Here is a 45,845-nt window from a genome sequence, read left to right as displayed (position 1 = left end):
GCTTGGGTTCTGTCCGTATAGCCCGAATCGGTCTCATGCGCAAGGTTTAGCCCCCCTTCTGTATCTTCCCCCCAAAATCTTCGATTTTAGGGGGAAGAGGGGATTGAGCCGCGAGCGTTCCCCTCCTTAACCGCGGCGCGATTGGGGGGAAGAGCGATCTAATCCTTCCGCATCTGCGGGCGCGGAGGGATCGGAACATCGTGCGCGAACGGGAATCTTCGAAAATGTAGCACAAAATTGAGTACGAATCGAACCCTGAACGGGCGAACGGGGCCGGCGGGGAGGCCGGCGGTACTTTTCGAGACGGGGCCGGCGTGGACGCCGGCGGTACTTTTCGAGACGGGGCCAGGCGGGGACGCCGGCGGTACTTGGGGACGCCGGCGGTACTTGGGGACGCCGGCGGTACTTGGGGGGGCCGGCGGGGACGCCGGCGGTACTTGGGGGGCCGGCGGTACTTGGGCAAGCCGGCGTTACTTAAGCAGGCGGTCGAGGCGGAAGCGTTCGGGCGGTATGGAACGGTCGCCGCTCAGCGCCATCTCCGCAGCCAATTTGCCCATTAGGGGGCCGAATTTGAAGCCGTGGCCCGAGCAAGCGGACAGGTATACGATCTTTTTGGATTCGGGAGAGAAGTCGAGAACGAAGTCCTCGTCGGGCGTGTTGGTATAGACGCATGGGCTTGAAAAGACCACATCGTCGGATAGACCTGAGAGGCGACGGTCGATGTAGGCTCGGATGCGGTCGGTTTCTTCGTTGAGGTCCGGTCGATCAGCATCGGGGTCGATTTGTGGGCCGCGGATGTGGGCGGAGACGCGGATGCCCTGGGTCTTGCCGTTCCAGGGCAGGCCGTAGTAGTGGGTATCGGCGTCGATCCATACGGGGTAGTTTGGCGGAGAAAACTGAGAGATGGGGAGCGTAGGGCGAAAGTAGACCATCTGTTGGGCTGTGGGCGCGACCGGAAGGTTTGGGGCGAACTGGTTCATCCAGGCGCCTGCCGCAATGATCACGGCATCGTACTTTGTAACGGACGAACGAGTATGGACCGATCCGTCAGGATCAACGCGCAGAACTCTGTCGCCTTGAAAGCGCGCGTGCGAGCGTCTTACGATCTCTTCTGCGCACCGTCCCGGTTCTGTTATGTAGCCCATGTCTGGCTGATAGAGGGCCGCCTCGCCATCGTAGAACTTGATCAGGGGGAAGCGGTCGGCGGCATGGGAGAGTTTCTCGTAGTCGGCGCCGCACTCGATCAGGGCTGATTCGGTGGCTATTATCTCAGGATGATCGGCCGGTCCGAAGTAGATGCCGCCAGTGGTTATGATCATTTGGCGGTCGGTCGCGCTTTCTAATTCGCGCCACAGTCGATAGCCTTCCTTCATTAATCCGGCATAGAGCGGATCGGGGTAGGAGTATCGGATGATTCGCGCCGAGCCGTGCGAGCTGCCTTGCTCGGAGCCTGGATAGAACTGGTCGTAGCCGTCGGCTTGAGCGCCTTGTTTGGACAGCCAATAGAGCGCAGAGGCGCCCGCGATGCCCAGGCCGACAACGGCGACGCGCATAGGTTTAGAGCGGTTTGACTTTGATGTTTTTGAACCAGACTTCGTTGCCGTGGTTTTGGAGCGCGATCCAGCCTTTCTTGGTCATCTCTTTGTAGGCGTATTTGAACTTGTTGGCGGTTCCGTCGGGGTTTTTGCCGGGTTCGGTCCATTTGTTCAGATCGATTTGGTTGACCATGTGGCCGTTTAGGATGACCGCAATGCGCTGGCCTTTAGCAATGATGTGGTAGGTGTTCCATTCGCCGGCAGGTTTAGCGGCGTTGGCCAGCGGCGCTTGAATGTCGTAGATCGCGCCGCAGTCGTGCTTTCCCATGGTCTGTTTGTCTGCCGTGTCGAGTATTTGTACTTCGATGCCAGTATTGAGCCAGTCGGGCTTGTCCCATAGACGCAAGAAGACGCCGCTGTTGGCGCCCTTGCTCATTTTGAAGTCTACTTTGAGCTCGAAATCTTGAAATTGGTCGACTGTGTAGATCAGGCCGCTTCCTCGACCAGAGGTGTGGAGGGCGCCGTCTTTGACGCTCCAACCGGCGGTGTCGGTCCAGTTCGAGAGGTCGGAGCCGTTGAACAGGAGTTTCCAGCCTTGCTGAGACTCTCTATTGGTCAGGGCGTTGTCGGCGGTTGTGGCCAGGGTCTCCTTTGGATTCTGGGCGAAAGCGAGCGCAGCGAGGAGGGCCGAGAGTGTGAGAGCGAGGTGTTTCATTTGGTCTTCAGGATACCCGAAATTACGGCATTAGTCTTTGGTCAAGTGGTTCCAAAATTGGTCTTTTGGAGACTTGCTTCAACATCTTTTGCCGATAGGCATCGAAACGGAGGACGTAACCGATGAACTTTGCACGAAACTTGAAGAGCATTATGGTTTTGGGCGCCGCCGCTTTGGCAGTAGGCGCAATGGCGCTCGATGAGGAGTGGCACTTCAACGATCTGAACGTCGCTATTCCGGACAACAATGCTGCAGGGGTTACCAATCAGCAAGTTATCAACGGTTCTCAGATCACCAACATTACGGACCTGAACGTTTGCCTGAACATTGAGCGAATTACAGGCGGTTGGAACGGCGACCTGGTCGCTATTTTGAGAAAGGACGGCAAGGAGACTTACTTGCTGAATCGAGTCGGCAAGCGATCTGGTTCGACGGTCGGCTATAGCGACGACGGCCTGAACATTATGTTGGACGACGAGGCGCCGATCGTTGGAAACGGCACTTCGGACGTTCACATTTACCGGATTGCGCTGTTTAACAGCCATACGACGAGTTTGCCTTCCGGTACTCAGTTGACCGGCACTTGGCAGCCGGACGCGCGGAACGCCGATCCGACTGCGGTTCTGGATACGAGCGCTCGAAACGCTTGGCTGGATCAGATGGACGGGTTGGACGTGAACGGCACCTGGGAGTTGTTTGTGGCCGACCGCGCTAGCGGCGACACGCACAAGTTGAAGAGCTGGTGCCTGCAGGTTCAGGGCACGCCCGAGCCGGCATCGATGTTTGCGCTGATCAGCGGCGTGGGCAGTCTGATTGCCGTGCGACGCCGACGCCAGTAGCGGTCGGATGCAAGAACAAGGGTCGGGCAATGCTCGGCCCTTGTTGCTAAAAGGGCAGGAGGCTGCGCAGGTGAATGCCCGGCAGAAGGTCGATGCCGGCCAGCGATTTGACGATGTAGAGGGTTGTGAGACAGGCAGTGGTCAATGTGCCGAATAGAAAAAGGAGGCCGATGGCATGGGTGGCTAAGCCAGCCTTTTCCTTTACTTCGCTTCGCCTTTCGAGTATGGCATGTTCCGTTTGGTATCGCCGGTCGCGCCCGAATAGAAAAACGAAGTAGTATTGGGCGAAATAGAGCGGAATCAGCCCGCGGATGTCGATTGCGTGCTTTGGATGGGAACGGGCCGAACTGAGGGCCGACCGGAGCGCGACCATTTGTTCGGCCGTGAACGAGGATGCCGTATCCGCGCTTAGGCGGCGCAAAATTTCGACCGTATAAGGGTCGTCTTCTGGCGGCGGCTCTGCGTTGCCCAGCCAGACTTTTTCTTGCAGGATGGCATCGTTCATGGAATCGGGTTTGCGCCCTACTCCATGTTTTTCCACATGACGCGGGTTTTGCCCAAGTTGAATTCGGCAGTCGGTCGGTTGATGTATTGGCTGAGGGCTCCGTTGAGGGTGCGAGCGATGGGGTTTTCGCCTTGGGTCAGGCATACGATGAGGCGCTCTTGGGCACGGGTGAGGGCGACATAGAGCAGGCGTTTGGCTTCGGCTTCTTCGGCTCTGCGATTGCTATCGTCTATTATCCGGTGGTTCAGGCTTTCGTAGCCTGACCATGCGAGTCCGATCATGCGCTTTCGCGGTTCGGTCAAGAGCGAATCGCTTTCGGGACGGCCACGATAGGCGGTACCGGCCAAAAAGACGATGGGGAACTCGAGCCCTTTGGCGCCGTGGATCGTGAAGATTTTGACGACATCGGCGTCCTCGTCATAGGTGGGGGCGTTGCCTTCGCGCTGGTTGAGGCGAACCAGGAGGTCGAGTTTGCGGGCGAACTCGGCGATGGTCGTCGCGGGTTCTGCCAGCGCTATCGCCCAGAGTTTGCGGACGTTGGCAACTTGTTGAGGGCCGTCCGGAGCGGTTATGATTTTGGCTTCGTAGCGGCTTTTTTCGAGCGCTTGGCCCAGAAGCCAGCCAACGGGCCGTCGGTCTCTGAGGGCGGCGACGCGATCCCACCAAGTTAGGAACTCTTCTATCTTTTCCTTGTCGGTCTCCCAAAGCCATTCCGGTTTTTCTCGCAGAATGGAGAGGATGGAGGATTTTTCGCGAGTTTCGCCGATGCGGGCGATGGCGTCCAGGCTGAGTCCGACCATCGGCGAGCGCAGAAGGCTCATCCAGGCAATTTCGTCGTCGTCGCTGGCCATTGATTTGAGCAGATTGGCCAGATCGCGCACCTCGTAGCGAAGCCAGTAGCCTCGACCGCCGCCCACGACGAAGTAGGGTATCGATTCTGATGCGAGCGCGTTTTCGAGGCGGGCAACGTGAGTAAAGCGAGGCATGAGAATGGCGAAATCGCCAAAACGAACCGGACGATCGTCGATGTGGAACGTCTGGTCGTCGACCCAATGGCGGATGGCTCGGGCGATGGCGTTGGGTTCTGCATAGGGGTCTTGGTGGGAGTGCCAGACTTGGACGCGAGTTTCGGGTTGGGGGGCGCTGTCGCGCGGTCGCGCGGGCTTAGACAGTTGGTAGGCATTCGACCAGGCATGGCCGAAAATGTGATCGACGAAGTCGAGGACTTCTGGATGGCTGCGGAAATTGTCGGGGAGTTGGCAGAGCTGGGCTTCGCTCGCGCGCTCGATCTCTGCTTGGAAGACAGACGCATCGGCGCCTCGAAACCTAAAGATCGATTGTTGGCTGTCGCCAACGATCATGAGCTTATCATCGTCTACTAGCAGGCGGACGATCTCGACTTGGACGGGGTCTGTGTCTTGGAACTCATCGACCATTGCGCAGGCGAATGTGGATCGGTAGCGATGCGCGACTGTCGCGGAGTTTCTCAGTAGGTCGCGAGTTCGCGCCTGAAGATCGTGCAGGTCGATCCCGCCCGCTTCTTGTTTGAGGGTTTCGAAAACCTTGGAGTAGTCGGCTGTCAGGGATAGGAGCGCATCGATCATTTTGACCGCTTTTGCTTCTTCGGCAGGGTTGATTTGCAGAAGGAGGCTCTGAGCGTCGATGGCGGCTTGGCGCTTGGCTTCGGACGGGTCGCTCTGCATTTGACGGAGCGCGGAGATGGCTCTGGCCGTCCAATCGGGGTCGTCGATTTCGGGCAGAGCGTCGGGTTCCCAACCGGCGTCGATCAGTCGAGCGTTGACGATCTCGGCGATCCGTTCTTGCGCGCTGCCTGGGCGGATAGACGCCCAGCGCCAAAGATCGTTGGCGGATAATCCGTCCTGGAGACAATTTTCGTAAAGGGTTTCGACGAGGGATCTGAGAGAATGGAACGGGTCGGAGCGGTTTCTCCGATGGTCGCGATTGAGGTAAGAGCGGGCGAGGAGCAGGGTGCCTTCGCGATGCTCGTGCTTTTCTTGGCGGAGGATGTTTTCGAAGGCTCGTTCGATTGCGCGGTGTTTGAGGCGCTCGACGACTCCCTTTTCGAGAACTGTGAATTGCGGGTCGAGTCCGGCTTCGAATGGGTTTTCGGCCAGAATCCGGCGGCAGAGACCTTGGATGGTGTGGATGTATGAGCGTTCGGCTTCGCGCCTGGCTTGGTGAAGGCCCTGTTTTTCCAACTTGTCCATGATGCGGCTTTTGAGCTCGGCGGTCGCCTTGCGCGTGAAGGTGATGGCGAGGATCTGTTCGGGCGAAAGGCCGTGGTTGGCGACGAGATGGACGTATCGATCGGTGAGCACGCCGGTCTTGCCTGCGCCGGCAGCGGCGACGACGGTGAGCGAGCCGTCCGTCTTTTCTATGACTCGTCTCTGTTCGGCGGTATGGCGCATGGTACAAATGTATTCTACTCTAGATGGGGGCTTAGGTACAATAGCCGAGATGGCTTCGAAGGTCTCTTCGCCCAAAGATTTGCCGTTTGCAGAGGCTCGGCAGTTAGTCGATTCAGCCGATACGATTCTGATTGTAACTCACCTTCGCCCTGACGGCGATGCGCTTGGGAGCGCGCTAGGGCTTTATCATTCTTTGGTGGCGATGGGAAAACGCCCGCCGGCCGTATTGTGCCAGGATCCTGCGCCGGAGATTTATCAGTTTTTGCCTGGCGCCGAGCTCGTGCAGACGGAGCCGCTGCCCTTGGAGGATTGGGACTTGGCGATTGTTTGCGACATGAGCCAGCTGAATCGGTGCGGTCCGCACGAGAACGTTGTCCGCAAGGCGAACAAGAAGCTGTTGATCGACCATCACGTGCCGGGAGAGGAGTTTGGAGATGTGCGGTTGGTGGACGCGGACGAAGCGGCGACTGCGGTCCTAGCGTTTCGATGGTTGAAGGCGACGGGGATGCCGATGCCGCCCGAGACGCGCCAATGTTTGCTGACCGGGATTGTAACGGACACCTTCTCGTTCAAATTTTCGAACACGACTCCCGAATCTTTGCGGGTTGCGGCGGAATTGGTTGACATGGGCACCGATATTCGCCTAATCAATGAAGAGGTGTTTGAGACGCGGTCGTACGTTTCGGTGCGTTTGTTGGGCGCGACGCTATCGACTGTGGAGACGACCGAAGATGGAAAGATCGCGTGGGCCGTGGTACCGATCGATGTATTTCATGCGCTTGGGGCGAACGATGGGCATACGGAGGGGATCATCAACTACGTTCGGTCGATTAGAGGGGTGGAGGCGGCGTTTTTGATCAGGCAAGTGGCGCCGGATAAGGTGAAGGCGAGTTTGAGGAGCAATACGGCAGATATGGCGAAGGTGGCAGGCACGTTTGGCGGAGGCGGGCATGTCAATGCGGCCGGTTGCACGGTCGGCTTGGCTCCGGAGGAGGCGATTGCGGCCCTGATCGACGAGATTCGGAAATGGATGGCGTCTTAGTTTTCGATAAGCCGTCCGGCATGACGTCTCACGATGCAGTCGATGAGGTGCGGAAGCAGTATGGTCAGAAGGAAGTGGGCCATGCGGGCACCTTGGACCCGATGGCGACCGGAATCTTGCTGATTTGTCTGGGCAAGGCGACGAGGCTGACGCCATATTTGCATCTTTTGGACAAAAAGTATGAGGCGACGATTCTGTTGGGGCAGGCGACGACGACCGATGACGCCGAGGGCGACGTGGTTTTGGAATCGGACGCATCGGGCTTGACCGAGGAAGAGATCGCTTGCGCTTTGTCGAGATTTGTGGGGAAGATCGATCAGACGCCGCCGCAGTTTTCGGCGGTGCAAGTGGGCGGTAAACGGATGTACGATCTGGCACGGGAAGGGAAAGTCGAAGAGCTGTCCCCAAGAAAAGTAGAGGTTCGTTCCGTTGAAGTTATACATATCGAGCTTGGATCTAGGGTTTGTGTTCGGGTTAGGATCGTATGCGGCACAGGGGTGTATATTCGATCTATCGCTAGAGATTTGGGGGCGGCATTGGGCGTTGGTGGACATTTGACCAGTTTGCGGAGAACTCGGATCGGCAGGTTCTGCTGTGCGGACGGTTCTGTTGTCTCTGCGTTGGATGCGGTCGGGCATTTGATGCGGTGGAAACCGGATTCGGTTACCTTGAATCGGTTATTGAAGGGGCAGTATTGCACGGTCGAACAGCCGTTGTGGCGTCCGGGGTCGTTTGTGGCTGTCGAGAGCGAAGGGGGCAGGTTGGCGTTGGTCGCGCGGTGGCTGCCGCCTTTGGTGCGTCCTGTCCGGGTGATCGAAGGATGAACGTGTTTTATGGATTTGAGGGCATAGCGTCTTTGCCCGGTTCTGTGGTTGCGATCGGCGTCTTTGATGGAGTGCATTTAGGGCATCAAGCATTGATTAGGCGGGCGGTCGAGCGGGCGCGGGCATTGGAGTTGTCGGCGGTCGTGATCACTTTTGACGCGCATCCGTTGGAGGTGTTGCGCCCCGAAGAGGCGCCGAAGTATTTGTGCTCGTTGGGGGCGCGGTTGGAGCGGATCGGGCAGCTAGGGGTCGACCATGCGGTGGTAGTGAAGTTCGATCAAGCGTTTGCGAGGCTTGAGGCGGAGGAGTTTGTCGAGACTTGTCTGCGAGGCCGATTGTCGGCGCAGGTCGTTGTTTGCGGATCGGACTTTCGGTTTGGCGCAAGGCGAACTGGGGACATTGAGACGATCAAGAAGGTTGGAATTGAGGTCGATGTGGTGGAGGATTTGGGGCTATCGGAGTGCGCGCGAGTGAGTTCGTCCGCCATTCGCCGATTAGTAGCGCAGGGATCGGTCGATGAGGCGCGGCGGCAATTGGGCTGGCCAGTGGAATGGATAGGAACTGTAGTTCGGGGTGCGGGCAATGGTCGGAAGTTAGGCTGGCCGACGGCGAATCTGGTCGCGGCCGGACGTTTGCAAACGCCTGGCGATGGAGTTTATGCGGGCGAGGCCATGGTGGATGGAGTTCTTTATAAGGCCGCCATCAGTGTGGGGCATCGACCGATGTTTCCTGATCAGCCGCCGACGGTAGAGGCTTTTTTGTTGAACTTTGATGATGCAAACTTATATGGACGTGCGATGGTCGTGCGCTTTTACGAGCGATTGCGCGACCAAATGAAGTTTGGCGATTTGGACGAGTTGAGGGCTCAGATCGGTCGCGATGTCGATGCCGTTCGTGCGCTTTAGTCTTCGCCTATCCGACCGAAGTTCTCCAATACTATCGCCAGATCGGCATCGTCGACGATGCCGTTGCCGTCCAGATCGGTGAGACCGAGAGTGCCGGTAGGTGGAGCGCCAAACTCGGTTAAGACGGCGCTCAGGTCAGAGTCGTCGATCGCGTTGTCGCCGTTTACGTCGCCGTTATACGGAAAGTCGAGTCGGAGATAAGCGAATCCGCCTGTCGTCAGCGTTACGCCAGCGGTCTTGACGCTTAGCCAACGGTCGGCCTTGGCCACGACGGTAAACGATCCGGTGTGCGGCGCTCGGACGGAGAATCGGCCAAACGCGCCCACATCGCAGGATAGATTCGCAATAGTGGTCGTTCCGGCCATCAAAGTTAGATTGAGCGGCGTTCCGGCAGGATTATCGCGGAAATTGGCCAGATTAGTCTCGCCGTTGATCACGGTCGGGGGCACGGTGGGTCGGATGCGCCAGACGCGCCCGCCAGACAGCGAGGTTTTGTACCAGTAGCCGTCTGGCCCGAGGTCGAAATCGACCGGCGTGCCCAAGAAATCGCCGTACAAGTGAACCAAGCGTTCGGCGTCGTTGTCGGCTACCTTGTCGGCCAAGGCGCCGAAAAGTTCGAAGCCCGTCCGGGGCGAATTGAGCGGAAAGCGATAGATTCTGCCCGGTCCGTTGCTACCGGCGATCAAAACGCTGTTCCGCATGATGTCGTCGTATCGAGCGGAATCGGGAAATAGAATGCTGGTTACGCCGATGGGGAAAAGCCAGTTGAACTCTGGGTCGCTGTAGTAGGCTCCGGGCAGCATGACCAGATCCGAGGCGTTGAAGGCGGTGTTGTTGTTCTCCATATAGGTCGCGTTGCGGGCGTCTGGCCCCATGATCTTGAGCCAGCCGCTGTTGAAGCCGAAATTGACGGGATTGACCTCGTCGTACTTGTCGGGGCCGTTGTCGGTCATCCAAAATTGTCCCGTGCGCGGGTCGAAGGTCAAGCCGAAGGTGTTTCGGACCCCATAGGCGATCAGTTTTTTTATCCATGGGTCGGGGTGGAAGACGAACGGGTTGTCGCTGGGCGTTGTGCCGTCCGGATTGAGGCGATAGATGCCTCCGGTGCCGGCAACGGCGCTGGCGTCGGTGTTCTGCTCCAGTCGCGGGTTGTGCAATCGGCCTCGATGCATGTCTCCGATCATGCCGTAGAGTTTGCCGTCCGGCCCAAAGAGAATCGGCCCGCTTTGGTGTCGGTCGGTGATCGTTTGGAGCGGATCGCTGGGGATGGCGAGGATGATGGTCGGTTCGACCAGGTTTGTACCGTCGTATCGATATCGCTCGACTCGGTTTTCGACCCATGCCGCGCCGTCGGCGATGGCGTAGCAATAGTAGACGTAGAGGTGTCCGGTGGTCTCGAAATCGGGCGCGCGCGCCATGCCCAATAGTCCGCGCTCGCCGGTGGAATTGACCGTAAGATCGAGCACGTCGCGGACGTAGGCGCCGTTTCGAAAAAACTTCACCTTGCCCGTCGTTCGTTCGGCGATGAACATATCGATCGGGCTATCGTTGCGCAGGAACTCCATGGCGATGGGTTGGTTGAGTCCGCCGATCGCCGCGGTTTCTACTGTGATGTCGGGGTCGTAGATCGTTTGGGCGATGGCAAGGCTGGCGGAACAGAGCGCGATCAAAATGGCCTTCATAAGGTTCTCCTTTACTTGGACTACAGCACGGCGCGTACCAATCGCTAAATCAGTTTCTCTACCACATGGCCATGGACGTCGGTCAGCCGGAACTCGCGACCTTGAAACTTGTAAGTCAGCTTGCGATGATCTAGGCCCAATTGATGGAGGATGGTGGCGTGGAGGTCGTGCACATGGATCGGGTCTTCGGTTACGTTGTATCCGAGTTCGTCCGTGGCGCCGATCGTGATGCCGGGCTTGATGCCGCCTCCCGCCAGCCAAAGGCTAAAGGCCTTCGGATGATGATCGCGGCCTAGAAATTTCGATCCGTCTCTCTCTTCGTTCATCGGCGTTCGGCCAAACTCGCCGCCCCAGATGACCAAGGTTTCGTCCAGCAATCCGTGCGCCTTCAGATCCTTGACCAGGGCGACGGCGGCTTTGTCGGTTTCGCGGCAGAGTTGCGGCAAACGATTGACGATGTCGTCGCCCGTGCCGGTTCCGTGGTGATCCCATCCGCGATGGTAAAGCTGCACGCAGCGGACTCCTTTTTGGACGAGGCGGCGGGCCAGCAGGCAGTTGTTGGCGAAGGTGGCCTTGCCCGGCTCGGCTCCGTACATTTCGAGAATTGTCTGAGGCTCTTTGGAGATGTCCATCAGTTCGGGCACGCTGGATTGCATTCGGTAGGCGAGTTCGTAAGCTGAGATTCGGGTTTCGATTTCTGGGTCGAGGGTTTGGCGATGCTTTTGGCGATTGATCTCGTTGAGCGCGTCAAGAGAGGCTCGACGCATCTCTCCGCTCATGCCATTGGGGTTGGAAACGAATAGCACAGGATCGCCCTTGGATCGAAATTCGACGCCTTGATGGACTGTCGGCAGGAAGCCAGAGCTCCAGCAGGCGTGGCCGCCGTCAGGTCTGTTTTGACCAGAAATGAGCACGATGAATCCGGGCAGGTCGGCGCTCTCCCTGCCAAGGCCATAGGTAAGCCAAGAGCCCATGCTGGGTCGGCCCGGGATGCCATGGCCGGTATTGAGAAAGATTTGTGCGGGCGCATGGTTGAACTGGTCGGTCTGCATTGACCTTACTATTGCGATGTCGTCGGCGATTTCGGGCAGGAAGGGCAGGAGTTCGCTGATCTCTTGTCCCGATTTGCCGTGCTTTGCGAATTTGTAAGGGGAACCGAGGAGTTTTGGCACGCCTTTGATAAAGGCAAAGCGTTCGTTCTTAAGAATCTCCTCCGGACAGGGCTGCATGTTGTGCTGTTGGAGCTTGGGCTTGTGGTCGAAAAGGTCGAGTTGCGACGGCGCTCCGGCCATGAAGAGGAAGATGACGCTCTTGGCCTTTGGGGCGAAATGCGGCTTTTTTGCAGATGTGGGATCGGCGGCGAACAGTTTGTCGTTTAGGATCGCGCTAAGGCCGATCGTGCCGAGACCGTATCCGCAGGCTCTGAAAAAGTGGCGTCTGGTGAGTTCTCTTAGGGCGTCGTTGTCGCTCATGGCTTCATTCCTTGGTGAGGGTCTCGTCGAGGTTGAGGATGACGTTAGCGACCATGGTCATGGCGGCCAATTCTGCGCTGGCGCCCTCGCCGCACAAGTTACGGGCTAAATCGACGTTTTTGTTAAAGTTTGAAAGGCTTTTGTTGTACAATTCTTTGAGCGGTTTGAGCTCGGACGCCTTGGGTTTTCGGGCTGTGCAAAGGCGGAAGGCGCGCGTTATCGGGTCTGTCGGGCTGTCGGCGATCGCGCGTTTGGCGAGGGCGATGGCGGCTTCGAAGTAGGCCGGGTCGTTGAGGGTAACGAGGGCTTGGAGCGGCGTATTGGTGCGGGCGCGTCGGACGGTGCAATATTCGCGGCTGGTGGCGTCGAAAGCGACCATTGCGGGATAGGGCGATGTGCGCCGCCAGAATGTATAAAGACCCCGGCGATATCGATCTTCGCCTTCGCTTTGCTTCCACTGGTCGCCGTTGTAGGGGATGTCCCAGATGCCGTCGGGCTGGTAGGGAAAGACGCTCGGTCCGCCGATTTTGCGCGACAGCAGGCCGGACGCGGCGAGCGCGTTGTCTCGCAAGAGTTCGGCATCGAGTCGGAAACGGGCGCCTCGGGCGATCAATCTGTTGTTCGGGTCGCGGGCGATGAGCTCTTTGGACGCTTTGGAGGATTGTCGATAGGTTGCAGACATGACAATCGTCTTCAGCATTTTCTTTATGCTCCACTTTTGCGCAATGGCTTCGGTCGCGAGCCAATCGAGGAGTTCGGGATGGGAGGGCGGTTCTCCCTGCAAACCGAAGTTCTCGCTGGTTTCGACAATGCCCGTGCCGAAGCACATCTCCCACAATCTATTGACGAGGACGCGGGCGGTCAGCGGATTCTTGGGATCGGTGAGCCACTGTGCCAGGCCGAGGCGGTTGGTTGGAACGCTGGTCGGCCAAGGGTTGAGGGCTGCGGGGGTTCCGGCAGGGAGCAGATCGCCCTTTAGAAGAAAAGAGCCTTTATGTCTGAAGTAAGTTTGCGGTTGGGCGCCGTTTTCTTTAAGGATCAGGGTGGTGGGGCCTTGGAGCGCAGAGATCTGCTTGCGAATCTTGTCGGCCAGCTCTTTGGACATGGGTTCGCCTTTTTTGGCCTGCTCGTCCAGGGGTTCCAGTTCCTTCTGAAGGGCTTCGCGCTGCTTTTTCTTTTCGGCGTCGGTCAAATCTAGCGCGATCTCTTCGCTGGGTTCGAAAAAAGCGACCAGTTGGTAGTACTCGCGCTGGCTAAAGGGGTCGTACTTGTGGTTGTGGCACTGCGCGCATTCGATGGTCGCGCCCATCCAGACGGTGCCTGTGGTGTTGACGCGATCGAGCAGTCGGAGCCAGCGGGCTTCGTCGGCATCGACGCCGCCTTCTTCGTTGAACATGGTGTTGCGCGAGAAGCCGGTTGCGATTCGATCTTCGTCCGTGGCTTCGGGCATCAGGTCTCCTGCCAATTGGGCCATGGTGAAGCGGTCGTAGGGCATGTCCTGGTTGAAGGCTTGAATTACCCAGTCGCGGTAAGGCCAAATTTCGCGGCGCAGATCCTTTTCGTACCCATTGGTATCGGCGTACCGGGCCAGATCGAGCCACTTTTGCGCCATTCGCTCGCCATAGTGAGGCGATGCGAGCAGTCGGTCTGCCAGTTTTTCGTAGGCGTTTGGGGAGTTGTCGGCGAGAAACCGGTCGACTTCTTCTGGCGAGGGAGGCAGTCCCGTCAGGTCTAGGGAGAGGCGTCGGATGAGCGTCGTTTTGTCGGCTTCGGGAGAAGGTTTGAGTTTCTCTTTGTCCAGGCGGGCGAGCACGAAGTAGTCGATTTCGTTCTTTGGCCACTTTGGGTTGCCGACTTTGGGCAGTTCTGGACGGACGGGCGGGATGTAGGCCCAATGTTTTTTGTCGTCCAGTTCTTGAGGCCAATGAGCGCCTTCTTCGATCCAGCGTTTAATTTTGGCGATCTGGTCGTCGCGCAAGGGTGGTCGGCCAAAGGGCATGCGCTCTTCGCCGTTCTTACCCAGGATGCGATCCATCAAGACGCTGTGTTCGGGACGGCCCGGCGCGACCGGGGCTTTCGACTGTCCGCCTTTGTAGAAGTCCTTGGAGTTGTCCAAGCGGAGTTGTCCGCCTTGTTTTTCGGAGCCATGGCACTCTAGACAGAAACCTTGGAATATGGGTAGGATTTCGTTTTCAAAGTTTAACTTTTCCGGTTCGTTCCACTCTGCGCCTTGATCGATCCAGCGTTCGATCAGGTTCATCTCGCGGGGCGTCAGATTGTCGTAGCCGATCGGCGGCATGCGTTTTTGGCCAGAGCCTCGGATGCGTTTGACGATGTTGCTATTGGCGGCGTTCCTTTTGACGATGGCCGGCCCGGTGATGCCGCCTCTCAGCGCGCCGGCCTCGTTGTCGAGCCTAAGGCCGCCCCATTGTTGGGTTGCGCCATGGCATTCGAAGCAGGCGCGTCGGAGGACGGGCAGCACATCGGCAGCGAAGTTGACGCGGCGCGGCGCCGGTTGAGAGCCGACCACCGCAATGGCGATCCCGACCGGTGCAAGACTAAGCAAGAACCAAAGATGCGGCCGCATGGCGTACCTGTTCAGTATAGCCCGGATTCGACGGAGATAGATGGAATCCTATGCGGCTTTTTCGGCGGCATCGGCGCCCATCATCTCTAAGAAGCGAGCGCCTAAGAAAGGATCGAACTGCTCTCCGAGTTCGTTCTCAATGATGCCGAGGGCCTTTTCGATACCCATCCCTTTGCGATAAGGACGGTCTGAAGTCATGGCGTCGAAGCTATCGGAGAGGGCGAGGATTCGGGCCATGAGAGGAATGTCTTCGCCAGTCAATCCGTCGGGATAGCCTTTGCCGTTCCAAGTTTCGTGGTGGTGTCGTACACCGGGAAGCGTAGTGGCGAGTTGGGGCACCTTGCCGACGATGATTTCGCCGAGGACGGGGTGGGTTTCCATCAGGGCGCGTTCGTCGGGATCCATGGGGCCGTCCTTTTTAAGGATGGAGTCGGGTATACCGATCTTGCCCACGTCGTGCAGCGTGCCGGTAATTCGGATCAATTCGACCTCGCTTTGTGGGAGGCCGACGAACTGTGCAAGCCGGGCGCTGAGTTCGGCCACTCGGCGCGAATGTCCCTCTGTATAGGGGTCTTTGGCATCGACTGCGGCGGCTAGGGCTTGGATGGTGGCCAGGCTGCCATCTCGCAGAAACTCTTGAAGATGGTATGGATCGGCGTTCGGGCCGAATCCGTCAATGGCTTCGAAGCGGGCGACTTTTTTGCCTCCCATGCTTTTTGACATTTGGGAGGCCATTTCTGCCGCCAGGGTTAATTGCGTCGGGCCTGCCGGCGTCTCATCGATGGAGGCGCAGCCAACGTGAAAGCGCGCAGAACCGCCGAATGCCAGGTTGAGTTTGTCCAGCAAGGATTGGGCGACCTGTTCCGATCGCTCCAGGTCGTAGGTCGGAAGGAGCAATGCGAACTCGTCTCCGCCGTGGCGTCCGATAATGGCCACTTCTGGCAGGAGCATTTGAAGCGTGCAGGCGGTCTTTTTGAGGAGTTCGTCGCCGTGGGTCATTCCCTTCTCTTCGTTCAGTTTGCGCAGCGCGTCGATGTCGAAAAGCACGAGCGAGAGGGGCGATTGGGTTGCCTGGCTTCGCGTGATTTCCTGTCGCAGTCGCTCTTGGAAGGAACGATGATTGAGCACATCGGTCAGCGGATCGATGTCGAGCATGGCGATAAGCTTGTCTTGCCCCTGTTTTAGCGCGACAGCCATGTCGTTAAAGGAGCGCTTAAGGATAGCGATCTCATCGTTGGCCGTGGTGCGAAGGGCATCGGGCCATTGGCCTTTGCTCAGTGTTTCCGCGGCGCTCACGACTTCTCGGAGCGGGCTCGTAACGCTTTTGGCGAGAAGGGCGCCGGCGGCTATCGAGGCGATCAGCGCGACGACAAAAAGGGCGATAAGAGCGATGCGAATGCGTGCGAAGGGCGCCATCGCCTCGTGTTTCTTTCGTAAAGTTACGAGCCCGACGTTCGAGTTGTTGCCAATGCTTTCGGCGGATGAATAGAGGCCGAGGTAAACCTGGCCGCCGATTGTGATTTCGGTCGGCCGATCTGGCTGGGTCGGGGCCGATTCGATGCCCGAGATGGACGAGGCGAGCGTCTTGCCGTTGCTAACGATGGAGACCTCGGCGCCGATGGCGGCGCTTAGGTTTTGTAAGAGGCGATCGTCGATTTCGTCCAATACGACGAGCGAGCCCCAGTGATAGCCATGAATGAGAATGGGCGCGACGACCACGACGGCCGAGGCTCCGGCGACCGTTTCGATGGTGGCGGTCGTTTCGGTATTGGATTTGGGTTTGATATTGACGGATGCGACCGAGCCCGTGCGGCCTATCTCCTTACCGTCGCGGTCAAAGGCAACCATGCTTTCGGCCTGCATCTTGACTTGGTACTCCTGTAGCACGTCGGACATGGTTGCGCGGTCTTGCGTTTGGATCAGCGCCTTAAAGGCCGGCCAACTGCCCAGAAGTTGGCTTTGTGCGGAGAGACGCTCCATTCGCTCCTGTAGGATCGAGGAGAACATTGTTCGTGCTGCTTTCGCGTCGTGGCGAAGCATTCGCGAACTCTCGACGTTGGCGACGAACCAGAGGCAAACGACCAATGTCAGGGTAAAGAGCAGGGCGCCGCCCGCCGAGAGCGCCCAGATTCTGGTTCGGATCGGGAGATTGCGCATTTATTTTTTAAGTCTTATTGGGTAGGTCAGGTCGCCGTCCTTGTGGAGCGTTACCTTACGCTCGGAGGTGTGCCCTGCTTCGTGCCAGGCGATGAGATTGTATTGGCCGGCAGGCACGCCCTTGATTTCGTAACGGCCTTTGGAATCGGTAACGGCAAAGTAGGGCGTATCGACGATGTAGATGTATGCGCTCATGCCGGAATGGACGTTGCAGAGCAATGCGACCACGCCGGGCTTGTCGAAGGTTTGAGACTTTGTTTTGCCTTTGGCATACATGCCGAGGTCGAACTTCTTAGCGTTATAGTAGGCAAAGACGTTGTGAAAGACCGTGTCGTTGTTCGGAAACTCGACCGTTGTGCCGGTGGTAACGACCAGGACGCGGGGCGCGAAGCGCTTGTCCCGCTGGTCGATCACGGCATTGCGCATTGGTTTTGCCTTGGTTGCGCCTTGCAAGAAGACGACAGCTTCTTTGGCCGGAGATCCGTCTGGGAGGTTGACCTGTCCCGTTACAGTCAGGCTTGAATCTTGCGCTACGCCCAATATCGCCCATGCGCCGATCACGGCGAAGCCAATTCTTTTCATTGTTCTGTGCCTCCTGCCTTGCATATTCCACATTGGCTGCCCGATTCACCGCATTCGTGCCAGCGAGAAGTTTTGGTGGAACTTCCCGACAATAGATGCAAAGAGGGACTAAGGAAGATGAGATATCTTTTGACGTTTGTGCTTTTGGTCGGTATGGCCGTTGCTCAGCCGCAGGTTCACTTGGACTTGGTGAACGATTTTCGCACTCGATTCAGTTCGGCGCCGATGAACAGCGAGATTTACTCATCGTCTGCCAGCCTCAAAGTGCGGGTTGACGACCAGTGGAGCGGGAAGCTTCATGGCGTTCGAGCCTGGAGCGAGGTTCGGGTGATCGAGGCCTATATTGAAGGAGAGAAGGACGGCTTTGCGGCACGGGCGGGAAGGGTGCGGTTGCCTTTTGGCATATACGACCACGAGGAGACCTATAATAGCGGGCTGATCTACTATCCGATGGCGCGGAACGACTACGCATTCATCAATTTGGATTGGACTGCGCCTGGGGTTTATGCGCGATGGAACGGCGGCGAGCTTCAGATTGAGGCTGCAGCGCAGGAAGGGTTTGCGACAAGCGTCTGGAACACCGACCACAAGATGGAGACGCAGGTCGCGAGGGTACAGATCAACCCTGGAGATTGGATCGTGGGCGTCAGCCACTGGCAAGGCAAGTTTGCGCAATGGCCTAACGGAAATCAGAACGTTCGGGCGAAGGTGAGCGGCCTCGATATTCGATATTCGAACTCGAAACTGCTCGTGCGCGGCGAGGTTGTCTCGGGCAAGTTTCTCAATCCTTATAGGGGCGCGTATGTCGACCTGTATTATCGTGTGCCTGGCATCGAGAAACTAACGCTGGTCGGTCGATTGGATTATCTTGATATTGGCGGCGGCATGGAGCCGGGCAAGATGGCCACGATAGGGGCTCGGTATGTTTTTTCGCCGAATCTGATGGCGGCGGTGAACTTTCGGTCGCACAATGGTTTTCCCAATCGATGGATGAGCTGGATACCCTCGACAGGCGGCAAGCAGGACGTGCTGTTTCAGTTGGCTTACACGATCTCGCGATAGGTTGTTCAGGTATAATCGGGGTGCAGTCGGCCCCATGGTCTAGCGGCCTAGGACGCCTGGTTTTCAGCCAGGAGAACGCGGGTTCGAATCCCGCTGGGGCTACCATTCTCTTTATGATCCCTATCGGCTTCATTGGTCTTGGCATTATGGGGCGCCCGATGGCGGGCCACTTGGTCAAGGCTGGTTTTCCCGTTCGCGTTTTCAATCGCAGCATTGGCCCGGTCGAGCGATTGGTCTCGCAAGGCGCGATGGCGGCAGATTCTGTGGAAGATTGCGCGCGCCAGGCGGAGATTCTATTCACCTGTTTGCCCGAAGATGAAACAGTTTTGGCCGTTTGGCGGACAGCGCTGCCCCACTTGAGTCTGGAATCAATCGGGATCGATTGCAGCACCGTATCTCCCGATACGGCGCGAGCAATTGCCACGGAGGCAGGGAAGATCGCGTTTTTGGACGCGCCGATCACCGGCGGGCAGTGGGGCGCGGAGGCCGGGACGCTGACATTCATGGTGGGCGGCGATCGGTTGGCGTTCGAGCGCGCGAGGCCTGCGTTCGAGGCGATGGGTCGCAAGATCATCCACACGGGCGAATCGGGATCGGGCCAGATGACGAAGTTGACCAATCAGATTGCGGTGGCGACGGGCATCTTGGCCGTGTGCGAGGCATTGACTTTTGCTTCTGCGGCCGGGCTGGACTTGGATACGACGATCGAGGCGCTCTCTTCGGGCGCGGCTGGGTCGTGGGCGATGGAGAACTTGGGGACGCGGATTGCAAAGCGGGACTTTAACCCGGGCTTTATGGTCAAACTGCTTCAGAAGGACTTGAGGCTGGTGATGAGGCAGGCGGATCGGTTGGGCGTTGCGTTGCCGGGCGTTGCAGGTGTGCGCGAACTGTTCAAGATGCTTGAGACTGAAGAAGGGGAGCGGCTTGGGATTCAGGCGCTGGCGCTCGTGATCGAGAAACTGAGCCGGCAACGTTAATCGCTGGAGCGGGCGGCGGGGATCGAACCCGCACCACCAGCTTGGAAGGCTGGAGCTCTACCATTGAGCTACGCCCGCATCGCCAGCCATTATACCTTCAGGTAAACTTCGGTTCCTTCGATGCCCTTTGTAATCGACGAAAAAGGCCAAGTTTGCGTCGCCGGAATCTCAATCGACGAGTTGGCCGATGAATTTGGCACTCCCCTCTATGTTTTAGACGAACAGGCGATTCGCGATCAATGCCGGTCGTATCGGCGCGAGTTCGAATCTCGGTGGCCAAGGGTCGGGGTTCATTATGCGGCTAAGGCACTGTTGACGATCGCGGTCGCTCAGATCATAGAGGAAGAGGGTTTGGACATTGACTGCGCTTCGGGCGGGGAACTATTCGTCGCATTGAGGGCTGACTTTCCCGCCTCTCGAATCCACTTCCATGGAAGCAACAAAAGTATGGAAGAGTTGCGGTTCGCCGTGGAATCGGGAATTGGGTCGATCATTGTAGACAACTTTCTGGAGTTGGAGCGATTGGAGGCTATGGGCGTCGAGGTAGAAATCTTGTTGAGGATGGCGCCCGGGGTCGATCCGACGACCCATCCTTCTGTTCGAACAGGTCAATCGGATACAAAGTTTGGGTTTCAGCTTGCAGATGCGGGCGGGGCGATCCGGCGGGCGAAGAAGCTGAATCTGGCCGGGTTTCATTGTCATATCGGATCGCAGATCGCACGCTTGGAAGAGTTTCGAGAGGCCGTCCGACTGATGGCCGAATTTGTGGCTCTTGCCGAAGAAAAGTATAAGTTTAGATCCTCGAAGTTTAATATTGGAGGGGGGTTGGGTATCCGGTATTTGCCGTCGGACGACTTGCCGACCATTGCCGAGTATGCCGAAGTTGTAACTTCCGAACTGAGGGGCGTCGTCAGCGATTCGATCGAGCTTCAGGTCGAACCTGGACGGTCGATCGTTGGGGAGTCGGGCTACATTGTCTATACAGTAGGCGCGATTAAGGAGATCCCGGGCGTTCGCACTTACTTGAGCGTCGACGGGGGCGTGTCGGACAATCCGCGGCCTCAGCTTTATGGCTCTCGGTATACTTATTTGGCCGCATCGAAGGCCAGTCAGGCGGCGACTCATCGCTATCGGCTGGTCGGCAAGCATTGCGAGAACGACCTGTTGGAAGATGCGATTGAGTTGCCCGCAATGGAGACCGGCGACCGATTGGTAGCCTTGTCGGCTGGGGCTTATACCTATTCGATGAGCAGCAACTATAACTGCTACCCGCGCCCGGCGATGGCGCTGGTCGATCGGGGCAAGGCTCGGCTCATTGTCGAGCGCGAGACGCACGAGCAATTGATCATCAATCAAAAGCCATTGAGGTAGAGCATGGAAGGCAATCAGGTTCCTGACATCGCGTTGAGCGATCAGCATGGAAACACGGTCAAATTGAGCGATTATCGGGGCAAGAAGGTGGTTTTGTATTTTTATCCAAAGGACGATACGCCTGGATGTACGGTTGAGGCTTGCGGATTTCGGGATAGTTTGGAGGCGTATGCCGAGTTGGACGCTGTGGTGATTGGCGTCAGCGCCGATTCTGTCAAGTCTCATACAAAGTTCGATTCGAAGTTTGGGCTGGGCTTTCCGTTGTTGGCGGACGAGAATCATGAGTTGGCGGAGGCCTTCGGCGCCTGGCAAGAGAAGAACAACTATGGGAAGAAGTATTGGGGCGTGGCACGAATGACGTTTTTGATCGACGAAGAGGGCATTGTGCGCCGAGTATGGCCAAGAGTGAAGCCGGACGGGCACGCCGAAGAGGTCATCCGGGCGATTAAGGAGTTGTAATGCGCGCGATTGCCTGGTCGTTGCCCGCGCTGGCGTGGATCGGGCTGATCGCTTGGTTTTCGACCAAAAGTTGGGGCGGGGATGAGACCGGCGAGTTGGTGGAGCAGATTCTGCGGGTCGTATGGCCGTCGTTGTTGGAGCGTCTGTCGGCTTCGCAGTTAGAGACCATCAATTTCCTTGTTCGTAAAGTTGCTCACTTTGTCGAGTACGCTGTGCTGGCTTCGCTGATTGTGCTTGCAGTCGTGCGCGGGTTCGGTCGGTCGATTGGGAAGGCGCTGATTGTCGGATTTTTGCTTGCAGTCGTCGTGGCGACGGCAGACGAGATTCATCAGGCGCTAGTGCCCAATCGGACCGGCAATCCACTGGACATCGTTTTGGACGCGACCGGCGCGGCTTTTGCCTGCGTGCTGATCAGATCGAGGTCGATTCGCCGGGCTGTAGCGCGATAAGTTCGATTCCTTGTTTCAAGTGCGGCGCCATCTCTTCGGGGCGCCCTCTTAGGATCGGGAACGTCGCAAAGTGGCAGGGGATGACTTTGGGGACGCCCATCATGTTGGCGGCGTAGGCGGCTTCTTCGGGCCCCATGGTGTAGTGGTCGCCAATTGGGAGAATGGCGACGTCCGGCTTGTGCAGGTCCATGATGATCTTCATATCGCCGAAGGCGCAGGTGTCGCCCGCGTGGTAGATAGTTGGGCCGCCGTCCATTTTGAGCACCCAGGCGCCTGGATCGCCGCCGACGCGATTGACGTAACCGGACGGGGTTTCTTCGACCAGGCTGCTGCTGTGGTGGGCATTGACGAACGTTGCCTTAAGCGAGCCGTGAAGATAGGCGCCGCCCTTGTTCATTCCGACGACCGAGGGAAGCGAATCTTCGAGATAGTCGGCGATTTCGACGATGCAGAGCGTTGGGGGCTGTCCTGTTTCGCTTGCGATTTTCGCCGCGTCCCACATATGGTCGCTGTGGCCGTGAGAGATGAGGATTAGGTCGAGGTTAGGCAGGGTCTTGTCTTGGCAGGCAGGGTTATTGTGCACCCAGGGTTCGAATAGGATCTTTTTGCCGTCGGGCGATTGTACGAGAAAGGTGGAATGACCGAGGTATTTGATCTGCGCGCTCATAGGGATGATTTTACTCGGACGGGTAGAATTGCGGGCATGAACACCTTAGTTGCGTTGCTCGCTCTGTCGATGTTTACCGTCGCCTCAGCGCACGTGGTGGCCGAGCCCTACGAGTATAAAGAAGGCGACAGCCCGATGGAGGGCTACATCGCCTACGACGATCACGCGCTTGGCAAACGCCCCGGCGTGCTGATCATTCACGATTGGAACTCGATCGACGATTACGAGCGCAATCGGGCCAAGCAGCTGGCCGGAATGGGCTATGTGGCGCTTGCGGGCGATATTTATGGCAAGGGCGTGCGCCCGACCGACACGGCCGGGTCGATGCGCGAGTCGGCCAAGTATCGAGGCGATATGCCGCTGTTTCGCAAGCGTTTGACGGCCGCGTTAGACGCTTTGAAGAAGCACCCGAAAGTGGATGCGAACAAGATCGTCGTGATCGGCTACTGTTTTGGCGGCACGGCGGCGGTCGAGCTGGCCAGGACGGGCGCGGATATTCGCGGGGCGGTCAGCTTTCACGGCAGCCCGACGCTGGACGCGGAAGGCACGAAACGGATTAAGGCTAAGGTTGTGATTTCGCACGGCGCGGACGATCCGTTGGTGCCGGACAGTCAATTGAACGCCATGCTCAAGGAGTTCAAAGAGGCGAAGGTCGATTACCAGTTTATCGCGTACAGCGGCGCGGTGCACAGTTTTACCAATCCGTTTGCCGGGAACAACGTTGCGAGCGGCAATGCGTACAATGCGACGGCTGATCGGCGATCCTGGGAGCATCTGACCTCATTCTTGGCCGAGGTTTTCGCTGGTTAAGGGTCGATGATTTCGACGTATCCGGTTTCGAGCGAGTAGACGGCGCCGACTATTAAGAGGCCGTCGTTCTCCTGCAGGTTCAGTAGGATTGAAGATCCGTTGCGCAGTTGATCGACCGAGTGGCGGACGTTGGCTTTGACGGCTTCGTCCAGATCGGCATCCGCTAAGTGTCGGATAGCCGGGCGAATGCGATCAACGATGGTTTCGATGTTGGGCGATAGCGCCGGAGCGTTGTCTTTGGCGGCATCCAGCGCAGCTTGCACGGCGCCGCATTGAGTGTGCCCCAGGACGACGGCCAGGCGGACGCCGAACATGTGGGCCGCGAACTCGACGCTGCCGATTTGAGAGGGTTGGACGATGTTGCCGGCGATGCGGATGACGAAGAGATCGCCTAGGCCTTGGTCGAAGACGATTTCGGCCGGCACGCGGGAATCGGAGCAGCCGAGCACGATTGCGAACGGCTTCTGTTCGTTTAGCAACTGTTCTCTACGAGCGGCACAGAAAGCGCCAGCCCGAGCGCCCAGGTTCAGGGCGAATCGCTGGTTGCCTTCTAACAGACGATCCAAGGCTTGTTGGGCTGTGAGCACGGGTTTACTTTTCGTCGAACTGGCGTCCTACCCTGCGGTACTCTACGGTTGTGCACGAGCGATTTTTAGACATGCTGTATGCGGCGAACGAGACGATGAACCTGACCGCGGTGCCGCGCGAGGAGGCCTTGGTGCGGCACATAGAGGATTCGTTGCGGGTTGTCGCGCACATTCCCGAAGGGGCGCGCTTGGCTATCGACATTGGATCGGGGGCTGGCCTGCCGGGGATTCCCTTGGCCATTGCACGGCCGGAGATTGAGTGGGTTTTGTTGGAGAGTCGGGCGAAGCGGTGCGATTTTCTTCGCTCGGTGGTGGATGAGCTGGGTTTGAATGCGAGCGCGGTATGCGGTCGGGCGGAAGAGTTGGGGCGCGATGTTGCGCATCGCGAGCGGTATGAGTTGGCGGTTGCGCGGGCATTGGCGCCCTTGCCGATCGCGCTGGAATTGGCGGCGCCATTGTTGAAGGTCGGCGGGGTTGCGATTTTGCACAATCGGGATAGGGGGTTGCCCGAAGGAATAAGGGAGCCGCTGAAGGGCGAGTTGTCGCGGTTGGACGACGAACTGGTTAGGTTTTTGAAGATTGGAGCGACCGATTCCAAGTATCCGCGGCGATGGGCGGCGATGGAGCGATCGCCGTTGGGGGCGGTGTGATTCGGATTGCCATCGATGCGCGGCCATTGCGCGAGCGGGCGTCGTCGAATCGTTCGTATTGGGCCGGGTTGGTCGGCGCATTGCGACAAGAGCCGGGAATCGAATTGATTTTGTTGGACAATGGCCGGTTGCCGGGCAGGGTTTGGAGTTTATTGGGGTTGCCGCTGGCGGCCAAGCGGGCGAAGGCGGACGTTGCGCACGTTCAGTACACGGTGTCGCCTTTTTTTCGGACGCCTGTGGTTACCACGGTGCACGATGTGAGTTTTTTGGCGAATCCCGGCTGGTTTTCGCCCAAGGATCGGTTCTTGCTGTCGCGCCTTGTGCCGAAGTCTTGTGAAAGGGCAGAGATGGTGCTGACGGTTTCCGAGTTTTCGAGGCGCGAGATCGTTCAGCGGATGGGGATTGTCGAGGAGAAGGTTGCGGTCGCTTACAATGGGATCGATGCGCGGTTCGCGCCGAGCCGAGAGAGGGTTATTGAAGGCGAGTACTTTTTGGGAGTCGGATCGAACATTCTGCGCAAGAACTGGGGGCTTGCGCGAGAGGCGGTTTCGATGCTGGGCGATGCGCCGCGATTGATCTTGAGCGGGGCTGGGCATGAGATGCAGATCGCGGACGAGGATTTGCCTGCGGCTTATAGCCATGCGACGGCGGTGTTGCATCCGTCTCTGTATGAAGGTTTTGGGTTGACGCCGGCGGAGGCGATGGCGTGCGGGGCGCCTGTGATCGCGTCGAACGCCTCATCGCTGCCCGAGGTGTTGGGCGATGCAGCGATCTTGCTTCCGCCGGACGACCCTCAAGCATGGGCGGACGCTATTTGTGGAATTGGAGATAGAAGAGAAGAGTTAAGGAAAAAGGGGCTTGAGCGTTCCAAGCGGTACACGTGGGAGGCGGCAGCCAAGATTGTGGCGGAACTCTATCGCCGGGTTGCGACTAGGTAACGCCCCATTCAGGCACCAGGTTTTGATCTTGGCCCAAGTTTTGGAGGATGCGGGCGACCACGGTGTCGACCAGTTCTTCGATGGTGGCGGGGCGATTGTAGAAGGATGGGTTGGCGGGGAGGATTTGGGCGCCTGCTTCGGCAGCGGCGACCATGTTGCGCAGATGGACCAGGTTGAAGGGGGTTTCGCGCACGATGAGGATCAGTTTGCGCCGTTCTTTCAGGCAGACGTCGGCGGCGCGGGTCATCAGGTCGTCGGAGACGCCGTTGGCGATGCGGCCGAGCGCGCCCATGGAGCAGGGCACGACCACCATGCCGTCGTGGCGGAAGGAGCCGCTGGCGGGTGGGACGAAGTAGTCGGTGCGATCCATGATTTTCAAGCGGTCTTCGTTTCCTGGCGCGAGGAAGGTCGGAAGATGGCTTTCGTTGCCATCGAAACCCATTTCGACTTGAAGCGCTTGGAGGGCTTGAGGGCTGTAGGTTAAGAAGACTTGCTGGTAGATGGCCGACGCTTGCGCTATGAAACGAACGGCGTAGATCGCGCCGCTCGCTCCTGTGATTCCGACCACAATTTTGCCAGTTTTCATCGTTTGAGAGTGTATTCGACAGTGGCCGCGTCGCACTGGGCGTCCATTGGCGGGTTGAGCTTGCTGAGGCGGATTGTAACCGATTCTACAGGCTCGAACTGGTCGAGAATTGCGCGAGCGGTGGATTTGGCGACCGTTTCGATGAGGTTTCGAGCCGGGCTTGAGCAGACGGTTATCGCGAGGCTGGCGACTTGCGCGTAATCGACCGTGTTGCTTAGATTGTCGAGCGAGCCGCAATCGTCGGGCAGTTCGAGTTCGATGTCGAGCAGAAACGGTCGGGAGGATTCTCTCTCGACCTCGGACGCGCCGTGGTTGGCTTCGAGATGTAGCCCATTGAGGCTAAGGCGCATGGTGCGAGTTTACCCACATTCCCGCGAAATTACAGAAGAAGCGGTACGGTTCGGGCGATTCTGGTGTATACTGTTTGTCAAAGACCCGTTGGCAACGGTTGTCGACGGGAAAACCCAATGCCCAAAGGAGGGTAACCGTTTATGAACGCACGTTTTGGCGTTTTAGTCAGCGCCGCGCTTGTCGGCCTGATTGGTACGGCTTTCAGTCAGATGAAGACGATCGAGCCGACCACCGTCGTACTCCCCAAGGATCAAATCAATCTCCGCCGCATCAACTTGGCGGCAAACGCCCGTGTTCAGGGCACGATCGAGCCGCCTATGCTGTTCGGCCAATCGCAGATTTTGCGCTACGGCAACGACGGCACCTACTCGTTCCAGTTTTTTGGCGAGGGCAACTTCGTTACTTCGTTCTGGGGCGACCAGGGCATGATGGCCGGCGGTCGCAATGCCGCTTTGACCGGTCCTGCTTACTATGGCCCATGGAACGACAACAATGTGGATCCGAATGCCTGCGTCTATCAGGTCGATATCCTGCTGTTTGCGCCTGCGGCCAATGCGAACGCTCAGTTGGAAGTGGGTCTCCGCAACTTTAACGGCACCTTCGGCAGCAATCCGTTTGCCAACCAGCCGTTGTTGTGGACGAGCGGTTCTCTGAATCTCGGCCCTGTGGCGGCTGGCGATATCCTGTACGTTTCGATTCCCGTCGATGCGGACGGCCTTGGCAACCCATTGGTAATGGGCAAGGGCGTCTTCCTTGAGGTTCGACAGTTGGTCGGCGCCGGTTGGATCATTTCCAACGCGCTTCCTGGCAACGTTTGGTCGGAGCCGGGCATGTCGGGCTTCACTCGACAGGCCGACGGTTTTGATTACGTCTGGGGCACCTCGATGATCGGAAACCTGGCCTGGGGCGTACGCGGCACGCACAACGTGGTCATCCAGCTCGATCATTCGGGTCTGGCGCCTCGTTCTCAGCCTGGCGACCCGATGTTGCTTGGTTTCGACCAGGACAACGACGGCGTTGAGGAAGGCTGGCGAAAGAACACAATCTCCGTCGATTACACGACCGCTGGTTTCACGACTCGCTACGATTCGTATGTGGATCAGCAGGGCGTCGTAACGCTGCCTGTCAATACGGCCGCCGTTACCGGCCTGACGCTGCGACGCATGGACAACGGTCTGGGCGTTTCGTTTGCCGTTTCGGGCAGCGCCACGCTGTGCGACTTCCTGTTCGGCGCTGCCGAGATTATCTGGGGCGACGTGAACGGCGACGGCATCGTTGACGACACCGACCTTGCTGTGGTCTTGACCAACTTCGGCGCGTCCGAGTAAGTCGTTCTTCGATCAAACTCAGCGAAGGGCAGGGGCCGCATGGTCTCTGCCCTTTTTGTCAGGTTCTTGGCGCTTTCTGGCAGATTTAGCGAGTTTTTCTCGGTGGAACTTTGCACGGGGCTGGAATCTGTTGTATAATATGGGGCAAGAGTAGGGGCATGCCGAGCGTAAGGTGGCTTGCCTCACCAAAAACATTGCCCAAAGGAGGGTAACCGTTAATGAAAGCTCGATTTAGCTTGATGGTCAGCGCAGCCTTGGTCGGTCTCGTAGGTACGGCCTTCAGCCAGATCCAGGAGATTGCGCCTGAAGTCGTTACCTTGAACAAGGATCAGATCAACATTCGTCGCATCAACCTGTCGCCGAACGCCGGCATTCAGGGCGATCTGCGGCCCCCAGTTCTTTTTAGCAACAGCACAATCTGGAAGCAGGCGGACGATGGCACCTATTCGTTCACCTACTTTGCGGACACCAACTGGGCCACGACTGCCTGGGGCGATCATGGTCAGTTGGCCGGGGGTCTGAACGCGGCCGGCACCGGTCGCGCGTACTTTGGACCTTGGAGCGTTACGTCGCCCGTGGCATGCGTTTACGAAGTGGACGTGCTGTTGTTTGCTCCTGTTGCTGTCGGCAATGTAGCGATCAATCTGAGACTGCGCAATTGGAACGGCACCTCTGCCGACGACCCGTTCGTCAGCAGCGTAGTGCTTTGGGAAAGCGGCGTTCTGAACCTTGGTCCTGCCGCTGCCGGCGACATTCTGTACGTTACAGTGCCGGTGCCGCCAACCAATGGCGACGTTCCTTTGCCGCTTACCAAGGGCTTCCTGATGGAACTAAACTCGATCGTTGGCGCAGGCTGGATCATTTCGAACGGCACCCCTGGCAACGTCCATTTAGAGCCTGGTCGCTGCACCTTCCGCCGCCAGACTCCTGCCGGCGCGTTCACCTTCACCACGTCGATGGTCGGTAGCTTTGCCTACGCGCTGCGCGGCACGCACAATGTGGTCCTTCAGTTGGATCACTCCGCCTTGGCCGAGCGCGCTCAGCCCATCGATCCGTTCATCGCTGGCTTTGACCAGGACAACGACGGCGTTGAGGAAGGCATGCGCAAGAACATGGTGCAGGCCGAGTACGTGACTGCCGGTTTCACGACACGATACGATTCGTATGTGGACGAGCAGGGCCTGATGACGCTGCCTGTCGACCTGGCGACCGTTACCGGTCTGAACATTCGGCGCATGGACAACGGTCTGGGCGTTTCGTTTGCCGTTTCGGGCAGCGTCACGCTGTGCGACTTCCTGTTCGGCAGCGCTGAGATTATCTGGGGCGACGTGAACGGCGACGGCGTTATCGACGACATTGACCTAGCAGTCGTTCTGACCAACTTCGGTGCGTCCGAGTAACTGATGTTACATTGGCGGGGCTTAAAGCGCCCCGCCAATTTTAAGCTATAATCCCCTCTGTGCCCAAAACGTCTTCTCGCTATGTCTGTTCGTCTTGCGGCCACTCGCAGCCTAAGTGGATGGGCAAGTGCCCCGGATGCGGCGAATGGAACACCCTGACCGAAGAGATCGCTGTGGTCGATCGCAAGCCTGTGTCTGCCGCTGTTTCCTTTCCGATTACATCTGTCGATGAGACTTTGGACATGCGGTTTAGCAGCGGTATCGCCGAGTTCGATCAGGCCGTAGGCGGGGGGATAGTGGTCGGATCGGTTACGCTGATCGGTGGAGAGCCGGGGATCGGCAAGAGCACGCTGCTGTTGCAGATTGCGAGCAAAGCGGCGCAAGATGGCGAAACGCTTTATGTATCGGGCGAAGAATCGCCTCGCCAGGTGCGAATGCGGGCCGAGCGGATCGGCGCGGCGCAATGCGATTCTTTGCTGCTATCGACCGAGACGAACGCTGAGGCGATCTGCTCGCTAATGGCTGGGAGAGCACCCAGGATGGTCGTGGTCGATTCGATTCAGACCGTTCATACGGAGGCGCTCGATTCGGCTCCGGGTTCGATCGCGCAGGTGCGGGCGTGCGCGGCGATGCTCCACCAGACGGCGAAGGAGCACGGCGTCGCGCTGTTCTTGGTCGGGCATGTTACCAAAGAGGGTTTGGTGGCGGGACCGAAGGCGCTGGAGCATCTGGTGGATACCGTGCTCTATTTTGAGGGCGAGGGCTCGGGCGCGATTCGGGCTTTGCGCGCTGTGAAGAATCGTTTTGGTCCGACGAACGAGCTGGGCGTGTTCGAGATGTCGGATAAAGGGTTGACGCCGGTCGATAATCCATCGTCGGCGCTGTTGGCGGAGCGGGCGACGTCGGCGCCGGGTTCGATTATTTTTCCGACTTTGGTGGGCAGTCGGTGCTTATTGACGGAGGTTCAGGCATTGACGACGCCCTCGTTTCTCAATTCGCCGCGAAGGGTGGTTTCGGGTCTCAGCTATGATCGAGTGAGCCTTGTGCTGGCCGTGTTAGAGAAGCGGTTGGGGTTGAGGATGGGCGCTCAGGACGTGTTTGTGAACGTGGCGGGCGGCGTAAAGATTCAGGAACCGGCGGCAGATCTGGCGATCGCGCTGGCGGCAGCATCGTCGATGCGGGACCGGCCGTTGCCGCAAGGGTTGGTTGCCATGGGCGAGTTGGGGTTGGCGGGCGAAGTTCGGTCGATCAATAGCGCGGAGCCGAGGCTGAAGGAGGCGGCGCGTTTGGGTTTTGAGCAGGCGGCGATGCCCAGGGGCAACTATCAGCGCGCAGGGAAGTTGGGGATCGAGCTGATGGGGTTTCGGACGCTGGCCGAGGCTGTGAAGACGTTTTTGACGGATTAGCGTCGGGGCGGAATGGGGCTTCCGTGCGGGCAGGTTTCGGGGTCGTTCATGATCTCGGCGATCTTGGCTTCGAACTCTTCGGAGATGTGGTGCTCTAATCGCTCGGCCTCGTCGTGCGCGTTGTCGGCGTCGTAGCCCAGGTGATCGACGAGGTATCGCTCTAAGAGGCGGTGATGGCGGACGATCTCTTCGGCGATCTTGACGCCGGTTTCGGTCAGTCGCACGCCTCGGTAGGGTTGGTGCACGACCCAGCCCTTCTCCGATAGCAAGGGGAGCATCTGGCTGACGGCTGCGGGCGTGCAGTTCAGTCGGCGCGCTAGAACGCCGGTACTGACGGGTTTGTCGCCTTCTGTTAAGTGATAGATGGTTTTGAGATAGTCTTGTATGGATACGCTGGACTCTCGGCTCATGGCTCTGCTCCGTGCGGATTATACCTATTGAATCGGAACGCCACCCTTCTGGGTGGCTCAAGAGACTGGTCGGGCCAGGCAGGAGCCTGGTGTTCCGAGGGCGTTCCCATCAAGTAGAATCACGCGATGCAGTCGAATCGACGGAGAGGCTGGACAAAGTGGCCTGTCGGAGGGCTGTTCGTGGGCATCGCATTGGCCGGTTTATACGCATTTGGAAAGTCCGAACTGACCGCGACGCCCGAAGAAGCCGAACAAAGCGGCGAAGCGCTGCTGACCGCACGCAACGTGCTGGCGATCGGCGCGCATCCGGACGATTTGGATTGGTACGCCGCAGGAACCCTAAGACGACTGTCCGATTCGGGCGCAAGGGTTACGATGGTGATTGTAACCGACGGCGAGAAGGGGCCCAATCGAATTGGCAGCCAGAATCTGGCCAAGACACGAAGGGCCGAGCAAGAAGAAGCGGCCAGAGTCGTCGGCGCCCAACGATTGGAGTTTCTGAACATGCCCGATCGTGGCGTGCAGCGGTATCATCGGCGAGTTTTGGAGAAGATTGTTGCCGTTTGGAGGGATGTCAAGCCGGACGCCGTGCTGACGTTCGATCCTGTCTGGCCGCGCCCGCCGTACTTTCACTTAGACCACGAAGGCACGGGCAAGATCGTGCGGCGATACTGGCTTTCGTTGCCCCAACCGCGCCCCAGGCTGTTCCTATTTCACACTCGCCGACCGAACACAGCGGTGGACGTAACGGAGGTTGCCGAGATCAAGCAACAAGCGTTGGCCGCGCATCGCAGCCAGGTTGGGGATCGCATTGGGCGTCGCAATCGCGGCTTTATGCGGGCGGACGGGCGGCCGTTTGGCGATAAGCTGATGGAGATGTATCGAGAGGAGCGGCGCTAGCAGCCCCAGCCGAAGTTGGTGAGCACGATCGCCAGGTCGAGATCGTCCACAGTGCCGTCCTCGTTCACGTCCTCGTCTATGCCTTGGCCCGTTTGGCCAAAAGCGGCTAGAACTGCGGCGAGATCGCTGTCATCCACGCATCGGTTACCGTCCACATCGCCCGACGGGTCTACGCGACCCATCACGGTTACTATGCGATCGGGCTCGTCCGGCGCATTCGATCGAATGGTAACCGTACCTGTCTTGACGCCCAGCGAGCCTGTTTGCATTCGCACGATGTGGCTGTTCGCGCCTCCGCCCGCGGCATCGCTGAACGATCCGCTGGGCGCCACGAAGCCCGAACTCGCGACGAGATCGTAGTTCAGCGCGGCAATGCCGTTAGCCGTCCAAAGTCCCACATTGCCGGAGTTCCATACCATCAGCGTACGAAGGGGATTGGCGCCCTTAAAGACGACGCCAAAATCCAAGACCTCATCGGAATCGACCTTAGGCGGCACGCGCAGATCGAGAAAGACAGGCAGATGGCCGTTGGTGGTCGCGGCGTCCTTGATGGCTTGCGCAATGGCCGGGCCGACCATTGTGTTGCCTGTGGTGCGGATGCCGGCGCCGAAACTCTCGCCGTCGTTGCCCCATGCGCGGTAGGAGTGGTTGGCATCGTTCCATGTGGTCGTGCTGTAGGGATAGGCGGGATTGCCCAGGTAGTCGAAGCCGTTGCCGTCGATCAGGTTGGACGAGAGGAGGATGAAGTCGAAGCGGTCGTCCATGTTCGCCCAAGGGTCTTGAGTGTGCACAAAGCGCATGGCCATCTGATTGTTCCAGTTGCCCAAGGTGTTGATAGGGTCGAAGAAGCGGCCAGTATTGTTGGCGGTGTTGGCGATGAGGGTTTGAAAGGCGGCCTGATTGCTGTTTGGAACGTTGAGATCGCCGCCCAAGAGGAAGTGCGAGCCGGTAGGCAAGGTCTGCGCGTCGGCTCGGATGCGCTCGGCTTCGACCAATCGGCGCTGCTGGTCGGTTGTGGTGTTGCCGGCCTTCATATGCGTGGCGTAGCAGTAGAGCCGGGCGCCATCGGAGGCGTAGTCGATGAGGCGGATGTCGTATCGATAGGTGTTGCGGGGCTGATTGTCGGACGCTGAGGAGCCGGTCGCGACGACCTCGACTCCAAGGAAGGCGACCTTGGAGGAACGATAAAAGAAGGCGCTGTCGGTGTCGGGGCCGTTAATGAAAGGCGCGGCCTGCCAATCGCCCGGGCTGCCGGTCGCGGTGTTGAGGGCGGTGCGAAAGTCGTTCACAGCCGCTTGGCTCAAGAACTCCTGCGTGATGACGATGTCGGGCGCCATGCTGCGGCCTTCGAACTGGCCATAGACCGCGGTGCGGATGGCCGGCATTCTCGAACCATTGTAGTTGGAGATGTTCCATGTTACAACCCTTAGTTGCGCCTGTCCGGTCGCGGCCGTCAGAGCCAACGCGATCCAAAAGCCCAGTTTCATAACTGTCCGCCTGTAACGCTCATCGCTTCTCCTGTTATGTAGGACGCTTCGTCCGAGCAGAGGTAGACCACCGCCGCGCAGACGTCGTCGTATTGGCAACTCCGCCCCAAGGGCGTTTGCGCCTCGTAATATTTTCGCACGAACTCCGCCGGAAGTTGCCATTTTTCGGCATATTGGTCGAACAAACTGTGCTGCCAGAGGGGGGAATCCAGCAAGTTTCCGGGGCAGACGGCGTTGACGCGGACGTTGTGCGGCGCCAGCTCCAGCGCCAGGCTTTGGGTCAATCCAATACCGCCAAACTTGGACGCGCTGTAGGCCGAGTTGCGATAGCTGCCCTTGAGTCCGGATTTGGAGTTGATCTGCACGATGCTGCCGGAGCCTTGTTCGATCATTATTTGGGCGGCGGCGCGAGCGCAAAGGAAGTAGCCCATGAGGTTGACCTCGATCACGCGCCACCAATCTTCGGTGTCGAAGCTGACTGCCTCGCCACTGATCAAGATTCCGGCATTGGCGACGAGGATGTCGAGGCTGCCAAAGTCTTCTGCGCAGACGGCTTGGGCTTCGGCTACGTCGTCTTCATTGGCGACATCGCCTTGGACGGTCAGGACGGTGGCGCGGTAGTTCTTCAGTCGCTCTGCTATTGCGTCGAGGGGTTGAAGGTCGAATAGAAGCAGGCGGTCGCAGCCTTCTTGCGCCAATCGCTCGGCGATGGCGGCGCCCAGCCCCTGTGCGGCGCCGGTGATCCAGGCGGAGCGGCCTTGCAATCGCATGGGTAGATTGTAGCCGATAGCGCCTATTTTAGCGAGAAGAAGCGGGCGGCATCGTAGACGGCGAAGTTCTTGCCTTTGCTGTTCATGGCGACGACCAGGCCGCGAGGGAAGGCCGCGCCCAGGCTTGCAGAGGCGCAATCGAGGCCGTCCGTGTCGTCCGCGCCCTTGACGATCTTGTGGGGCGTTGTAAAGTCGCCGTCGCGCCGCCAAACCCAGTACCAACTTTCGCCCTTGCGCTGATCGGAGACGACAATGTAGCCCGTGCGCGGCCCGGTTGCATAGATGCCGATACCCTCGTGGTCGCCCTCAAAGCCGGTAGCGGCAAAGACGCCCAGCGGCTGGCTGGCGTTTGGCGCGTCGGGGTCGGCGCGATAGCGGTGCACGCCGTAGCCCTCGTCTGAGTAGTAGACGATCCCCTGTGCGTCGTCCACGGCAATCGCCTCGATCTCGTTACCGCCTATAAACTTGCCGAACGCTCGAGCTTTGACGAGGCCGATCTTGTTGTTCGGTTCTGGCGTCAGCCGGTATTGGTATAGGTAGCCGTCGGCGGGGCCCGATTTGCGCGAGACGATGGCGAAGACGGCGCCGTCTTTCGGCCTTTTGTAGAGCGCGACGCCCATGGCGGCAGCTCGGTCGCCTGCTTCGCCGTCAAAGAGTTTCGTCTGTCCGGAGACGTCGGTCAGTTGGCCTTCGGCGTCGATGGCAAAAATGCGCAGGCGTTGCGCGCCGCGCTCGGTGGCTACGGCGATGTCTCTTGTAAGCCCTCCGATGATACTGTTTTGCTCGACGTCCACATTGTTCGGACGGTTGAGACCTTTGACGATTTGGCGGACTTTGCCCTTTATATCGAAGACGTAGAGCGCCCCTTCCTGATCTTTATCGGTACCGACGATGCGCGATTCTCTGGCGTTTTTCCGATTGATCCAGATAGCGGGGTCGTCGGCGTCGTGCGTTACGGGATCGGTGTAGAGCGCCGGGGCAAGGCTGACGGCTTGGGGCTGGAGGGCCATCAGAACGAGCAGAGCGAGGCGCGCTATCATGGGGTTGAGGTTACTCTGGCTTGCGTTATGGAACGGTTAAGGCTTGCAACGGCGCAGACGCAGGGGTATACTCGATTTCATGGCCTGGTTCAGGTCGGTTTATACGTTGGCGCCGGTCGCCGTTTGGCTGGCCTTTGCGCCTTTGAGTTTGGCGCTGACGGAGCGATGCGACTGTCATGCGCCTCAAACGAACAATTCGTGCTGCTCGGCAAGCCAATCGAGCGAGGCGCTGCAGCTTCCCAAATCGGACGCTTGCCATGGCTGTTCGCTCTGCGCGGCCGATGGGCGAGACGAATCTGTTGCTTCGCAGAATGCCGTTTTATCGTGGTCGGTTTTGGCTTCGACCGAGCTGCCAAGCCTTCATCTTCCATCGTTCGACCGTTGTGCGGTCATCGCTTTTCATCCGAAGTTTCTACCGTATTCGCCTGTCGTCAATCAGCCTTCTCGCGCGCCTCCAGTGTGAGCATATAGTCTTGTCTTTGACTGCTATACGCTAACACAGGAGGAAATCCATGTACAAGTTCATAGGCATCGCCGCGCTTGCGGCGGTTGTGGGCGCGGCCAGCGCCCAGGTGCAGACGGTAGCCATCAAAGTCGGCAACCTCCATTGCGAGGGTTGCGTCGCTCCGGTCGTCCAGGGAATCAAGGCGATAAAGGGCGTCCAAGCCGCCGATTTGAGCTACAAAACGGGCATCGCGACCGTGAGGTTTGACGAGGCCAAGGCAGCGGTTTCTCAGATTGTCAACGCTTTGCCTTCGATCCCCCATGCGATGGGGCCCAAGTTCGGCAAGTATTCGGGTCTGCTTTCGGTGAAGTTGATGCGGGGCGATCCGGCGAGGGCGGCTGCTTCGGTCTCGAAGGTTGCGGGCGTGGCGAAGGCGACCGTCGATAAGGGCGCTCTTCACATTGCGTTTAAGCCGAACAGCCTAGTGAAGATGGCGCAGATCGACCAGGCGATTGCCAAGTCTGGCGGCCAGCGCTAAGGGGGGCGAGAGCCATGAAAAGAGCTGCGTCCGTTGCGACAAGCCTGTTGCTTTTGGCCGTGTTGATCGTGGGCGCCTGGTGGATCGTTAAGACCAAGCGCCCGGCAGGCGCGATGACGCCCTTGGAGGCTCAAGGCATGGACATGTCCGTGATGAAGCCTCCTCGCGGCGTCTTTCCCGTTGGAGCAGAGGCCGTGCGGGTTGAGCTTTTCGCGCCGACGGTCGTCTATCCGGCTACCATACGCGCCGAAAACGAGGAGGTCGTCCGTGCGCGGGTTACGGGCCGGTTGATCGATACCAAAGTCTATCCGGGAGATCGTGTCAGGCCGGGCCAGGCGCTTGCACTGATCGAGCCGACCGAGTATGCGGCACGGTCTCAGGAAGCCCGTGGAGCAGTGGGAACTGCCGAGGCAGACAGCGAGCAGGCATCGGCGGCGATTTCGGAGGCCGACGCGAGCCTGCTCGCTTCGCTGGAAAAGATTGAACAGGCCAGGGCCGAGGTTCAAGAAGCGCAGAGCCTGTTGGCCGGGGCCCAAGCCGAGCAGAAGGCCGTCGAAGCCGAGAGGGAGCAAAACGCGGCTGAATCTCAGGCGATTGCGGCGGAGATCGAGTATTGGGAGGCGGAATCGGCGCGAACGGCGGCGCTGTTGGAGAAGGGATTCGTCTCCAAACGGGACGCTCAAATGGCGTCCACGAAGCTGGCGCAACTAAGGGAGCAACTTCGGTCGCTTCGGGCCATGCGGGTCGCGATCGAAGCACGCATCGAGCAGAGCCTATCCAATCGGGCGGCCATGCAGTCGCGAGCGCTGCGCGCTGAAGCCATGAGCAGGGCGTCGGAGAAGGAAGCGGATGCGGCACGAGCGCGAGTTTCGGCGGCCAAGGCGCAACGGCGCAAGACGCAGGCGGCCGTCGCGGCGCAGCGGGGCGCAGCCTCCGTGGCCGAGCTTTACTTAGGATACTCGACTATAACCGCGCAGAACGAAGGTGTCATCACGGAGCGTTTGCTCGATCCTGGAACAGTGGCGATGGCGGGCGACCCGATCTTTCGGCTTCAGCAAGATCGAACGGTACGAGCGCAGGCGAAGGTCTCAGCGGAGGACGCTGCGCGCATTCAGGCGGGTTTTCCGGTCGCCATCAAACGGCAAAGCGAGCCGAAGCGGGTTTATCGAGCAGTGGTCTCCACGGTCTTTCGCGAGGCGGACGCTGCTTCGCGCACGATGATTGTGGAGGCTAGGCTGGATAATCGGGACGGGCGCATTGCGGTCGGCGAGTATGCCGAGATGGAGATCAGCCTTCAGAGAGCGGTTCAAGAGGCGATTACCGTGCCCGCGCGAAGCGTTCAGTACGACGAGGGCCGCCGTCCATTTGTATGGGTATTGAAAGAGGTTCCGAAGGATCAAGCTCAAACGCCGTCTCTTTATACCTGTCCCATGCATCCCGAAATCGAGCAGAAGGGGCCGGGAATCTGTCCGATCTGCAAGATGGACCTTGTGCCTAAGGAGATTCCGTCCCAGTTTACGGCGGTTAGGCGCAAGATCGTACTGGGCGGCGCCAGTCGGGATAGGGCCGCCGTGATCTCCGGTCTTGGCAAGGGGGATCGGGTCATCGTGTTTGGGTTCGGGTCGTTGGTGGAGGGCGATCCGGTATTCCCTACCGATTGGGGCTCCCACGGTCCTGGATCGATCTCGCCGCCTGCCTTTGCTCCTTCTGAATCGGGAGGGCACAAGCATTGAGAGGCTTCAACCTGGTCGAGTGGAGCGTGCGGCATCCGTCGGCGGTGCTCTCGTTCTACGTTGCGATGGTTGCGCTGGCGGTCGTCGCGATCGCGCTCTATATGCCGCGGCGCATGATGCCTTATATCGAAAGCCCGCAGGTTGGCGTGGTAACGCGCTCGCCCGGAATGAGCGCGGAGGAGATGGAGACCTACTACACCAAGCCCATCGAGCAGCGGATGACGACCATCTCGGGCGCGAGGTACATCCGCAGCACCACGCAGGACGGCTACAGCATTGTTGTGCTGGAGTTTCCCTACGGCGCGGACATGCAGCGAAAACTGACCGAGGTGCAGGCGCTGTTGACCGCTGTGCAGGACGATTTGCCGATGCAGGGGGCCAATGCGCAGCCGTCATGGGTGATCCAGATCGACCCGCTGAACTTGCCCGTGCTGACGCTTTCGATAACTGGCGACGAGCGTTGGACGCCGGCGCGGATTCGGGAGGTCGCCGAGAACGAGATCGCGGATCGACTGAAGCGAACGAGCGGGGAGATCCATGCGGTAACGGCTTTTGGCGGTTATCGACGGCAGATGCAGGCGATTGTGGATCGCAACAAGCTGGCGGCGCGCGGGCTTTCAATACTCGATGTGCAGCAAGCCATCGACACGATCAACCGTGCCAACCCGTCAGGTCGATTGACTACAGGCGACCGGGAAGAGGTCGTGCGGATGGATCTGTTGGCGCGATCCGCAGAAGAACTGTCTGCGTATCCCATCCGGTCGGACGGCGATCGAACGGTCTTTTTGCGCGACGTAGCCGATGTGATTGACACGGTGGACGAGCGGCGCAGCGTTTTTTTTCACCAATGGCAGGCGGATGGAAAGTGGCAGACCGACCAGGCGATCGCGCTGAACGTGCTGCAGAACCCGTCGGCCAGTTCGCCCCAGGTCATTGCCGCAGTAACGAAGGAACTGGCGGCGATCGAGGGCGACTATCCTGGCCTAAAGTTTCGCACGGCCTATAACAATGCCGAGTTCGTGGACGTGTTGCTGAAGAATCTCTGGTTCGAGCTGGCATTGGCGGTCGTCTTAGCCGGTTTGGTCGTGTGGCTCTTCTTGGCAGAGTGGCGCATGACGCTGATCGCGCTGACCGCGATTCCGACCTCGATGGCGATGGCGATTCTGGCGCTTGTGCCCATGGGAATGAGCCTCAATTCCAGCACGCTGATCGGCCTGCTGTTCAGCATCGGGCGATTGGTGGACGACGCCATTATCGACCTGCACGCCGTGCGGCGGCACATGAAGATGGGAAAGGATGCCCAGACGGCCACGATAGAGGGCATCAGCGAAGTGAGGCGATCGGTGGCGGCTAGCACGCTGATGATCGTGATCGCGCTTGTGCCGTTGCTGTTTGCGGGCGGGATTGTGGAGCAGATGTTTATCGGCTTGGTTTGGCCGCTAATATTTGGCCTGTTGGCGTCGTTCTTGGTGTCGATGACGCTGACGGCGACGCTGGCCGCGCGCTATTTGGAGGGGGCTTCGGAGGGGCCGGCTCGGTTCGAGCGCTGGGTTATCGGACCGTTTCAGAGCCTGCTGGACCGCATGGAAGGCGGTTATGGCCGTTTGATCCGATGGTTGCTGAAACATCGCTTTGCCAACCTTGTGCGCATTCAGGCGACGCTGGCGGTGGGCGTGGTCTTCTACTACTTTATTGGCAGCGAGATGATGCCCTTGGGCGACATCAGCCAGGCCTATCTGCGATTGGAGATGCAGCCGGGCGCGTCTTATGCGGCGACGGAGGAGGCGACGCGGCGCATTCAGCAGATTGTGCAGAAGCACCCGGAGATTCGCAGCGTTGCGTGGGAGGTTGGCGCGGAGGGCGGACCGGGCTATTACGAGGGCGCTTACTTTACCGGATATGCGGCCATGCGCGAGAACGGCGCCACGGCGATGATCGCGCTGACATCGAAGGACGAACGGCAAAAGGACATTTGGCAGGTGATCGATGCCATTCAAGAGGAGGCTGTGGCTACTATTCCGGGCGTCCGGCTATTGCAGATCAAGGAGATGGGCGTGGACGTGATGGCGACGGCCGCCGCACCCATCCAGATATTGATCTACGGACCGGACTTTGCATTGACCAGCATGCTGGCCGAGGAGAGTTTGCGCATTGCCAAAGATCAAGTTCCCGATCTGTTTCAGCCCGGCACATCGTGGACGATGGGCAAGCCGACCTGGCGATTGAACGTCGATCTGGCGCGCGCCGCACAGTTCGGCCTCTCGCCCGAGGAGATCGCGAATCAGGCGTTTTATGCGACCAAGGGCGGATATGGGATGGAGTTTTATCGCTTTCCGGACATTGCGGACCGGCGCCAGACGACCGTCCTGATTCGCTACGCTGAGTCGCAACGGATGCATCCGTACGACTTGGAGCATCTGTTGCTGACGAACTCCGAGGGGCATTCGATCCCGTTAAAATCGATTGCGGAGGTCGAACTGGCGTCATCGCCCACAATGATCGAGCGAGACGGGCTTCGGCGCGTTGTGAGCCTGATGGGCTACTACCGAAAGGGCGACTATCGGCCGCCCTCGGCGGAGCTGGAGGCGCCGCCGCGCCCCTCCATGGATGTGGCGATGGATGTGATGATGCGGGCGATGAGCCAGATCAATTGGCCGCCGCGCGAGTACGGCATGGAAGTCCGCGGCGACATGACGCAGATGATGGATTCGTTCCGCCGCATGATGATCGGGTTTCTGATCGCGATCCTGCTAATGTACCTGGCGCTGGCGGCGCAGTTCGGCGGATTTTTGCAACCGATTCAGATGGTGTTCAGCCTGCCATTGGAGCTGACGGGCGTTTTTATGTTTCTTTATCTGATGTCGCAGTCGTTCAGCACGGTTTCGTTGTTAGGGATTATTGTGCTGACGGGGATGGACCTGACGGCGGCGATCCTGATGATCGACCTGATAATGGGATTGCGAGCGAAGGGGATGCCGCGCGACGAAGCAGTGATCGCGGGCTGCACAGATCGATTGCGCCCGATTTTGATGACGGTTACGGTTACGATCGCGGCGCTGGCTCCGGTGGCGTTTTTTCCTAAGATGGGCACCGATGCGTATCAGCCGTTGGCGACGGCTGTGGTGGGCGGCCTGATTATGGGCACGGCGCTGACGCTGGTGGACATCCCGATCATGCACACCTTGGCGGACGATCTGGTTCGTCGTTTTCGGCGGGGTCGGTGAGCGATCGGCGCGTTGCGGCCGGCTGGATCGGCAGCGGCGCCGTTGGGAAGCGCCGATTGGCCGTTGCCGATCGTCCGGCGTTAGGTTTCGGTTAAGGCTTTGGCGTTAACGCGGGCTTAACTTGGCGCGGGTTAGACTATGGGCGCAGGCAAGATAAGGATCAGCGCAGTCGGTCTGCATTGAGTAAAGGAGGGGCGGCATGGGGACGTTCTCCGTGCCGCTTTTTTCTATGGGTTAGCGGGCTTGTCGGCGGTGTGTTGATTCTTCTCCTGGGTCTCCTTGTCCTGCTTGGCGTAGGCTCTCTCCATCAGTCGGCGCAAATAGGGATCGGTGATGGGTTGAGCCCGCAACCACGCGATCTGCTGCTCGCGCGTCATGCCCTCCATTGCTTTGGAGATCTCGTCTCTCGCCTGGCGCATGAATTCGACGCAGTCAAATTTCTTCTTGAGCATGCGGTATTCTGCCATACTGCCGCACTCGGGGTAACGATTCTATAGGCTTTCGATAAGTTGCCCGGTATCGCAGTCAAAATAGACCACCTCAGAGATGCCCGGAATCTCGACGACATTGGAAGCCTTTACCCGTATGGGAGCCTTGTTAGAACCTGTCACTGTAGAAGTCGTCTCATAGTAGATGTCTGCTTCGCTTGCGTTCCAGTAAACACGCTCGATTTTGAAGTCCATATTGTCGTGCGCAATCCAACACCCAATCGAGCCCGGCTTAATCACTTTGCGAACCATTCCAGGCGCGTCAGAAGTGATTGGTAGAGTTGCATCAACAACATTCATAGCCTGCCGGAGAAAGTTTGCAGCATCTTTTGCAAGCGCCTTCGCGGCCTTGACCGTTACCTCCCGTTCACAAAATGCTTCAGCGAACTTCGGAAGCCGTTGAATGGACTTTGATAATACTACGGGCTCGCAGAGCGCAGAAGAGAGCCGGAGGCTGCCGTAGTTGGCATCGTAAATGCTCAAGAAGGGTGTATCTTTGGTTAGATCATGCCAATTCAACCTGAGTTTGTCCGAGGCGGCATCAAGATCGCTGGGTTCAAATGGCACCTCGATTAGGAGCGACTGCAAGAGAAGTTCTGCGAGTGCCTCTCGTTCAACTTTGTCTATAGCCAGTGCAGGATGAAACAGGCAAAAGCCCGAGGTAAAGTAGTTGCGTTGGAAATTATCCTGATCGTAGTGTACGCCGCATAGGGTTGCGTCTAGAGGGTAGACAAAATCGAGAGAGTTCGGCCCGCGTTGCTCCTTGAACCCGCAGATCCACTCCTTGATCTGGAGGACCGATTCGACTATTTGCAACTTGCCTGCAACTCGGTGAGAGAACACATGGTCAGGATTTAGGTTGGGTAGGACTAGAGTAGGTAGGAAACAGGCTGTAGTTACATAGCTCCTTTCTTTGCGTACCAATACCTCTCGTTCCCTGCGATTAACTTTATAGACACGGAAGGTTGAACCTGTATAGCGATACACTGCTCCAGGATAAGCTTCCCGCATGAGTTGACCGAACGAGAGTTCGCCTTTCGGTGTGTTCTCTGGTCCTTGATTCAATTTAACCCTAAATTGCGCATCAATTGCGCGAAGAGGAAAGACAAGGTGCGGCTCGGCTCCAGCTTCGCTACTCATTTGCTGGAGATCGGTAGGCACTTGGCCGGTGCGCTCAGCCTTGGCCAATTCTAGGAAACCGTCAGGCCACTGCACATAGGATGAAAAGTCGCCTTCCTGCGTGGAGACAACCGTGTCGTGTTCGCCACCAATCCGCGCCAGGCAAAGAACGTGAATGTACTGAATTTGGCGGTTCTGAAGATACATGGCTCCTTGGGCAGCTGGCCGCTCCAGCAACAACCTGGGGTCTGCAAAAATCTCTTCATCATATGCCGATCCGGTGTTGATAATAAGAATTTCGCTGTCCGCGTGCCGGCCTACGCGGCCGATGCGTTGCAAAAAACTGGTGGAAGTTTTCGGAACGCCGAACAAAACGCCTCTCGCCAGGCTTGGAATGTCGATCCCAAGTTCCAATGCGCTCGTCGAAACAACGCCGCGCAATGTTCCGGATTGCAGGCGACGCTGGATTTGAGATCGATCTTGGTCTTCGTATCCTGAACGATATGGCAATATGTCATGGTTTTCTAAGTGATCGAACTGATGCTCCCACTCGGGCTTTTCGTCGTCCAAAGCGTCAAAGCGCCGACTTTGATCATGTCTGTTGCGCATTGCAATACCGGCGAACAGTTCGACCTGGCGACGGCTATTGTGAAACGCAATAAAACTTTGGCCTAGCTCGCCCATGCGCGCATAGAGTTCCGGTACGACCGTGGGAAGGTCGCCTCCATCTGATCTCTCTATAAAGACAAGGTGTTTTGCGTGTTGTGGCGCGCCGTCCACTTCCTGGCCGACAATTTCAAAGTCTAACCCCGTTAGTTGCTCAAGATGTGCCTTTGGGTCAGCAATAGTCGCCGAAGCGGCAACAAACCGAGGAGCAGACCCAGCCAGATCACAAAGATGGCGCAAACGGCGGAACAAGAATGCAGACTGCGAACCAAACACGCCGCGATAGTCATGAGCCTCGTCTATTACTACTAGCCGAAGCTTTTTAAGAAACCTTTGAACAGGCGGCAAATTAACTTTAGGCAGCAACCATGCATGCATTATGTCGGGGGTTACTACGACGACAGCGTTCTTTCTTAGGATTTCAATTCTTCTTTTAATGCCTTTGACGTTTCCGTCTATTCGCCCGACGTATGAGCCATTACGGAAAAACTCGCTTAGAGTTTTGTGCCATCGTTGCTCTTGCTCGTTGCCCAGTGCTTTCAGCGGGTAGATAGCTAGCGCCTTTGCTTCCCGACATTTCGCCAACTCCTCGATGAATGCTGCTTGGAACAGCGTTGTCTTCCCGGATGCTGTGCCGGTAGTTAAACAAACGTTGTGCCCAGTGGCAAACGCTTCGATTGCGATTCGTTGGTGCCTGTATAGTCCTCCTGGATGCAGTTGATTCAATAGTTGTCGAGTGTGGCGAGAAACCTCCATTCCCTCTACCGGCAAATACGACGCTTGCTTTGCGGGAAGCGATAACACGTCCCGGATGTTCCAACCGGTCTTTTCTAAACAGTTCTGAAGAGCATCGTCCATATATGTGTTGGACTGCTAAGTTCATTGCTTAAACGCACGAACTAGGTCCGAGTCTATTTTACCTGTAGCGTGAGCAGGTTACGTATCAACCCTCACAATCCCGCACGGTGCGAGGGCGGTCTGTTGGCCCGTGTCGGGGGAGACGAAGCGGTAAGCGGTCGCGTACCAGCCGGGCGGCGCCAGGAGCGCGTAATCTAACGAACCGGGTGCGAATCGGACGAAGGCCGCCGTGCGGTAGGCTTTGGAGAGGGGCGCGCGCGCTCCGGTAGCCAGCGGTTGGATCAGAAGCTCCGTCAGCGCGGCTTCGCCGTTCGGGGCATTGGCCTCGAATGTGATCTCCGTGCCGCCCAAAGCCGACACCGACAGCGCATCGCCAAAAAAGGGCGCGTCCGGCGGATCGACAGGCACGGGCGCTACGGGATCGATCTGCAGAACCTTGGCCGCCAAGCCGACGAACAGGTTCTGCGCGCGCGGCGACCGTACGGCAGTGGAACCCGGCTGACGCACGCCCAGCGAGAGCGCATATTGCCGCCACGCATCGGCCTGATCGGGCGACAGGGAAGACCACACGAAGTTGGCTTGGGCAAACCGTTCGCGCGAGGCCAGCTGCAGCGGCGTTTGGGGGTCGAACGGGATGGCGTAATCGCGCACGCGGAGCTGGTCGTTGGTGCGATAGAAGACCGCGTTGCCGGCCTTTCCGCTAAGCGCTTGGGCGAGCGCTCCCAAAGCGATAGTAGCCATGCTCCCATTATCGGCGGGGATGCGCGCGTGGTTTAGTCGGAACGCCAGTGGAACGCCGTTGGAACGCCGTTGGAACGCCAGGCTTCCGCCTGGCCCTATTGACTTTGGATGCCACCTGGAAAGGTGGCGTTCCAAAGGCCGTCCAAAGGCCGTCCAAAACCCGTCCAAAACCCTTTCGCCGTCGTTTCAGCGCGGCACCGATGTCGCCTCCGCATCGGTCGCTGCCGACGCGCCACCGACCCTTAACCGACGTTGAACCGACCCTAAAGCCCTCTTGTAAGCCGTTGCAATTCTTGTATTTAACCTCCAGCGCTACATGTCAACGTCTACTGGCGCCGGCCCATGACAAGCAACAGGTTGGTCAATCGATGTTTAGTGGGTCTGCTAGGTGCGCATGGGCGCTCGTTGCTCTGCCGAGTGTGCCTAGCCACACTCAATTACTTACCGAGATTGTTTGTATATTGGCATTGGGAAGTTGATTTTGATTGGTTGGTGGTACACGGCGTGAGATAGGAGCAATTCGCCTTTTGAGAGCTGCGTTACGTTGCCTTTTACGTCGGAGTCAAGAAATCTATACTCTGGGCTAGACAATTCAGCCGACCAGTTCCTTCCCAGGAACACGGGAGTGAACAGCCGAGAGGAACTGCGGATGTCGTAAATGCTGATGTGGTCGCCGAATACGGATCGGGTGTTGGCGTCGGCGCGCTCAATCGGCGTGCCGGTAAAGCCAATGAACGAGGCGTTGGGCAGGGCGTCGCGCATGTGCCGGGCATAGCCGTCGACAAAGTCGTACTGACTGCGGTGGGCTTCATCGGGGGCGCTTACTCGTGCTCAAACCCATGACTCGTGAACTTGAGCGTCCGACTGTTTTCGGTCACCGTGCGGACGATCTGATCCGAGGCCCCGTCAGGCAACGTCGCTTCGACCTCGAGGGTAACTGTGACCTCGGCACCCACCTGGCCGGCGAGATGCGCGATCACCTCGTCGGCGATGCGGCTGGCGTCGCGACCGACGCGCGCCGGATCGAGCTGGACCGTGCCATGGAACCGGCGCGGGAGTGCCTTCGTCGCCGCGGGCGCGCCGGCGGTGGTTCCGGTGTCTCCGGCCGAAG

41 protein-coding genes, 2 tRNA genes and 1 pseudogene are annotated in these 45,845 nt (G+C 58.5%); 21 read left to right on the top strand and 23 right to left on the bottom strand.

Annotated elements, in window-relative coordinates; translation table 11 throughout:
• Positions 1–470: 470 nt before the first annotated feature.
• Both HUU60_10895 and HUU60_10890 read right to left on the bottom strand, forming a co-directional pair.
• A complete protein-coding gene (locus tag HUU60_10895; protein NUL83213.1) occupies positions 471–1,553 on the bottom strand; it encodes an FAD-dependent oxidoreductase in 1,083 nt (360 codons plus the stop codon).
• A 4-nt stretch (positions 1,554–1,557) separates the two neighbouring features.
• On the bottom strand, positions 1,558–2,250 hold the full coding sequence (locus HUU60_10890) for a DUF1080 domain-containing protein (GenBank protein NUL83212.1): 693 nt from the start codon (positions 2,248–2,250) through the stop codon (positions 1,558–1,560).
• A 122-nt stretch (positions 2,251–2,372) separates the two neighbouring features.
• Here HUU60_10890 and HUU60_10885 point away from each other — a divergent pair, with 122 nt between their 5' ends.
• Positions 2,373–3,089: a PEP-CTERM sorting domain-containing protein gene (locus tag HUU60_10885; GenBank protein ID NUL83211.1), complete on the top strand. Its 717-nt coding sequence runs from the start codon at positions 2,373–2,375 to the stop codon at positions 3,087–3,089.
• Between the two features lie 46 nt (positions 3,090–3,135).
• Here HUU60_10885 and HUU60_10880 read toward each other — a convergent pair whose 3' ends face one another.
• Both HUU60_10880 and HUU60_10875 read right to left on the bottom strand, forming a co-directional pair.
• The gene (locus HUU60_10880; protein ID NUL83210.1) at positions 3,136–3,594 is read right to left on the bottom strand and encodes a 3-phosphoshikimate 1-carboxyvinyltransferase; all 459 of its coding nucleotides are present in this window, start codon (positions 3,592–3,594) and stop codon (positions 3,136–3,138) included.
• A 17-nt stretch (positions 3,595–3,611) separates the two neighbouring features.
• The gene (locus HUU60_10875) at positions 3,612–6,023 is read right to left on the bottom strand and encodes a UvrD-helicase domain-containing protein (protein ID NUL83209.1); all 2,412 of its coding nucleotides are present in this window, start codon (positions 6,021–6,023) and stop codon (positions 3,612–3,614) included.
• Positions 6,024–6,072: 49 nt separating this feature from the next.
• Here HUU60_10875 and HUU60_10870 point away from each other — a divergent pair, with 49 nt between their 5' ends.
• Genes HUU60_10870 through HUU60_10860 form a run of 3 tightly spaced genes read left to right on the top strand, consistent with a single transcriptional unit; the run spans position 6,073 to position 8,794 of the window.
• Entirely contained in the window at positions 6,073–7,065 is a 993-nt protein-coding gene (locus HUU60_10870; protein NUL83208.1) for a bifunctional oligoribonuclease/PAP phosphatase NrnA, read from the top strand.
• Positions 7,050–7,889 carry a tRNA pseudouridine(55) synthase TruB gene (truB, locus tag HUU60_10865; GenBank protein NUL83207.1) on the top strand — a complete coding sequence of 280 codons (840 nt, stop codon included), beginning with the start codon at positions 7,050–7,052 and terminating at the stop codon, positions 7,887–7,889. The genes HUU60_10870 and truB overlap by 16 nt, the downstream gene beginning before the upstream one ends.
• Positions 7,886–8,794, top strand: a complete 909-nt coding sequence (locus tag HUU60_10860) for a bifunctional riboflavin kinase/FAD synthetase (GenBank protein NUL83206.1) — start codon at positions 7,886–7,888, stop codon at positions 8,792–8,794. The genes truB and HUU60_10860 overlap by 4 nt, the downstream gene beginning before the upstream one ends.
• Here the strand turns inward: HUU60_10860 and HUU60_10855 are convergent.
• From HUU60_10855 to HUU60_10835, 5 genes are read right to left on the bottom strand one after another with little or no spacing between them, the layout of a single operon-like run.
• On the bottom strand, positions 8,791–10,476 hold the full coding sequence (locus tag HUU60_10855) for a PQQ-dependent sugar dehydrogenase (protein NUL83205.1): 1,686 nt from the start codon (positions 10,474–10,476) through the stop codon (positions 8,791–8,793). The two genes, HUU60_10860 and HUU60_10855, sit on opposite strands and share 4 nt — an antisense overlap.
• 44 nt (positions 10,477–10,520) lie before the next feature.
• Positions 10,521–11,948, bottom strand: coding sequence for a DUF1501 domain-containing protein (locus tag HUU60_10850; protein NUL83204.1), 1,428 nt, complete (start codon positions 11,946–11,948; stop codon positions 10,521–10,523).
• Positions 11,949–11,952: 4 nt separating this feature from the next.
• A complete protein-coding gene (locus HUU60_10845) occupies positions 11,953–14,535 on the bottom strand; it encodes a DUF1553 domain-containing protein (GenBank protein ID NUL83203.1) in 2,583 nt (860 codons plus the stop codon).
• A gap of 48 nt (positions 14,536–14,583) precedes the next feature.
• Positions 14,584–16,692 (bottom strand): diguanylate cyclase, encoded by a 2,109-nt coding sequence (locus HUU60_10840; protein ID NUL83202.1) that lies wholly within the window; start codon positions 16,690–16,692, stop codon positions 14,584–14,586.
• Positions 16,693–17,274 (bottom strand): carboxypeptidase regulatory-like domain-containing protein, encoded by a 582-nt coding sequence (locus HUU60_10835; protein ID NUL83201.1) that lies wholly within the window; start codon positions 17,272–17,274, stop codon positions 16,693–16,695.
• A 117-nt stretch (positions 17,275–17,391) separates the two neighbouring features.
• Between HUU60_10835 and HUU60_10830 the strand changes: the two genes are divergently transcribed.
• The 3 genes from HUU60_10830 (at position 17,392) to HUU60_10820 (ending at position 19,313) form a co-directional block, all read left to right on the top strand.
• A complete protein-coding gene (locus HUU60_10830) occupies positions 17,392–18,336 on the top strand; it encodes a hypothetical protein (protein ID NUL83200.1) in 945 nt (314 codons plus the stop codon).
• Between the two features lie 28 nt (positions 18,337–18,364).
• Positions 18,365–18,441: transfer RNA gene (locus HUU60_10825), tRNA-Glu, on the top strand.
• 8 nt (positions 18,442–18,449) lie between these two features.
• On the top strand, positions 18,450–19,313 hold the full coding sequence (locus tag HUU60_10820) for an NAD(P)-dependent oxidoreductase (GenBank protein NUL83199.1): 864 nt from the start codon (positions 18,450–18,452) through the stop codon (positions 19,311–19,313).
• Positions 19,314–19,317: 4 nt separating this feature from the next.
• Here HUU60_10820 and HUU60_10815 read toward each other — a convergent pair.
• Positions 19,318–19,391 (bottom strand) — tRNA-Gly (locus HUU60_10815).
• Between the two features lie 42 nt (positions 19,392–19,433).
• On the opposite strand from HUU60_10815, the gene lysA reads away from it, so the two are divergent.
• Genes lysA through HUU60_10800 form a run of 3 tightly spaced genes read left to right on the top strand, consistent with a single transcriptional unit; the run spans position 19,434 to position 21,592 of the window.
• On the top strand, positions 19,434–20,684 hold the full coding sequence (gene lysA / locus HUU60_10810; GenBank protein ID NUL83198.1) for a diaminopimelate decarboxylase: 1,251 nt from the start codon (positions 19,434–19,436) through the stop codon (positions 20,682–20,684).
• Between the two features lie 3 nt (positions 20,685–20,687).
• Positions 20,688–21,143, top strand: a complete 456-nt coding sequence (gene bcp / locus HUU60_10805) for a thioredoxin-dependent thiol peroxidase (protein ID NUL83197.1) — start codon at positions 20,688–20,690, stop codon at positions 21,141–21,143.
• Positions 21,143–21,592 carry a VanZ family protein gene (locus tag HUU60_10800; protein NUL83196.1) on the top strand — a complete coding sequence of 150 codons (450 nt, stop codon included), beginning with the start codon at positions 21,143–21,145 and terminating at the stop codon, positions 21,590–21,592. The genes bcp and HUU60_10800 overlap by 1 nt, the downstream gene beginning before the upstream one ends.
• On the opposite strand, the gene HUU60_10795 is transcribed toward HUU60_10800, so the two are convergent.
• Complete coding sequence (locus HUU60_10795) at positions 21,555–22,259, bottom strand: metal-dependent hydrolase (GenBank protein ID NUL83195.1); 705 nt, start codon at positions 22,257–22,259, stop codon at positions 21,555–21,557. The genes HUU60_10800 and HUU60_10795 overlap by 38 nt on opposite strands.
• Positions 22,260–22,295: 36 nt before the next feature.
• Here HUU60_10795 and HUU60_10790 point away from each other — a divergent pair, with 36 nt between their 5' ends.
• The gene (locus tag HUU60_10790; protein NUL83194.1) at positions 22,296–23,069 is read left to right on the top strand and encodes a dienelactone hydrolase family protein; all 774 of its coding nucleotides are present in this window, start codon (positions 22,296–22,298) and stop codon (positions 23,067–23,069) included.
• On the opposite strand, the gene HUU60_10785 is transcribed toward HUU60_10790, so the two are convergent.
• A complete protein-coding gene (locus HUU60_10785) occupies positions 23,066–23,656 on the bottom strand; it encodes a carbonic anhydrase (protein NUL83193.1) in 591 nt (196 codons plus the stop codon). The genes HUU60_10790 and HUU60_10785 overlap by 4 nt on opposite strands.
• Before the next feature lie 50 nt (positions 23,657–23,706).
• Here HUU60_10785 and rsmG point away from each other — a divergent pair, with 50 nt between their 5' ends.
• Both rsmG and HUU60_10775 read left to right on the top strand, forming a co-directional pair.
• A complete protein-coding gene (gene rsmG, locus HUU60_10780) occupies positions 23,707–24,306 on the top strand; it encodes a 16S rRNA (guanine(527)-N(7))-methyltransferase RsmG (protein ID NUL83192.1) in 600 nt (199 codons plus the stop codon).
• Positions 24,267–25,244, top strand: coding sequence for a glycosyltransferase family 4 protein (locus tag HUU60_10775; GenBank protein NUL83191.1), 978 nt, complete (start codon positions 24,267–24,269; stop codon positions 25,242–25,244). Before rsmG ends, HUU60_10775 begins: the two co-directional genes overlap by 40 nt.
• Here HUU60_10775 and HUU60_10770 read toward each other — a convergent pair.
• Positions 25,237–25,830 (bottom strand): UbiX family flavin prenyltransferase, encoded by a 594-nt coding sequence (locus HUU60_10770; GenBank protein NUL83190.1) that lies wholly within the window; start codon positions 25,828–25,830, stop codon positions 25,237–25,239. The two genes, HUU60_10775 and HUU60_10770, sit on opposite strands and share 8 nt — an antisense overlap.
• The gene (gene folB, locus HUU60_10765) at positions 25,827–26,180 is read right to left on the bottom strand and encodes a dihydroneopterin aldolase (GenBank protein ID NUL83189.1); all 354 of its coding nucleotides are present in this window, start codon (positions 26,178–26,180) and stop codon (positions 25,827–25,829) included. The genes HUU60_10770 and folB overlap by 4 nt, the downstream gene beginning before the upstream one ends.
• Before the next feature lie 141 nt (positions 26,181–26,321).
• Here folB and HUU60_10760 point away from each other — a divergent pair, with 141 nt between their 5' ends.
• The 3 genes from HUU60_10760 to radA all read left to right on the top strand — a co-directional run bounded on the left by HUU60_10760 (position 26,322) and on the right by radA (position 30,315).
• The gene (locus HUU60_10760; protein NUL83188.1) at positions 26,322–27,509 is read left to right on the top strand and encodes a hypothetical protein; all 1,188 of its coding nucleotides are present in this window, start codon (positions 26,322–26,324) and stop codon (positions 27,507–27,509) included.
• Between the two features lie 218 nt (positions 27,510–27,727).
• On the top strand, positions 27,728–28,909 hold the full coding sequence (locus HUU60_10755; protein NUL83187.1) for a hypothetical protein: 1,182 nt from the start codon (positions 27,728–27,730) through the stop codon (positions 28,907–28,909).
• A gap of 59 nt (positions 28,910–28,968) precedes the next feature.
• Positions 28,969–30,315 (top strand): DNA repair protein RadA, encoded by a 1,347-nt coding sequence (radA, locus tag HUU60_10750; protein ID NUL83186.1) that lies wholly within the window; start codon positions 28,969–28,971, stop codon positions 30,313–30,315.
• Here radA and HUU60_10745 read toward each other — a convergent pair.
• A complete protein-coding gene (locus tag HUU60_10745) occupies positions 30,312–30,725 on the bottom strand; it encodes a metal-dependent transcriptional regulator (protein NUL83185.1) in 414 nt (137 codons plus the stop codon). The two genes, radA and HUU60_10745, sit on opposite strands and share 4 nt — an antisense overlap.
• Before the next feature lie 126 nt (positions 30,726–30,851).
• Between HUU60_10745 and HUU60_10740 the strand changes: the two genes are divergently transcribed.
• Entirely contained in the window at positions 30,852–31,625 is a 774-nt protein-coding gene (locus HUU60_10740; GenBank protein ID NUL83184.1) for a PIG-L family deacetylase, read from the top strand.
• On the opposite strand, the gene HUU60_10735 is transcribed toward HUU60_10740, so the two are convergent.
• From HUU60_10735 to HUU60_10725, 3 genes are read right to left on the bottom strand one after another with little or no spacing between them, the layout of a single operon-like run.
• The gene (locus HUU60_10735; protein ID NUL83183.1) at positions 31,622–33,112 is read right to left on the bottom strand and encodes a hypothetical protein; all 1,491 of its coding nucleotides are present in this window, start codon (positions 33,110–33,112) and stop codon (positions 31,622–31,624) included. The genes HUU60_10740 and HUU60_10735 overlap by 4 nt on opposite strands.
• Positions 33,109–33,882, bottom strand: coding sequence for an SDR family oxidoreductase (locus tag HUU60_10730; GenBank protein ID NUL83182.1), 774 nt, complete (start codon positions 33,880–33,882; stop codon positions 33,109–33,111). The genes HUU60_10735 and HUU60_10730 overlap by 4 nt, the downstream gene beginning before the upstream one ends.
• 23 nt (positions 33,883–33,905) lie before the next feature.
• Positions 33,906–34,922 carry a phytase gene (locus HUU60_10725; GenBank protein NUL83181.1) on the bottom strand — a complete coding sequence of 339 codons (1,017 nt, stop codon included), beginning with the start codon at positions 34,920–34,922 and terminating at the stop codon, positions 33,906–33,908.
• Between the two features lie 79 nt (positions 34,923–35,001).
• On the opposite strand from HUU60_10725, the gene HUU60_10720 reads away from it, so the two are divergent.
• Genes HUU60_10720 through HUU60_10705 form a run of 4 tightly spaced genes read left to right on the top strand, consistent with a single transcriptional unit; the run spans position 35,002 to position 40,862 of the window.
• Complete coding sequence (locus HUU60_10720; GenBank protein ID NUL83180.1) at positions 35,002–35,385, top strand: hypothetical protein; 384 nt, start codon at positions 35,002–35,004, stop codon at positions 35,383–35,385.
• A gap of 49 nt (positions 35,386–35,434) precedes the next feature.
• Entirely contained in the window at positions 35,435–35,905 is a 471-nt protein-coding gene (locus HUU60_10715) for a cation transporter (protein ID NUL83179.1), read from the top strand.
• 14 nt (positions 35,906–35,919) lie between these two features.
• Positions 35,920–37,638: an efflux RND transporter periplasmic adaptor subunit gene (locus HUU60_10710; protein ID NUL83178.1), complete on the top strand. Its 1,719-nt coding sequence runs from the start codon at positions 35,920–35,922 to the stop codon at positions 37,636–37,638.
• Complete coding sequence (locus tag HUU60_10705) at positions 37,635–40,862, top strand: efflux RND transporter permease subunit (protein NUL83177.1); 3,228 nt, start codon at positions 37,635–37,637, stop codon at positions 40,860–40,862. Before HUU60_10710 ends, HUU60_10705 begins: the two co-directional genes overlap by 4 nt.
• A 227-nt stretch (positions 40,863–41,089) precedes the next feature.
• Here HUU60_10705 and HUU60_10700 read toward each other — a convergent pair whose 3' ends face one another.
• The 5 genes and pseudogenes from HUU60_10700 to HUU60_10680 form a co-directional block, all read right to left on the bottom strand.
• Entirely contained in the window at positions 41,090–41,314 is a 225-nt protein-coding gene (locus HUU60_10700) for a hypothetical protein (GenBank protein ID NUL83176.1), read from the bottom strand.
• Positions 41,315–41,353: 39 nt separating this feature from the next.
• Positions 41,354–43,993, bottom strand: a complete 2,640-nt coding sequence (locus HUU60_10695; protein NUL83175.1) for a DEAD/DEAH box helicase — start codon at positions 43,991–43,993, stop codon at positions 41,354–41,356.
• A 78-nt stretch (positions 43,994–44,071) separates the two neighbouring features.
• Positions 44,072–44,734 carry a hypothetical protein gene (locus HUU60_10690; protein ID NUL83174.1) on the bottom strand — a complete coding sequence of 221 codons (663 nt, stop codon included), beginning with the start codon at positions 44,732–44,734 and terminating at the stop codon, positions 44,072–44,074.
• 639 nt (positions 44,735–45,373) lie between these two features.
• Positions 45,374–45,547, bottom strand: a pseudogene (locus HUU60_10685) (hypothetical protein).
• An 8-nt stretch (positions 45,548–45,555) separates the two neighbouring features.
• A partial coding sequence (locus tag HUU60_10680; GenBank protein NUL83173.1) for a hypothetical protein occupies positions 45,556–45,845 on the bottom strand: 290 nt, incomplete at its 5' end.

The organism is Armatimonadota bacterium (genome assembly GCA_013359125.1).
Classification (GTDB): Bacteria; Armatimonadota; Fimbriimonadia; order Fimbriimonadales; family GBS-DC; genus JABWCR01.
This window is presented reverse-complemented; position numbering and strand designations above follow the sequence as displayed.

Coding starts and splice junctions, on each gene's coding strand:
- HUU60_10895 (NUL83213.1), bottom strand. CDS start 1,553: ATGCGCGTCGCCGTTGTCGGCCTGGGCATCGCGGGCGCCTCTGCGCTC.
- HUU60_10890 (NUL83212.1), bottom strand. CDS start 2,250: ATGAAACACCTCGCTCTCACACTCTCGGCCCTCCTCGCTGCGCTCGCT.
- HUU60_10885 (NUL83211.1), top strand. CDS start 2,373: ATGAACTTTGCACGAAACTTGAAGAGCATTATGGTTTTGGGCGCCGCC.
- HUU60_10880 (NUL83210.1), bottom strand. CDS start 3,594: ATGAACGATGCCATCCTGCAAGAAAAAGTCTGGCTGGGCAACGCAGAG.
- HUU60_10875 (NUL83209.1), bottom strand. CDS start 6,023: ATGCGCCATACCGCCGAACAGAGACGAGTCATAGAAAAGACGGACGGC.
- HUU60_10870 (NUL83208.1), top strand. CDS start 6,073: ATGGCTTCGAAGGTCTCTTCGCCCAAAGATTTGCCGTTTGCAGAGGCT.
- truB (NUL83207.1), top strand. CDS start 7,050: ATGGATGGCGTCTTAGTTTTCGATAAGCCGTCCGGCATGACGTCTCAC.
- HUU60_10860 (NUL83206.1), top strand. CDS start 7,886: ATGAACGTGTTTTATGGATTTGAGGGCATAGCGTCTTTGCCCGGTTCT.
- HUU60_10855 (NUL83205.1), bottom strand. CDS start 10,476: ATGAAGGCCATTTTGATCGCGCTCTGTTCCGCCAGCCTTGCCATCGCC.
- HUU60_10850 (NUL83204.1), bottom strand. CDS start 11,948: ATGAGCGACAACGACGCCCTAAGAGAACTCACCAGACGCCACTTTTTC.
- HUU60_10845 (NUL83203.1), bottom strand. CDS start 14,535: ATGCGGCCGCATCTTTGGTTCTTGCTTAGTCTTGCACCGGTCGGGATC.
- HUU60_10840 (NUL83202.1), bottom strand. CDS start 16,692: ATGCGCAATCTCCCGATCCGAACCAGAATCTGGGCGCTCTCGGCGGGC.
- HUU60_10835 (NUL83201.1), bottom strand. CDS start 17,274: ATGAAAAGAATTGGCTTCGCCGTGATCGGCGCATGGGCGATATTGGGC.
- HUU60_10830 (NUL83200.1), top strand. CDS start 17,392: ATGAGATATCTTTTGACGTTTGTGCTTTTGGTCGGTATGGCCGTTGCT.
- HUU60_10820 (NUL83199.1), top strand. CDS start 18,450: ATGATCCCTATCGGCTTCATTGGTCTTGGCATTATGGGGCGCCCGATG.
- lysA (NUL83198.1), top strand. CDS start 19,434: ATGCCCTTTGTAATCGACGAAAAAGGCCAAGTTTGCGTCGCCGGAATC.
- bcp (NUL83197.1), top strand. CDS start 20,688: ATGGAAGGCAATCAGGTTCCTGACATCGCGTTGAGCGATCAGCATGGA.
- HUU60_10800 (NUL83196.1), top strand. CDS start 21,143: ATGCGCGCGATTGCCTGGTCGTTGCCCGCGCTGGCGTGGATCGGGCTG.
- HUU60_10795 (NUL83195.1), bottom strand. CDS start 22,259: ATGAGCGCGCAGATCAAATACCTCGGTCATTCCACCTTTCTCGTACAA.
- HUU60_10790 (NUL83194.1), top strand. CDS start 22,296: ATGAACACCTTAGTTGCGTTGCTCGCTCTGTCGATGTTTACCGTCGCC.
- HUU60_10775 (NUL83191.1), top strand. CDS start 24,267: ATGGGCGGCGATGGAGCGATCGCCGTTGGGGGCGGTGTGATTCGGATT.
- HUU60_10770 (NUL83190.1), bottom strand. CDS start 25,830: ATGAAAACTGGCAAAATTGTGGTCGGAATCACAGGAGCGAGCGGCGCG.
- folB (NUL83189.1), bottom strand. CDS start 26,180: ATGCGCCTTAGCCTCAATGGGCTACATCTCGAAGCCAACCACGGCGCG.
- HUU60_10760 (NUL83188.1), top strand. CDS start 26,322: ATGAACGCACGTTTTGGCGTTTTAGTCAGCGCCGCGCTTGTCGGCCTG.
- HUU60_10755 (NUL83187.1), top strand. CDS start 27,728: ATGAAAGCTCGATTTAGCTTGATGGTCAGCGCAGCCTTGGTCGGTCTC.
- HUU60_10745 (NUL83185.1), bottom strand. CDS start 30,725: ATGAGCCGAGAGTCCAGCGTATCCATACAAGACTATCTCAAAACCATC.
- HUU60_10740 (NUL83184.1), top strand. CDS start 30,852: ATGCAGTCGAATCGACGGAGAGGCTGGACAAAGTGGCCTGTCGGAGGG.
- HUU60_10735 (NUL83183.1), bottom strand. CDS start 33,112: ATGAAACTGGGCTTTTGGATCGCGTTGGCTCTGACGGCCGCGACCGGA.
- HUU60_10730 (NUL83182.1), bottom strand. CDS start 33,882: ATGCGATTGCAAGGCCGCTCCGCCTGGATCACCGGCGCCGCACAGGGG.
- HUU60_10725 (NUL83181.1), bottom strand. CDS start 34,922: ATGATAGCGCGCCTCGCTCTGCTCGTTCTGATGGCCCTCCAGCCCCAA.
- HUU60_10720 (NUL83180.1), top strand. CDS start 35,002: ATGGCCTGGTTCAGGTCGGTTTATACGTTGGCGCCGGTCGCCGTTTGG.
- HUU60_10715 (NUL83179.1), top strand. CDS start 35,435: ATGTACAAGTTCATAGGCATCGCCGCGCTTGCGGCGGTTGTGGGCGCG.
- HUU60_10710 (NUL83178.1), top strand. CDS start 35,920: ATGAAAAGAGCTGCGTCCGTTGCGACAAGCCTGTTGCTTTTGGCCGTG.
- HUU60_10700 (NUL83176.1), bottom strand. CDS start 41,314: ATGCTCAAGAAGAAATTTGACTGCGTCGAATTCATGCGCCAGGCGAGA.
- HUU60_10695 (NUL83175.1), bottom strand. CDS start 43,993: ATGGACGATGCTCTTCAGAACTGTTTAGAAAAGACCGGTTGGAACATC.
- HUU60_10690 (NUL83174.1), bottom strand. CDS start 44,734: ATGGCTACTATCGCTTTGGGAGCGCTCGCCCAAGCGCTTAGCGGAAAG.